This is a genomic window from Neotabrizicola shimadae (assembly GCF_019623905.1).
Lineage (GTDB): Bacteria > Pseudomonadota > Alphaproteobacteria > Rhodobacterales > Rhodobacteraceae > Neotabrizicola > Neotabrizicola shimadae.
The window spans coordinates 3,702,672-3,759,303 of record NZ_CP069370.1 but is presented as its reverse complement, the minus strand read 5'-3'; the positions used below and the strand labels follow the sequence as shown (position 1 = coordinate 3,759,303).

The window sequence follows — 56,632 nt, the reverse complement described above, 5'->3', positions numbered from 1 at the left end:
GCAGACCCCTCTGACCCCCTGACCCTGTCGCTTGCGCCGGGCAAGGCGCCCTTTGTCACCGCGCTGGAGCTGATGACCGACGACGGGGTGATGACCATCACCGACGCGACAGAGACGGTTCGGCTGCGCGGGCTGGCGATCAGCGGCCAGGCGTTGCTTGACCAGATCCGCGCGGGCTTTGACGCCCAGGCGGATGGTACGCTGACACTCACCGCCCCTGCGCTGCTGCAGGATTACCTTGTCGCCCGTCTGGGCGAGTGGGGGCCCGTCTACGGGTCGATCAACCTGAGCCCATCCTGGGCCTATGTCCATTTCAGCTATACGGTCGAGGACAGTTTCGAGGCCACATCGGCCACCCCCGGGGCGGGCTACTTCCGGCTGAACGGCAGCGATCAGGCCATCACGGGCACCCCCGGCGACGATGTGCTTCACCTCGACATGGGCAGCCTTGTCCGGCTGTCTGGCGGACGTGATTTGGTTCATCTGGCCGATGGCCGCAACACGGTCGAGATCTCGGGCGGTGAAGTCACGATCCATGGTGGAGCGGTGCAGGACAGCATCGCCGTGTCCGGCGGCCTTGCAACCGTTCATGCCGGCGGGGGGAACGATACCCTGTCAACCGGCGTTGGCGGGACGATGTATCTGGATGGCGGCGCGGGCGATGACGTGATCATCGCCGTCGGCGGGGCCGCTCAGACCGTGGAAGGTGGTGCCGGCGATGACAGCATCATTCTCCATGCGCAGGGCGGCACGACCCTGGTCTACCAGGGGGTAACCTGGGCAGACCTGCGGGTAGAAGGCGACCGCATTTCCGACATGCGGGCCACGGGCACGGCCGGTCATCTGGGAAGCGACACCATACAGCGCCTGGGTGGCGAACGGTTGGTGATCGGCGGGCTGGAAGGTGCCTATGACGATGCCATCGCGCGGGCTGCCAGCGCCATCGCGCTGGACATGTCACCGGCGGGCGCGGCGCTGACGCGCGGGGCAACGGTCGCCGGGATCATGGTGACAGACGTCAACGCAACCTTCGGAGACCGGCATGCGGTGACCTTTGCCTCGGCCGCCGGCGGGCTTTCAGCGAGCCAAGCCGCCGCGCTGTTCCGGATCGTGGACACGGGGACCGGCCCGCGCCTGGTGATCCTGGATGCCGCGGGAGTTGCGGCGCTTTCGCAGCCGATACAGCTGGCGCTGACGGCGACAGGTCTGGACGGGTTGTCGTATACCCAGGTGCTCCAACTGACCCTCGACACCGGAGCCATCACGGGAACCGGCGCCGACGACCAGCTGACCGGCGGAACCGCTTCCGACTTCATGTTTGGCGAGGGCGGGAACGACATCCTGCTGGGTCGTGGCGGCCGTGATACCCTGGATGGGGGCACGGGCGATGATACGCTCGACGGCGGTGCCGGCAACGACCGCATGCTCGGCGGCGACGGCAACGACAGCTATCGTCTGGACAGCGCCGGCGATGTGGTAATCGAGGTCGCGAACGAAGGGCAGGACACGATCTACGCCAGAACCGATCTCCACCTGGAGGACAGCCAGCATGTCGAGGTTCTGGTCGTCTACGGCGCCTTGCGTGACGCCTCCCTGGGCGGGAACGGGCTGGAAAACGAGCTGATCGGCGGCGACGGAAACGACACTCTGTCCGGAGGAGGCGGGAACGACTTCTTGCGCGGGCGCCTGGGGAACGACGTCCTGGCAGGCGGTACGGGTGATGACACCCTGATCGGTGGAGAAGGCGATGACTTCTATCAGGTCGACAGCCTTGGCGATGTGATCATCGAGTCTCTCGGCGGCGGCACCGACCGGATCACCACTTCGGTCAACTATACGCTAGGCGCCAGTGTCAAGGTCGAACACCTCTTCGCGGCCGCCGATGCGGGCCACGGCCTTGTGCTGACCGGCAACAGTCTTTCCAACCTGATCTATGGCAGCACTCAGGCGGACACGCTGGTGGGTGGTGCCGGGCGCGACACGTTGGTGGGCGGGACGGGCGATGACCTGCTGATCGGGGGGCGTGGGTCCGACTTGTTCGTTCTGCGCTCCACCGCAGGCAACGACCGGATAAGCGATTTCGACAGTCTGTCGAATGACCGGTTCGTTCTGGATCCCGGAGGGCAGTTCACGGCGATGACGCAACTGGATGCCGATCTGGACGGTTCGACCGACGATATCCTGCTGACCTATCAGGGCGGCACCGTTGCGGTCATGAACGGTCCGGCATCGCTTGCGCTCGAGGATTGGAACGCCTGGGTGATCTAGGGTCAGGCCTCTTTCTCGCGTCATAGCCAGAACATTAAGGTTGCGGCGAGTGCGAGGGCGGAAAGGACGACCTTGGGGCACCTGTCCTAGCGGGTTGCGATGTGGCGCCGGCCGTTCAACCGCCCGAACATGATCTCGATCCTGTTGCGGCGTCTGTATCGGCGTTTGTCGTGCTTGATGGGTTTTGCCCGAGACTTCCGGTGTAAGCCTCTGGTTATGGCCGTCTGACACCATTGGCTGAGGTCAGCTAGGACGTGTTGACAAAAGGATTCACAGGGCGGGCTGACTGTGATTCAAGCTGGCATCTGCGATGGAGACCAGCTTGGCACGAGACCTGATGTCGGACGAGGAGTGGGCGTTTCATGAACGCTTCATCTTGGCGGTCCGAGCGCCGAACGGGCGCCAACCCCTGAACCATCGTCTTGTTCTGGATGGTATTTTCTGGATCGCACGCACGGGGTCGCCGTGGCGGGACTTGCCCGAGGCGTTCGGCAAGTGGTCGTCGGTGTATCGCCAGTTCTGGCGTTGGACCCTTGCGGGGCTGTGGAGGGAGTCCTGAAGGCCCTCAACGAGAGCGGCCTTGTCCCGGACGCCATTCAGATGATCGTCAGTACCTTCGTCCGCGCCCATCATCGGGCAGCGGGCGCAAGAGGAGGCTGAGCCATGGTGCGCCACTGGTTCAAGCACCATGGCGAAGGCGACAGGGTCTTGGCCGTTCGCGCGCGTCCGGCGGGAAAACGATCCACTGGATCGTTTTCTGCTCCGCCTCCCACTTCACGACCAAGATCCACCACCGCGTCAACGGTGCCGGCCTACCCATGAGATCGGACATCACGCCGGGTCAGACATCGGACTATCTGGGCTTCGACCTGGTCATGGACGATAACTTACCCGAGCCTGCCGTCCTGCTGGCAGATCGCAGCTATGGCTCTGACAAGGTTTTCAAAACCATCGAGGCGCGCAACGTCGTGCCGGTAACTCCGGTTCGAAAGACCCGAAAACTGCGCGTCGCCGTGGATCGCACCCTCTACCGCCTGCGCGACCTAGTCGAGCGATGCTTCAACAAGCTGAAGAACGACCGCTGTGTGGCTACCCGTTACGACAAGACCGCTGAGAGCTTCCTGGGCTTCATCGACATCACCTCGATCCGCCTCCGGCTCCGCCATTTTTCAACATGACCTAGACAAAACGCTCCGCTACAGAAGGCCTCGCCGGTGCCAGAAACGGCCGACGCTATTTCGGGCACCTTCATGACCTGCCTCCCGGTCGTCCGCCGTTCATGACGAAACCCCCTGGGTTTGATGATGGCGGGTTTCCGCGCGGTCACATCATCGGAGCTCAGTACACACTACCATGTCGATCAAGTCCGGCGCCCATCCCGGCCTCCTGCGTAAACTGCTCGGGAGGTATATCGACCTTGTGTACGGTCGTATGCCCGCGCTCGGAGGTGGCGGGGCTGTATCTCGAGTTGCTGTACGAAGAGCCGATCAACCGCGCCAGCTTCGAAACCAAATCTCTGTCCTTGTGTCAGCGGTCGAGACCTCGACCCGCGCGTTTGAGCCCGGCATCCGCATTGCCGGCTGCCCGGTCTGGTTCATCAGCCAACGCCCGCGCGGCGGCCATCGCGCGCCGCCCGGAGCCTTGATCAGCGCTTGGTGCGCCAGCTGTCGGCGTAGTCGGTCCGCGCCTCGGCCGCATAGGGCGTCGCCGCCACCCGCACGCGGATGTCCGTCTGGCGATGCGGCTCGGTCGAGGTCTTGCCCGTGGTCTCGGGCTCGCCCCATTTCAGCGTCAGGATGTCACCCTCCTGCACCTCCTGCGCGACGACCCCCAAGGACAGCACGCAGCGTTCGTTGTAGGAGAAGCCGTTGAACATGCTCATGCCCACCATGCGGTCGCCCTGCATGACCATATCGGCGCTGGAGGAGGCATAGTTCGACAGCGGGAAGTCGATCCACTTGAACGGCAGGCCCTGTTCGAAGTTCGAGGCGATGACCTTCATCACATCGTCGCGGTTCCATTCGAAGGTCACCTTCTTGCGGTTCTTGGGCGAGCCCCTCATCGCCTGAAGCGCGGCCTTGCCGATGAAGTCGTCCTTCTTCCAGCCGATGTAGAAATCATAGCCCAGTTCGAAGGGGTTGACGTAGTAGTCCTCGATGTTGGCGCTGACGAAGCTGCCGCCGATCGAGCCCGCCGCCTCATAGCTGTCCGCCCCCAGCCAGTCGCGGTAATCGGCCAGCATGCCGCCCCCGGTATAGATCCCCGGCAAGGGCGAGGGGATCCAGCCCGATTCCAGCGTATTGGTCGCATAGGCCCGGCTGCCGCATTGCACCAGGTTCACGCCGACATCGCGGGCGGCCTGCAAGATGGTCGAGTGGATATAGTCCTTGTCCTTGTAGGGCCCCCAGATCTCCAGCCCCGGCGCGCCCGACATGCCGTGGCGCAGCGCCTGCACCCGGCGCGAGCCCACGGTGATGTGATCGACGTGAAAGAACTTGATCTCAGGCAGCGGTCCGCCGTTCAGACGCTCGAAGACCTTGGGCGCATCCGGCCCCTGGATCTGGAAGCGGTAATGTTCGCGCAGGACCCTTTCGCCCTCGGGCCGCGAGGGGCTGCGGGGGTCGTATTTCAACCGCACGTTCCACTTGCCATAGGCCGCGCAGAACATCAGCCAGTTCGAGGTGGGCGCGCGGCCGACGAGGATATATTTGTCCTCACGCTCGCGGAAGATGATGTGGTCGCCGATGACATGGCCCGCAGGCGTCACGGGGACATAGTGCTTGGCGCGGTTCAGGTCGAAACTGGCGAAGGAATTGATGCCGTGATGGGCCAAGAATTCGGTCGCTTGCGGGCCTTCGACGATCAGCTCGTCCATGTGGTGGCTTTGGTCGAACAGCACGGCCGATTGCCGCCAGGCCATCTGTTCGTTGCGCCAGTTCTGGAATTCGGGCGCCACAACCGGATAGACATAGATCCCCGATTTCGAGTTGCGCAGCAGGTCGACCGGATTGCCGGCCTTGGCCATGACCTGGGTCAGATTCGTGGGCATGAGGTCTCCTCCCTGAGATTTCATGTATACATTAACATCAAAGCTCGGGCGGAAATCAAGCGCGAAGCGCGAGGGATCGGCGGTTTATGTGTACATGGGCCGGGAACCCAGCAGCACCTCGACATTGCGGCGGGCGGCGCGGGCATGTTCGCGGGCCAGGGCCTCGGCCCGGGCGCCTTCGCGGCGGGTGATGGCGTCGAGGATGGCGCGGTGCTGTTCCTGTGCATGCGACAGCGTCCGTGTCAGGGCCGCGACCTGGGCCTGGTCGTCCAGAAAGGCCGAAGGGGCGGCATAGGGCAGCGCCTTGACGCGGGCGATCTCACGCAGCAGCACATCGCTTTGCGCCATCTGGGCGAGCAGGTCGTGGAAAGCGGTGTTCAGCTGGGAATAGGCTTCGATATCAAGTTCTTGGGCGGTAAAAAGCCCGTCCAGCCCGGTCAATGTCTCCTGGGCCTCGGCCAAGGCCGTTGGGGCGACGCCACGTTCGGCGGCGAAACGCGCGGCGGTGCCTTCGAGGACTCCACGCAGCTCAATCGTGTCCACAACATCGGAAACCGCAAAGCTGCGGACCACGAAGCCGCCCGCCGGAACCCGGTCCAGAAGCGATTCCACCGCCAGCCGCGCCAAGGCATCGCGGATCGGGGTGCGGGAAATCCCCAGCTCCTCGGCCAAAGCGACCTCGTAAAGCCGCGTGCCCCCCGGCAGGGCGCCATTCAGGATACGCTGGCGCAACAGCGTCAGGGCGCGCTGCGCATGGGTGCCCTTGGCCTGATCCATTCCTGTCTCCATGTATACATGGGCAGAATAGCCGGGTGCCGGCGCAATGTATACACTTACAGCTTCAGGATGCGCTTGGCGTTCTCTTTCAGGATCAGCGGGCGGACCTCGTCTCGGATCGGCAGGGCCGCGAAATCCTTCAGCCAGCGGTCGGGCGTGATGGCGGGCCAGTCCGAGCCGAAAAGCATCTTATGCTTCAGGATCGTATTGGCATATTGCACGAAGAGCGGCGGGAAATACTTGGGCGACCAGCCCGACATGTCGATATGAACATTGGGCTTGTGCTGGGCGACGGCAAGGCCCTCCTCCGTCCAGGGGAAGGAGGGATGGGCCAGCACGATGGTCATATCCGGAAAATCCACCGCCACATCATCGATATGGATCGGGTTGGAATATTTCAGCCGCATCCCCATGCCGCCGCGCATCCCCGAGCCCACGCCGGTTTGCCCGGTATGGAACAGCGCAATCGCGCCCTCTTCGGCGATGGCCTCATACAAAGGATAGGCCATGCGGTCATTGGGGAAGAACCCCTGCATGGTCGGATGGAACTTGAAGCCCTTGACGCCGAAGTCGCGCACCAGCCGACGCGCCTCGCGCGCGCCCACCCGCCCCTTGGCCGGGTCGATCGAGGCGAAGGGGATCAGGATGTCGGAATTCTCCGCCGCATGACGGGCGATGTCCTCGTTGGAATGGCGGTAGAACCCCGTCTCGCGCTCGGCATCGACGCCGAAGATCACGGCGGCGATGCGGCGCTCGCGGTAATAGGCGGCGGTCTGCGGCACGGTGGGCAGCATCCCGTCCACCCCGGCAGGGTTCTTGAAATAGGCCGCCATCCCGGCCTGGAATTCGTTGTAGCCGTCGTCCCGGTGACAGTTGCAGGGCTCTTCGGCATGGATGTGAAAGTCGATTGCGATGATGTCGTCGAGATTCACTTCGGCGCCTCCAGCTTGGCCACGCGCTTCTCCAGGAAGGCGCGCAGGCGCTCGGTCGCCTCGGGCGTGACCGAGGTCAGCGAGGACATCAGGCTTTCCACGAAAAGCCCATCCTCCGAGGACATGTCGCGGATGCGCGGCAGGGCATTGAGGATGGCGTAATTCGACATGGGCGCGTTTTGCGCGGCGGCCTTGGCCAGTTCGATGGCCTTCTCGAGCGCCTGACCGGCCGGAACGACGTAGCTGACGCCGCCCCATTGCTCCATCTGGACGGGGGCGACGGTGCGGCCGGTCAGCATCATGTCGCCCATGCGCTGCGCCCCGATCAGCCGCGCGATCCGCACCGAGCCGCCGCCGCCGACGAAGATCCCCCGCGTGCCCTCGGGCAGGCCGAAGAAGGCGGTCTCGTCGGCGACCCGGACGTGGGCGGCCGCCGCAAGCTCGAAGCCGCCGCCCACGACCGCGCCCTGCAGCGCCACGACGAAGGGGATGCCGCCGCGCTCGATCCCGTCGAAGATCCGGTGCCAGCGGCGCGAGCCCTGGACCGCGGCGATCAGCGGCTTTTCCACATGTTCGGCCAGGTCGAGCCCCGCGCAGAAATGCGTCCCCGTGCCATGCAGCACCGCAGCCTTGGCCTCGGTCTGGGCGCGTTCGACCGCCAGATGCAGCGCCTCCACCACCCGGTCGCTGATCGCATTGCGCTTGGCGGGCCGGTTCAGCCCGATCAGCGCGATATCCTCTTGCAGCGCATAGGTGACCAGCGAGGGCGATATGTCCATGGAAGCCATTCCTCTTTCCGGCGCGTTCAAAATGGTTATGAGATATAACGATTGCTCTGTAAATCCCCTTGCACGATTTTATATTCGAACCTACTGTTATCCAGCATAACAATGCGAGAGCATGGCCCAGGGGAGGGGTGCGATGGGAGAGGAAACCGCGAAGAGGCCGGAGCTGCAGATGACGACGTGTCCGGATGGCAGCCTGCTGATCCGGCAAGGGGCCGAGCTTCCGACCCCGGGGCGCACAATGACGGACCGCCTGCTGCATTGGGCCGAACTGGATCCGGACCGGCTGTGGATAGCCGAGCGTGCCGCCGATGGCACCTGGCGGCGCATGACCTATGGCCAGGGCGCCCAGGCGATCCGCGGCGTCGGGGCGGGGCTTCTGGCCTCGGGGCTCTCGGCGGAGCGGCCCCTGCTGATCCTGTCGGGCAATTCCATCGCCCATGCGGTGATGACGCTGGGCGCGCAAATCGTGGGCGTGCCCTCGGCGGCGCTGTCGCCGGCCTATGCGCTGTCGGGCGAGGATCGGGGCAAGCTTGCCCAGGTCGTGGCGCAGTTGACGCCGGGCATGGTCTTTGCCGATCACGCCGCGCGCTACTTGCCGGCCATCGCGGCGACCCTGGCCCCGGATATCCCCCTGGTCTGCCTTTCGGGAGGCGGGGGTCGTCCGGTCCTCGCCTTTGACGCGCTTTGCCGCACCGAATGGGGCGCCGAGGCCCATGCCGCCTATCAGGCGGTGGGGCCTCAGACCGTGGCCAAGTTCCTGTTCACCTCGGGCACCACGGGCAGCCCCAAGGCGGTGATCCAGACACATGGGATGCTCTGCGCCAATCAGACCATGGTGGAATTGGCCTATGACTTTTTGGCCGAAGAGCCTCCGGTCCTGGTCGATTGGGCGCCGTGGAACCATACGGCCAGCGGCAACAAGGTCTTCAACATGGCGATCCAGCATGGTGGGGCCTATTACATCGACGACGGCCGCCCGACGCCCGACGGCATCGCCCGCACCCTGCGCAATCTGCGTGAAGTGGCGCCGACCTGGTATTTCAACGTCCCCCTGGGCTTTCAGCACCTGATCGAGGCGATAGAGGCCGACGAGACCCTCGCCGCCCATTTCTTCTCGCGCCTGCGGATGCTGATGTATGCGGGGGCCGGGATGAGCCAACCCGTCTGGGACCGGCTGAGCGCGCTCGCCCGCAAGCATGGCCGCCCCGACCTGCCCATCGTCTCGGGGCTGGGGGCGACCGAGACCGGGCCCTTCGCGCTTTATCACGCCGACCGGAAAGAGGGGCCGGGCAATATTGGCATCCCGGCCGTGGGCGTGACGCTGAAGCTTGTCCCGCAAGAGGGCAAGCTCGAGGCGCGGCTGAAAAGCCCCTCGATCACGCCGGGCTATTGGCGCGACCCGGGGCTGACGGCGCAAGCCTTTGACGAAGAGGGCTTTTACAAGCTGGGCGATGCCTTGCGCTTTGCCGTGCCGGGGGATGCCTCGGCGGGCTTTGTTTTCGACGGGCGGCTGGCCGAGAACTTCAAGCTGGCCAGCGGGACCTGGGTGACGGTGGGGCCTTTGCGGACGGCTTTGGTCGATGCGATGGGCGGGCTCATTTCGGATGCCGTCATCGCGGGCGAGGGGCGCGACGATCTGCGCGCCCTTCTGGTGCCGAACTGGGCGGCGCTTGGGGGCGGCCCCGAAGCACGGGCGCTTCTGGCGCGGCGGCTGGCGGATCATGCGGCACGGGCCACCGGCAGCGCCTCGCGCATCGTGGCGGCCATGGTGCTGGTCGAGCCATTGAATTTCGACCGCGGCGAGGTGACCGACAAGGGCTCGGTCAACCAGAGGGCGGTCTTGCGCGAAAGGGCCGACCTTGTGGCGGCCTTGTGGTCGGATGCGCCCGACGTGATCCGGATCGAGGAGGCGTAAGTGATGCGGGATAGCCATATGGCAGTGACGGGCGGCGGCTCGGGGCTGGGGGCGGCGGTGGCGCGGCACCTGGCGGCGCAGGGCGCGCGGGTCACGGTGATCGACCGCAATGCGGAAGCCGCCGTGCAGGTGGCCGAGGCGGTCGGCGGGCTGGCGCTGGCGCTGGACGTGACCGATGCCGGGGCGGGCGAGGCGCTGGACCGCGCCATCGCGGCGCAGGGCGCTCTGTGGGGCCTCGTGAATTGCGCAGGCATCGGCGGGGCCGCGCGGATCCTCGGCCGCGAAGGCCCGATGGAGATGGAGGCCTTCGACCGCGTGATCCGGGTCAACCTTCTGGGCACCTTCAACATGCTGCGGCTGGCGGCGGCGCGGATGCAGGGGAACGATGCGATCGAGGGCGAGCGGGGCTCCATCGTCAACACCGCCTCGGTCGCGGCTTTCGACGGGCAGCTCGGTCAGGCGGCCTATGCGGCCTCCAAAGGGGGGATCGTGTCGCTGGCGCTTCCGGCCGCGCGAGAGCTTGCGCGCTTTGGCATCAGGGTGAACACCGTGGCGCCGGGCCTCTTCCTGACGCCGCTTCTGGCGGAACTTCCGGCCGAGGTGCAGCAGGGGCTGGCGGCCGCCATCCCCTTTCCGCCGCGCCTGGGCGATCCGGGGGAATTCGCCGAGGCCGTCGCCTTTTGCCTTACCAACCGCTATCTGAATGCCGAGGTCATCCGCCTCGATGGCGGGTTGCGTCTGCCGCTGCGCTGATCGTGGTGGCCTACAACATTGGTATGGTATTCCCGCGCGATTTCGCTATTTTCGCACCATGACACAGACCCATACCGACCGTATCGACGACCTCGACCAGGATCTTTCCGTCTTCTTGGGCTATGAGATGAAACGCGCCCTGTCGCTCATCCAGGCCGATCTGGCGCGGGTCTTGGGCGAATTGGGGCTTCGGGCGGTGTCCTTTTCGGCGCTGACGGTGATCGTGCAGACCCCAGGCCTGACGCAAAGCGCCCTGGCCGATGCGCTGCAGATCGAAAGATCGAACTTGGTCACGCTGATCGACGAGCTGTCAGAGCGCAACCTGATCGTGCGCGCCCCCGTCGCGGGCGACCGGCGCCGCCATGCGCTGATGCCCACAGCCGAGGGTCAGCGACTGGCGCGTGTCGCAGGCGCCGCCGTGGCCGCGCATGAGGACCGGCTTTTCGCCGGCCTCACAGAGGAGGAACGTCGCGAGCTGCAGCGCCTCCTCGCCAAGTTTCGCCGCACGGCCTAGATCAGCACCTCATAGACCGAGACCAGCACGCCACCCTCCCAGTCATCCACCGTGCCGATGAAGAAGCTGCGGTTCAGCCAGTCATGGGCCCCCAAGGGCGCGATGAAATCGGGGCGCGAGACCAGGTAGTTGCGGCCGCGCGGGCCAAAGGAGGGCTCGTCATAGAGCCCCTTGTTGTGCACCACGATCACCGTGCCATCGTCCATCCGGATGCGATAAAGCGCATCGACCACGGCCATGGCATCGTCACGAAGGACGGAAATATCGGCGCCAGAGCCGATGACCTCGCCTTCGGACACGACCCCATCCGGGGCAAAGGCGCGCAGGCGCCCGCCGCTGATCGGATAATTCCGCCGCAAGCCATCGGGCGTCCGGCCAAGGTCCTCGTCCGGGCCCAGCGTCACGGCCAAGCGCATGGCCAAACGCAGACCGAACCGGTCCTCGTCATCGGGGCGAGAGAGCAATTCGTCATACATCTTGGGCTCCTTGGTTGCGGCCGGTGAAACGCGCAAGCAGCGTTTCGTCCCAAAAGGCCTTGCGGGCGCCCAGCGGATGGGCGGCCAGGTGGGTCTTGGGGCCAAAGATCATGGTCTGACCCTTGGCGCGGTCGTATTGCGGCCAGTCGCGGGGCTGGCCATCGCGGATGAAGTCCAACAGCGCCCCGGCCATCTGGTCGCAAAGCCTTTGACGCAGCGGGGTGTTTTCGGGCGTCGTGGGGCCGATCAGCTCTTCGCCTGCCGGGGTAAAGGGGCGCGCAAAGAAGAAGGGCAGATCGGCGGCATGCATGGCGCGGACCTTGTCATCGACCTCCATGTCGAAGCGATACATCCAGACCCTGCTTTGCGCCGAGGCGGCTTCGGCCCACCAGGTCGTGGGCAGGGTGAAGCCCACGTCAGAGACGAAATGCATCCCCTGCACGCCTGGGGTCTCTTCGGGGAAAAAGCGGGCATAGGCCGCCACGGCCTCGGCCTGGGTCTGGGCCGAGAGAAAGCCAAAGCGTTCCGCCATCCAGGCGGGCTCGGCCTGGTCAAGGTCAGGATCCCATTGCAGCCAAAGCCCGGCCTCGTAATTGGTATAGCCGATCATCAGATCGATCCCCGCCATGGCGCCCTCAGCCACGGCCTGCATGGGCACCTGGGGGCAGATGTCGCCGTCAAGGCCGGGGTAGAACTGGCCGTCCAGGCCGAAAAGCTCGGCCTCATAGTCGATCTGACCGGTGGCGCGGCAAAGCTCATGGGCGGGGGCATTGAGCAGGCGGTCGGCGTCCTTGATCCCGGCGCGGGTCATCACATCCAGGCTGATCTCACGGACGGTTTCGGGCGCATGGCGATAGCGCGGGCCGTCGCCGCCCATGCCGGCGGGGCCGGTCACATTGCTCATCACCACGGCGCGGCGGATCATCCCCTTGAGCCGCCCCGAGGCCAGAAGCCAGCTGACATCCATCCCCCCCGCGGATTCGCCCCCCAGGGTGATGTTATCGGGGTCGCCGCCAAAGGCCGCGATATTGGCCTTGATCCAGCGCAGCGCCAGAAGCTGATCCTTCAGCCCATTGGTATAGGCGCCGCGATAATCCGGCCCCAGGACGGGCTCCACATCCATGAAGCCCAAAAGGCCAAGGCGATAGTTCAGGGACACGACGACCACATCGCCGCGGAGCGCCAGGGCGTCGCCGTGATAGATCGGCAGGCGGCTCCCTTCCAGGTGATTGGCCCCGCCGTGGATCCAGACATAAACGGGCCGCTTTTGCCCGTCCCGGTTGGGCGCCCAGACGTTCAAGGTCAGGCAATCCTCATCCCCCACCACATCGGGGGCGGCAGCAGGATCGGCGCCAAGGTCGCGCAGCATATCCTCGGCCTCGGGAATGGCGGTCTGCACCGAGGCCGCGCCAAACCGCGTGGCCTCCAGCGGTTCGGCCCAAGGCATCACGGGCTCAGGCGGGCGAAAGCGCAGGGCACCAAGCGGGGGCTGCGCATAGGGGATGCCCAACCAGGCCAGGCAGCCATCCTTCTGGACAAAGCCGCGCACGGGGCCGGATTGGGTATGAACAAGCAGATCGGCGGCCGTCATGGCGAGCTCCGGTCAAGAAGACCCCAGCACTTGGCCGGGAACAGGGGGGGGAGGCCCCGGCCTGTCGGGCCGGGGCGGGAGTGTCATTCGCCCGAACGGAAGCGCGTCCAGGCGCGGTTCCTCTGGCGGTTCAGCGTGTCTTCGACCGTGCCCGTGACGAAGAGCGAGGCCAGGACCTCGCCCTCGGGAAAGATCGTCTTGTCGCCCGCGATTTCGGGCGGCAGAAGATCGCGCGAGGCCGGGACGCCATTGGCATAGCCCAAGGTCACCGTCAGATGGGCCGAGATCTCGGGCGAGAGCAGGTGGTCGATGAAGGCATGGGCCGCCTTGGGATTGGGGGCATTCTTGGGGATGGCCAGGGTCGTGATCCAGGCCATCGTGCCCTCTTTCGGCAGGACGTACTCGATCTTCTGGCCATTGCCCGCCTCGATGGCGCGCGCCTTGGCCTGCAGGATATCGCCCGAATAGCCGATGGCGACGCAGATATTGCCCGTGGCCATGTCGGTGATCAGGCGCCCCTTGTCCAAGGTGACATAGGGCCGGATCTGATCCAGCAGAGCCATGGCCTTGTCGAGGTCATCGGCGCTCTGCGTCTGGGGATCGAGACCCAGGTAGTTCAGCACCAAGGGGATAACATCGGTGGCAGAATCCACCACAGCAATCCCGCAAGAGGCCAGTTTCGCGGCATTTTCAGGCTTGAAGACCAGGTCGAAACTGTCGACCGGCGCATCGGGAAACAGCGCCTTGACCTTGTCGACGTTATAGCCCAGCCCATTGGTCCCCCAGCCGCCGATGGCCGCATATTCCAGCTTCGGATCGGCGCGCTTCAACAGCTCCAGCAATTCGGGCGATTGCAGCGCGTAGTTGGGGATGAGGCTCTTGTCCAGCTTCTCTATCGCCCCGGCTGCGATCTCGCGCTGCAGGAAAGGAGTCGCAGAGGGCACGATGAAATCATAGCCCGTGTCGCCCGACAGAAGCTTGGTCTCCAGCGTCTCGTCGCTGTCGTAGTTGTCATAGGTGACCTTGTAGCCGGTCTTATCGGTGAAGCTATTCAGGATCACGTCATCGAACAGCCCCGCCCAGGCATAGATACGTAGCGTGTCGTCCTGGGCTGAGGCGGGCAGGACATGGCAGGCCAAGGCGGCGGCCAGAAGCAAGGCTGTAGGCAGTTTCATCGCTGTTTCCCTAGTTGGATATGATGGCCGTTTCTTGTGGCCCTGGAAACTTGGGCGGCATCGGGTTCGCGGCGATGGCGCCTTTGCATGGTCTTGCGGTTGATCACAGCCGTGGTGACCAGACCAAGCGCCACAACCCCTATGACGAGGCTAGACAGGGCGTTGATCTCGGGCGAGACCCCGGTACGCACGGAGGAATAGAGCCGCAAGGGCAGCGTGGTCGAAGAAGGCCCCGACGTGAAGGAAGCCATGACCAGATCATCCAACGACATTGAAAAGGCCAGAAGCCAGCCAGACAGGATCGCGGGCGCTATATTGGGCAGCGTCACGAGCCAAAAGACCTTGGCTGGGGTGCAGCCGAGGTCCATCGCGGCCTCGTCCATTGCCCTGTCATGGGTGGCGAGCCGGGATGAGACCACGACGCAGACGAAGCACATCTCCAGCGTGGCTTGCGCCAGCATGATCGTGCCCTGGCCGCGGTCCAGCCCCACCGCGATGAACAGAAGCAGCATGGACAAGCCCATGATGACCTCGGGCATGACGAGGGGCGCATAGACCAGGCCGGAAAACAGCGTCCTTCCCGGGAATGTGCCACCGCGCACCATGACATAGGCGGCCATGGTTCCGAGCACCGTGGCCAGCGTCGCAGACATGAGGCCGATGCGCACGGACACCATCGCTGCATCCAGGAAATCTTGATTGGCGAAGAGGACGCCATACCAATGGGTCGAAAACCCGCCCCAGACGGTCACAAGCTTGGACGCGTTGAAGCTATAGATCACCACGATCAGCATGGGCAGGTAGAGGAATGCCAGACCCAGGGCCACGGCTGTGACGTTGAACCAGCTCATGCGTGCGTTCATGCGCGGGCCTCCTGCTCTTGCAGGCGGGTTTGCACGCGTTGAAAGGCCATGATCGGCACAATCAGGATCAACAGAAGCAGCACCGCCACCGAGGCCGCCACCGGCCAATCGCGGTTGGCGAAGAATTCTTCGAAGAGGACCTTGCCGATCATCAGGGTTGAGGAGCCGCCCAGAAGCGTGGCGATGACGAATTCTCCGATCGCCGGGATAAAGACCAGGAAGCAGCCCGCCACGATCCCATGCCGCGCCAAGGGCACGGTCACCAGCCAAAAGGCCTTGACGCGCGAACAACCAAGGTCCTGCGCCGCCTCGATCAGCGATGCGTCCAGCCGCTCCAGCGTGGAGTAAAGCGGCAGCACCATCAGCGGCAGATAGGCGTAGGTGATGCCCAGGTAGACCGCGAAGGGGGTGTTGAGCATCACGATCGGCTCGGAGATCAGCCCGGTCCACATCAGGAAATGGTTGATCAGCCCCTCATTCGCCAAAAGCCCCATCCAGGCATAGATGCGGATCAGGAAAGAGGTCCAGAAGGGCAGGATGACCAGCAAAACCAGCGTGGGCTGGATGTGGCGCGGCGCGCGGGCCATGCCATAGGCGATGGGAAAGCCCACCAGCAGCGTGATCGCGGTGGACCGCGCCGCGATCCAGAGGCTGGAAAGATAGGCCTTCCAATAAAGGTCATCCGTGGTCAGGAATTCGTAATTGTCAAAGCTCAGCTGGCCCAGGTAGTCCTTCAGCCCCTGCCACCCCGAGGCCGCATCGAAGGTCGGCGTATAGGGCGGGATCGCCGTGGCCGTCTGGGTCAGCGAGATCTTGAAGGCCATCAGGAATGGCACGAGGAACAGCACCACCAGCCAGGTGAAGGGAATGGCGATCAGGACGAAGCGGCGCAGCGTCATGTCTAGCGCTCCAAGATCAGGCCGGCGGTGTCGGTCCAGCTGAGCCAGACCTCCTCCTCCCAGCCGAAATCGCGCCGCGACAGGCGCTTGGCATTGGTCATCTGCGCCTTGACCATCTGCCCGTTGGACAGCCGCACGTGATAGGTCGAGGTATTGCCGACATAGGCGATGTCGATGATCCGCCCGCGCTGCTGATTGGGGCGCGAGGGGTCGGGCTCGGCCGAGACATAGATCTTTTCGGGGCGCAGCGCGTAAAAGACCCTCTGCCCCGGGGTCAGGCTGCCCTCATGGACGGCACGGATCGGCGGAAGGCCCTCGGCATGGGCGATGTCATAGCCGCCGGGGACGGCGGTGGCCGAGCCTTGGATGATATTCACATCGCCAATGAAATCGGCCACATAGACGGAATTCGGGGTCTCGTATATGCCCGCAGGCGTCGCCACCTGGATCAGCTGGCCATGGTCCATCACCGCGATACGGCTTGCGACCGTCATGGCCTCTTCCTGGTCATGGGTCACGATCACAAAGGTCGTGCCGGTCTTTTCCTGGATGTCCATCAGCTCGAACTGGGTCTCGTGCCGCAGCTTTTTATCCAGCGCGGCAAGGGGTTCATCCAGGAGGAGCAATTTCGGCGCACGGGCCAGCGCGCGGGCCAGGGCCACCCGCTGCCGCTGCCCGCCCGAGATCTGGTCGGGCTTGCGGCGGGCGAATTTCTCCAACCGCGTCAGGCGCAGCATTTCTTCCACGCGGGCCGCCATGGCCGGTTTCGCCATGCCGTCGCGCTTCAGGCCAAAGGCGATGTTGTCCCAGACCGACAGATGCGGAAACAGCGCATAGCTTTGGAACATCATGTTGACGGGCCGCAGATGCGGCGGCACATGGCCGATGTCGCGGCCATCGAGGAAAATCGAGCCCGCGGTGGGCGTCTCGAACCCCGCCAGCATCCGCATCATCGTCGTCTTGCCGCAGCCCGAGGGGCCAAGCAGGGCAAAGAACTCGCGCGGATAGATGTCCAGAGTGAGGTTCTCGATCGCGGTGAAGGTGCCGAAGGCCTTGGAGACGCCCTGAAAGCGGATCAGGGGCTGGGCCTGCGGATCATCCCAGGGCGCGAAGAGCGGTTTCTGCGGGCTGTTCATCGGCGCCCCGTTACAGGTTGTTGTGGGTCAGGCGACCCGCGCAGATGGTCAGCCGCGCACCGGACTCGGCCAGGCCGGCCTCGTCGGCCGCCTCGATGTCGCGATCGAAAAGCGTCAGGTCCGCAGCCAACCCCGGGGCGATGCGGCCGCGTGCGGCCTCGTCGAAGGCCACCCAGGCGGCGGCCTCGGTGATGCCGTAAAGCGCGGTGGCAAGGTCCACCCGCTGAACCGGCCCGCCCGAGGACCAGTCGGGGCGATGGACGGCGGCGGCCAGCGTGATCCCGGGTTCCAAGGGCGCTACGGGCCAATCGGTGGCAAAGACAAAGGCCGCGCCCGCGGCCCGCAGATCGGCCAGAGCAAAGGCATAGCGCCCGCGCGCGGGGCCGATGAGGTCGAGGTAGCCCTCGCCCCCCTCGGGCGTATGGGTGGGCTGCATCGAGGCCACCACGCCCAACTCGGCAAAGCGGGGAATGTCGGCGGGGTCGATGACCTCGATATGTTCGATCCTGTGGCGGCTGTCGCGGCGGCCATTGGCCTTTTGCGCCGCCTCATAGGCGTTCAGCACCTGGCGCACGGCCCCATCGCCCACGCAATGCACCGCGACCTGAAAGCCCAGCCGGTCGGCCTCGGTGATGATGGCGTTGAGTTCCTCGTCGGAAAAGAGGGCCGTGCCGCGATTGCCCGGGGTGTGGCTGTAATCCTCCAGCATAAAAGCCGTGCCCGAGTCGATCACTCCATCGGCAAAGATCTTGACGAAGTCGCAGCGCAGCATCTCGGACTGATGCGCCTTGCGCCAGCGCACAGCATGGGCCAGATCCGCTGGCCCATGGCCCTGCTGGATATGGAAGGGCACGCGCACCCGGACGGGCAGACCCCGGCTGGCATCCAGCTCGGCCAGAAGCTCCAGCTGATAGAGGCTGCCGTCCATGTTCTGCACCGCCGTCAGGCCTTGCGCGGCGCAATGGGTCAGGGCGGTCCACAGTGTCTCGCGGTCGGCGGAGCGGTCGGCCTCCGACACATTGGGGCGGCGGAAGGGGTCTTGGGCGGCAGAGAAATGGCGGGCGGCGGCGGGGTTCACCTGGCGGACGAGGTCGATGGCTTCGAACTCCAACAAAGTGCCGGTGGCATTGCCCGCGTCATCCAGCACGATGACATTGCCGGGCGAGAGATCCGCCCCCCGCTCGATCCCCGCCAGTTTCAGCGCGGCGGTGTTGACCCAGGCCGTGTGGTAATCCACCGCCATGACCATCATCGGAATATCGGGGCAGAGGTCGTCGAGGATATGTCGGTCGGGGAAGCTTTCCGCCGAGACGATGTGGTAATCGCAGGACTGAGCCGCCAAGAAGCGCAAGCCCGGATGCCGGGCGCGGTAGTCGCTCACCGCCGCGCGGAAGGCATCAAGCCCCATGACCCCCGCCAAAGACAGATCGGCCAGCGACAGCCCGCCGCCGAAAAGATGCAGGTGGGCGTCGTTCAGACCGGCGGTCAGCGTGGCGCCCTGCCCGTCCAGCCGCCGCGTCAGCGGGCCCAGCGGCGGGGCCTGATCCGCCTGGCCTACGCTCTGGATCTTGCGGCCCGAGATGGCCACCCAATCCGCACGCGGGCAAGAGGGATCGCCGGTCAGCACCTTGGCGTTGTGAATGAGGATATCGGCCTGGGTCGTCATCGCATGTCCTTCCAAGGGTCTGCGCATGACGAGGCCGCTCCCGAAAACCGGGCTCAGGTCCTGATCCGTGTTGCAAAGCGGCCCTGGTCCCTTGGCGGTTTGCCCGCCTTGTGGTGACCCGCGTGCCGCGAACCCTGTTATCTTGTGTGAAACAAATCTGACACCGGGCCGGGCGCCAAACAATATGGGATTGACCCAAGGCACGTCGCGGGTTGATATGGAAACCGGACAAATCGCGACAGGGCGTCCATGACCAAGGACAATCTGACGGAAAACCTGCGTTTCCTGACCGGCTATGCCCCCTCGGTCAAGGAAATCTGCGCCAAGGCCGGGGTCAATCGCACGCAGTTTCATCGCTATCTGGCCGGAGGGAGTATGCCCTCGCTACGCAGTCTGCGGCGAATCTGCGATTACTTCGGGGTCGAGGATCACGAGGTCATGCTGGATCACGACCGCTTTCGCGAGCTGATCCGACTGCGCCCGCCGCGTCTGGGCCATGCACCCGATCCCTATGGCGAGGCTCTGACGCGGCTAAACACCGGCGATGCGGTGCCGCGCGTCTCGATGGGCTTTTATCACCTGATCTTCCGGCCCGAGTCCGAGGTGGATCTTTACTACCGCAGCCTGATCCGGATGCGGACCGAGGCGGGGGGCATCGTCATCCGCCAGATCGAACGCTTTCCGCGCCCGGCTCTCGCTCTGCCCCGCCGCATGACCTATGAGGGCACGGCCTATACCCGCCACGGCAAGCTTTTCGCCCAGGTGCAAGAGATTCGCTATCGCCGCTCGGCCTGGTTTTCGGTCCTGTCGATCGGGGATTTCGCCAATCCACGCATCCTGCATGGGCGCGCGGTCGGGACCGAGCCTGAAGGCACGGCCGGGATTCTGAGTTTTCCGGTCGTCTGGCTTCACCTGGACGAACAGCTTGCGGTGCGCGCGGCTCTGGGGGCCTGCGGTTATTTCCGCGCCGCAGAGATGAACCTGGCGCCCGAAGTCGCCAATGTTCTGGACAGCTTCGCCTGAAGGCGGGCTGGGCAACGAAGGATCGCGCCTCGCCCTCCCCTGGGGGCTCTGCCATACCCCTCCGCCGGGATCACAGTTTGTCGCGCAGGGAGGCTTTGTTGCGCAAATGTGGTGAAGGATTCACGCAGCGAATCCAGCGTGAACGCTGGTTTGCATGAGTAGACCGAAGCCCCCTACCTATCGCACCACGAACTGGCATGACTACAATGCTGCGCTGGCGAGGCGCGGGTCGTTGACGATCTGGTTCGATCCTCCGACAGAATGGATAGCCGCGCCGACCGGCAAGCGCGGCCATCGGCCGGTGTTTACTGACGCCGCGATCCAGACGTGCCTGACGTTGAACGCGCTCTCCGGCTTGCCGCTCCGGCAGACGACCGGGATGGTGGCGAGCCTGCACGATCTCGCGGGGCTGGACTGGCCAGTGCCGAGTTTCAGCCCCTTTGCCGTCGCCAGAAAACGCTGACGGTCCACATCCCCTACCGGCCCAGCACTGGCGCGCTGCGTCTGTTGATCGACAGCACGGGTGTGACGGCCGAAAGCGATGGCGAGTGGGCAGCCAGGAAACTTGGGCCGTCCGAGCCACGGGGCTGGCGCAAGGGTCACCTCGGCATCGATGCCGCGACGCCGGAAATCCGGGCCATCGAGATCACCGGCAGCCGGGTCGGCAATGCGCCCATGCTGCCCAACCTGCTGGACCAGATCCCGGGCGATCAGCCCATCGGCTTCGTCACAGCAGATGGCGCCTATGACACCCGCGCCTGCCACGGAGCGATCGCGGAACGCGGAGCAGCCGCCGTCAATCCCCCTCGCAAGAACGGCAAGCCCTGGAAGGAACAGGCGGCAAGAGCGACCGCGCGCAACGAGGCGCTCCGCAGTTGCCGCCGCCTTGGCCGAGCCATCTAGAAGCGCTGGACCGGCTACCACCGACGGAGTTTGGCCGAAGCCAAGATGCGCTGCCTCAAGCTCCTGGGTGAACGCGTCACTGCTCGGGACTTCGACTGCCAAGTGGCCGAGCGTCCGATCAGGGCAGCCATCCTCAAGCGCTTCACTTCCCTCGGGACGCCGCTCACGCAGCGCATGGGATAGGTCTGTCCAGGGAAAGGGATGGTGCGGCCGTCACGGGATCTGCGAAACAACGCCCGCTCGACCGGCAACTTCCCGATCGCGTATCAAGGGGCCTGTCTTGCAAGGGGCACGGGAACCGAGGCTCCGTCATCTCGGATACCGTTCCGAAGCGGGACGCCGTCGCCTCCGGCGTTACCGGCCATCGTGACAAGTCCTGCGGCGCCAAGAGCCGGTTCATCAACCGCCAGGCCTGCGCTCAGCACCCTTGCAGCACGGCCGACCGTGACCGACCCCGCTCCCGCAAGGCGGTCGTGAAGCCGCTGGTTCAGCGCCTGCACAAAGGCATCACCCAACAGCGTGACATTGCCCGACAACAGGAAGCGATCCGGATCCATGGCCAGGGCCACCTGCACCACCAGGTCGCCTGCAAGCCGGCCCATCTGTGCCGCTACTTCCAGGATCGCCGGATCCCCCGCATTTGCGAGCGCGAGGACGGTGTCCAGATCCGCCGGTCCGCCCGCTGCGGCAACCCGCTCCAGCAAGGACCGCACCGACAGGTATTGCTCGTAGCATCCCCGGCCACCGCAAGCGCAGGGCGGCCCGTTGGGGTCGTGGCACAGATGGCCGAACTCGCCCGCTCGCCCGCTACGGCCACGATGCAGCGTCCCGTTCAGAACGATCGCCCCGCCGACGCCCAGATCAAATTTCAGGAACGCGAAAGATCCGCCGGCCGCTCCGTCGCCCCACAGCACCTCTGCCAGGGCCGAGCAGTTTGACTCATTGTCCAGATACACCGGCAGGCCAAACCGCGCCTCCAGCCCGTCCACGATGGCGCAGCCCTCCCACGCCGGGGCAAGGGACGATGGCCCCAGAACCCGACTGCCCGGTACGACCGGCGCGCCCACGGCGATGCCGATGCCGTCCAGAGCCGTACGGTCGGCCCCGGCTTCCTTGAGGATCGCCTCGATCGCCGCCGCTGCCAGGGCAACACCTTCTTCCGGCTCACTTGGCCGCGCCGGAATCACCAGATGCGCCCGAACCTGCTTGGCCGCATCCGCCAGAACCCCGGTGATCGCCTCTGGCCCGATGGCCAGCCCGATCGACAGCCCGCTGTCGGGCCTGAGCCGGATCGCCCGCCCGGCCCGCCCGGCCTGTGCTGTGCGAAAATCGGCGCCGGTTTCCTCGATCAGCCCGCCTTGGCGCAGCGCCGCCACGGCACGAGACACAGTGGCCTTGCCCAGACCCGAAATGCGCGCCAGTTCCGCCATGCTGGTCTCGCCGCGCTCACGCAGAAGTTGCAGCACACGCCTCTCGCTGCGGGCAAGCGGGGCGGCTGGATCGAGGTCTGATTGTTCCATATGGGCCGAATCCAGAATTGACGACTCGCGATCGCCATCATACGTTCCATTTGGATCGAATGGCGAGTTCGATTCACCGGAGGATGGCCGCTTCTCTCGCTGTAGAAAAGCCCGGGACGCGCGGCCGCAGACCTGACCACGATGACATGACCCGCGGAGCCGCTGCGCTTTCCGCGTCAGGGAGGATTTGACTTGTTGCGACGCACCATCCTGTCGGCGCTTGGCGCCCTGGCCCTTGCCACCGCGCTGGTTCCGGCCACTGCCTCGGCGCAATCGGTGGATATCGGCTTTGCCGTGCCCGACACCACCAATCCCTTCCTCGGCTGGCTTACCTCCGAGGTGCAGAAACAGGCCGAAGCCGCCGGCATGCGGCTTGAAATCGCCGATGCCGGCGCAAGCCCGGTCAAGCAGATGGAGCAGATCGAGAACTTCATCGCCATGGGCGTGAAGGTCATCGACATCATGCCGGTCGACCCGAACAACGTGCAGGACGTCATCGCCCGCGCCCAGGCGCAGGGCATCAAGGTGTTGGTCCAGGGCACCGACACCGGCGTCTATGACGTGATGATGAACATCGACCAGTACAACGCCGGCGAACAGGCCGCCGAGATGGCGATCGACTGGCTGACCACCACCTTCCCGGAGGGCGGGGCCAAGGTCGCGATCATCCCGGCCACCGACACGGTGGATGCCAAGAACCGTTCGCAGGGCATGATCGACACCATGACCAAGTGGGGCAAGGCCGAGATCGTCACGTCGCCCACCGAGGCACGTTCCACCGCCCAGGGCACTTCGGTGATGGAAACGCTCCTGCTGCAGAACCCCGATCTGGATGCCGTGCTCACCTACAATGCCGACACCGCCATGGGCGTGAACGAATATGTCATGGGACAGGCGCAGGTCGATCACGCCAAGTTCGGCGTCTTCACCGGCGACTGGTCGCCGCCCGTGCAGGAAACCATCAACGCCTCGGCCAACAACGAGTCGGTGTTCCGTGGCACCATCCGCATCGTCGGCCCCATGCTCGACGGCCAGCAGGTTGATCTGCCGATTGCGACCTTTACCATCATGAAGGCGCTCAGCGAAGGGCAGACCCCCTATGGCAAATGGGTGAAGGACACCATCGCCAAGGCCGGCCCGGAAGCGAACTGATCCGATGGACATCCAGGGAACGGGCGCTGCCGCGCCCCTTCTTTCCCTGACCGGCATAACGAAGACCTGGCCGGGCGTTGTCGCGCTGGACGACGTCTCGGTCAGCTTCGCCGCCGGCGAGGTTCATGCCGTCATCGGCGAGAACGGTGCAGGGAAATCGACACTCATCAAGACCATCGCCGGCGCCATCGCGCCCGACACCGGACGCATCGCCATCGCCGGCCAGGGCCACGACTCACTGACGCCCGCATTGTCCCGCGCATTGGGAATCGAGGTCATCTACCAGGAATTCAACCTCGTCCCCACGCTCTCGGTGGCCGAGAACATCTGGCTGGGCCAGCCCCGCGGCTGGCGCGCCGACCGCGCTGCCCAGGAACGCGAGGCGGCGGTTCTTCTGTCCGACCTGGGCGTGGCGATCCCGCCGGCAACACTGGTGCGTGACCTTCCGTCCAGCCAGCAGCAACTGGTGGAAATCGCCAAGGCCATCGCCAAGAGGCCGCGCATCCTGATCATGGATGAACCGACTGCCCCCCTGTCGATGGCCGAGGTCGAAAGCCTGTTCGCGATCATCCGCAAGGCGCGAGCGACGGGCACCTGCATCCTCTACGTCTCGCATCGGATGGACGAGATCTTCGCGATCTGCGACCGCATCACCGTCTTGCGCGACGGCCGCTTCGTGAAGACCCTCGCCACCGCCGACACCGACCGTGACGAACTGGTCCGCCTGATGGTCGGCCGCGAAGTGACAAGATCCTACCCCGACCGACCTGCACCGCGCCCCGAGATCGCACTGGAACTGAAGGGCTTGGCCGGCAACGGGAATGCACCCATCTCATTCGCGCTGCACCGGGGCGAGGTGCTAGGGGTCGCGGGGCTCGTCGGAGCCGGGCGCACCGAACTCGCCAAGGTCATCTGCGGCGCTGTTCCCGCCGATGGTGGCACGATGATGATGAACGGCGCTGCCGTCCGCTTCCGCTCGCCGGGCGATGCGCTGAAGGCCGGGCTGGGCCTTGTGCCGGAAAATCGCAAGGAGGAGGGCGTCTTCCTCGAAAAGCCGATCCGATGGAACATCGCCATCGCGGCGCTGCGCCGCCTGTCGCGCCTTGGCCTTGTGAACCGCCGGTCCGAGGATGACCTTGCCGCCCGTTTCCGGGACCGGCTGCGCATCAAGGCGCCCTCGCTGGACCAGCGCGTGAAGAACCTCTCGGGCGGCAACCAGCAGAAGGTGGTCATCGCCAAGACACTGGCCGCGGAGGCCGGGGTCATCATCTTCGACGAACCCACCCGTGGCATCGACGTCGGCGCCCGCGCCGAGGTCTATGGGCTAATGGCCGAACTGGCCGCCGAGGGCCTCGCCATCCTGATGATCTCGTCCGACATGGAGGAATTGCTGGGCATGTCCGACCGCATCCTCGTCCTTCACCAGGGCCGCGCCGCCGGCCTGATCCCCCGGGCCGGGGCCACGCCCGAGCGTGTGCTCTCCCTCGCCTCGGGCCTTGCCGAAAGCGCCGCCGCATGACCACCGCTCCCGCATCCACCTTCGCCGCGACCCTGATCCCCCGCCTGCGGCTCTTCGTGATCCCTCTCGTTCTCGTGGGCCTGATCGCGCTGTTTTCGGCGCTGTCGCCGGTCTTCCTGACACCGCAAAACCTGACCAACATCCTGATGCAGAACGCCTACGTGGTGATTGCCGCGGTCGGCCTGTCCTTCGTAATGATCTCTGGCGGGATCGACCTGTCGATCGGCTACCAAATGTCGGTGGTGGGCGTCGTGACCGCGGTGTTCATGAAATGGCTGAACGTTCCGGTCGCGCCCTCCATCGCCCTGGGCATCGCCTGCGGCGTGGCGATGGGCCTGACCAACGGCCTTCTTTCCATCACGCTGAAGGTCCATTCGCTGATCGTCACGCTTGGCACGCTGACGGTCTATCAGGGGCTCAGCTACATCATTTCGAACCAGCAGGCGATCATCAACCTGCCGCCCTCGTTCAAGTTCATTGGCCAGGGCTATCTTGGCCCGGTGCCGGTGGCGGTGATCCTGATGCTGGCCTGCGTGGCGCTAGCTGCCTTCATCCTGAATGTCACGTCCTTCGGCCGCATGATCTATGCCATCGGCGGCAACGAGGATGCGGCCTTCCTGACCGGCATCCCGGTGATCAAGGTCAAGATCGCCGTCTATTCGCTTTGCGGCCTGTTCTCTGCCATCGCCGCCGTGGTGCTTTTTGCCCGCTCCGGTTCGGCCGCCTCGTCTACCGGGCCGGGCACCGAGTTCACTGCCATCACCGCCGCCGTCCTGGGCGGCATCAGCTTCAAGGGCGGCGAGGGGAAGATGCTTGGCCTTGTCGCCGGCGTGCTGATCCTCGGCGTGCTGTCGAACGGCATGCAACTGGTCGGCCTGAACAACTATGCGCAGTACATCGTCAAGGGGCTGGTGCTGCTGGCCGCCGTCGGTTTCGACACCTGGCAGAACACTCCCCGCACCAAAAGGAAAGCCGCCTGATCATGGCCGATCCCAATTCCCCCGATGGCCCGAACGGCATCTATGTCCTGCCCTTCGCCGACACCTCGCATGTCGCCCGCCGGAATCTCGACCTGGCCTATGCCTCGGCCAGTGCGTTCCAGAAGCTGGACCTCTATCTTCCCGATGGCCCGGCCCCGGCTTCGGGCTGGCCGCTCATTGTCTATGTCCATGGCGGCGCTTGGATGATGTGCGACAAGGCCGACGTCCAGCTGAACGCGCCGCTGTCGATGCTTGCCCAGGGCTTCGCCGTCGCCTCGGTGAACTATCGGCTGTCGTCGGAGGCGCGCTTTCCCGCGCAGATCCATGACGTGAAGGCCGCGATCCGCTGGCTGCGCGCCCATGCCGGACGCCATGACCTCGACCCGGCGCGCTTTGCCGCCTGGGGCTGCTCGGCCGGGGGGCACCTTGTCTCGCTTGCGGGCATGACCAACGATGTGCCGGTCATGGAAGACCCGGCAATGGGTCATGCCGAGACCTCCAGCGCCGTGCAGGCGGTGGTCAGCTTCTTCGGTCCCACGAAGCTTGACCAGATGGACCAGTTCCTGATCCAGACCGGGGCAGGCGAGGCGGACCACCTTGACCCGCAAAGCCCCGAATCCCGCTTGCTTGGCGGCGTTCCCACCACGGTTCCGGGCCAGGTCATCGCGGCCAATCCTGAAACCTGGGTCACCCCGGCCTGCCCACCGTTCCTTCTTCTGCACGCGCCGATGGACCCGATCGTGCCGGTCCAGCATTCGGTGATGCTGTCGCAGCGCATCACCGCCATCGCGGGCGAGGGGCGCGCCCGGCTGCGCCTTGTCGAAGGCGCGGGCCACGCCACGCCGCAGTTCGACCAGCCCGACCTCCTGGCCGAGGTGGCCGGCTTCCTCGGGGCTGTGCTCAAGGCCCCGGCGGCCTGAGGGCGTCCGAGCTCGGACGGTCATGTGACATTAGGAAAATCAATGACTTGCCAGATCGCTTTAACGATCTGGCAAGAATTGTCCGAGGTCAGCCGAACATCGTGTCCGGGATCAGGAGCGCGATCTGCGGGAAGGCGATGATCAGCCCAAGCGTCACGATCATGGCCATCAGGAAGGGCATGACCCCGCGGAAGATCACGGACATCGGCACATCGGGCGCGACGCCCTTGACGACGAAGACGTTGAGACCGACTGGCGGGGTGATCATCCCCATCTCGACCACGATCACCGCCACCACGCCGAACCAGATCGGATCGAAACCGTTGGCCAGGATGACCGGAAAGACGATCGGTATCGTCACCACCAGCATCGACAGCCCGTCAAGGAACATCCCCAGCACGACATAGGCAAGGAGGATGACGAGGAGCGATCCGTAGGGGCCAAGGCCAAGGCCCGCCAACCCCTCGCCCAGGGCGGTGGGGATCTGCGTGACAGCGAGGAACGGGTTCAGCACGTTCGCCCCGATGACGACCATGTAGAGCATGGCCGAGGTCTTGACCGTGTCGAACAGCGCGGCCCGGAAGGCGGAGGCGGTCAGCGCGCGCCGCGCGAGGGCCAGCAGGATCACCAGCGCCGCACCCACGCCCGAAGCCTCGACCGGGGTGAAGACGCCGACATAGATGCCGCCGATCGACAGCACAATCACCGCCACAAGCGGCGCGGCGCCCAGCATCAGGCTGAAGCGTTCGCGCCAGGTGACTGCCGGGCCACGCGGGCCGGCCGCCGGATCGAATACCGAGACAAGCCAGACGGTGACGATGAAAAGCGCCATCATCAGGAGGCCGGGCAGGATGCCGGCCATGAACAGCCGGCCGATGGATTCCTCGGTCAACACGGCATAGATCACGAAACCGGTCGAGGGCGGGATCAGGAAGCCGAGCGTGCCGCCAGCTGCGATGGCGCCGGTGGCAAGACCCTGGCCGTAGCCGAGGCGCTTCATTTCCGGCAGGGCGACCTTGCCGATGGTCACGGCGCAGGCCACCGACGAGCCCGAAACCGCCGAGAACAGCGCGCAACCCAGAACCGAGGCCGAGGCGAGCCCGCCGCGGAAGCGACCGACCCAGGCAAAGGCGGCATCGTAGAGCCCGCGCGAGAAGCCCGCGGCTGAGGAGACGTTACCCAGAAGCACGAACATCGGCACGACGATCAGGGAATAGCTTGAAACCGCGGCATAGCTTTCGGTCAGCAGCACGCCTCCGGCGGCCTTGAAGCCTTCGAGGATCCAGAGCCCGAAGAAGCCCGAAATCAGCATCGAGAAGGCCACCGGCGTGCGGAAGGCCATAAGGAGGAACATGGCGGCGATGCCGCACAGCCCGACCAGGACATCAGACATGGTTCGGCCCCTCTTTCAGGATCAGGGCAAGCTGACCCAGCAGCACCAGCACGCAGAGCGCCATCCCGGCCGCAATCATGGCGTAGAAGGGCCAGATCGGCAGGGACAGCATGTTGGTGGCATCGCCGTATTTCAGCGCGTCCAGTGACTTGAGCGCAGAGCGCCAGACCAGCACCGCCAGCACGAAGGCCGAAAGCGCCCGCGACAGCACATCGCCAAGGAAGCGCCCCCAACGGCCGATGAAGGGGTCCAGCACATCGACCCGAACATGCGCGCCCTCGGCTGTACACCAGGGCAGGGCCAGCATGGCGACGGCCACGGCGGTGAGTTGCACGATTTCGTTCACGCCCAGGATCGGCAGGGCGAAGAGGTAGCGCATCACCACCCCCGCGGCGATCAGCGCGACCATGAACAGAAGGCTCAACCCGGCCGCCGCGGCGAGGATGAGATTGGCCCGGTCGAAGAGTTTCGACCGGGCCTGAGGGCCGCCAGCGGCCACTTACTTCGCCTTCAGTGCATCGACGATGGCCTGGGCATTGCCGCCCGTCTCGGCCACGACCTGGGTCGTCACGCCCGCGGTGAGGTCGTTGAAGGCAGCCGCTTCCTCGGGAGAGAGGCTGATCACTTCCTTGCCGGGCATCGCGGCGAAAGCCTCGATCCCCTTGGCGGCCTCGGTCAGCTGCACCTGGTTGCCAAGCACGGAGGCTTCCTTGCCGGCCTCCAGGACGGCGGCCTGCTGTTCGGGGGTCAGCGCGTCGAAGGCATCGCGGTTCATCAGGATGAAGAAGGGCGATATGGTGGTGTTCATGCCCACGGTCAGGTAGTTCGCCACTTCGCCCAGCTTGAAGGCCTTGGTGGCGGTGCCGTCGATCATGGCACCGTCGATCACGCCGGTCTGCAGCGCGTTGTAGATTTCCGACACGGGCATCGAGACGGGCGAGCCGCCCCAGGCCTCGACTTCCAGGCCCGCATTGCGCGAGGGGACGCGGATCTTCATGCCCTTGATGTCGGCGGGCGTGCGCACCGCCTTGTCCCGGGTGTAAAGCAGGTTCGACGCGCTGGACCACAGCGCCACCAGTTTGACCCGTTCGTATTCGGGCTGGAACAGGTCGATGTTCTTCCAGATCGCCGCCGTGCCGTCTTCTTCGGTCAGCACGCCCGGCAGTTCGGTCAGCAGGGTCAGCGGGAAATTGGCGGCCGTGTAACCCGGCAAGCCGATTGCGAATTCGGCAACACCGTCCACGACGCGCGAATACTGGTCAGCCGGGCCGGCGCCCAGTTCACCCCCGTTGTAGAGCTTGACCGTGACTGTGCCGCCGGTCGCCTCGGCCACCTTGGCGGCGAAGGGCTCCAGCGTGCCGGCAACGTAAGGATGGGTCGGTGCCATGAAGTTGGCGAGCTTCAACTCGTCGGCCTGCGCGGCAAGCGCGGCCATGCCGAGGCCGAAGGCCGCGGCGAAAAGCGGTTTCATATCAAGTCCTCCCATTGGGTGGCCTGACATCCCCCGCCAGGCCCGGTGATCGCTTGTCGCGCCGAAGGTCAGAAATTCCCATTCGGAAGGCCGGGGTCGCGCATAAGTTCCTGCTATAGGGCGGGCGGCGCGGCGGCAGTGAGGGCCGACAGGAAATCGGCCTGGGCACGGGTCGGCAGCCAACCGCGCCGCGTGGTCAGGCCGATGGGGCGCGGCTTGCCGGGCAGGTCGACGGCCAGGCGGACCACGGCGCCAAGTCGGATCTCGGCCTGGACCTGAAGCTCGGAGATGCAGCCGACGTGATCAGAAACCACCAGCAGTTCGCGCATCAGGATCATCGAGCCGGTCTCGACCAGGCTGGGGGGGTGATATGGCCCGATCAGGCGGTCGAAGGTGGCGCGGGTCGGCGTGCCTTCGGTCGAGACGACAAAGGGGTAGCGGGCGGCAGCTTCAAGAGTGGCTGATCCTTCACCGAGCGGATGGCCGGGGCGTGCGACAAGGGCGAGACGGTCGTCGAAGAGGCGGGTCTGTTCCACGTCGCCGATCGGCGGGGGGTCGCGCAATGCGCCGATCAGCAGATCCACCTCGCCGCGGCGCAGGCCAGCCATCAGGTCGTCATAGGGTCCGTCCAACGCCTTGACTGGCAGCGTGGGGCGCATCTTGCGGAACTGGGCCAGCGCGCGGGGCAGAAGGTACGAGCGCGACAGCGGCATGGCGCCGATCACGATGCGCCCGACCTCGCGGCCCGCCAGTTCGGCAAGGTCGGCCTCGGCCTGGTCCAGCTCGGCAAAGGCCAGGCGGGCGGCCTGGGCCAGCACCTGGGCGGGGCGGGTGGCCACCATGCCGTAGGACGTGCGTTCGAACAGCGGTCGGGCGGCTTCCTGTTCCAGCTGCGTCACAGCGCGGTGGACGGTCGGCTGCGCGAGGCCCATGCGGCGGGCGGCCAGTGTGAAGTTCTCGGCCTCGCGCACGGCGATCAGCGCCTGAAGCTGCGCGGCAGTGGCCGTCAGTCGCAGGCGGGGGGCAAGCTCGGTCAGCGCCGGGTCGAGAAGCAAGAGCGCGCGGCGCACGCGGTTGGCCAGCGTCTCGCCCGCGGGGGTGGGAAAAAGCCCCTGGGGGCGGCGCAAGAACAGCGCCTGACCGGCGAGGCGTTCCAGCTTTCCGATGGCCTGGGTGACGGAGGGCTGCGAGACAAGGTTGGCCTCTGACGCGCGGGTGATCGAACCGGTGTCGAAGACCGACAGGAAGACGCGGAGATGGCGCAGATTCGTCTTCATTCGAGCCGATCAAGGATGCGGTCGGCACGGGAGGCCAGATCTGCGGGGCCGGGGTCGAGGCCCAAGGCGCCGATCCGGTCCTGCCACAGGACGGTGGCGCTTGCCATGTCATGCGGCAGGCCCAGTTCGCGCAAAGTGGCGGCGACCTCGCGCATCTCGGCGGCGCGGCGCTGGCCGTGCATCATCATGCGGTCGAGATTGTAGGCGGTGCGGGCGGGCCAGTCCCAGCCGGGATCGGAGGCCTGGAGCGAGGCCAGCACCTCGCCTTCGACTCCGGCACGGCGGGCGGCCAGCAGGGATTCGGCGGTCAGTGCCTCGAACCCCTTGATCATCACCGACCGCAGCATCTTGATCGACGAGGCGGCGCCGACGCCGCCCTCGACCACCCGCAGCGTCATGTCGAACGGCGCTAGCAGGTCCAGCGCCGCTTCGGCATGGGGACCGGAAAGAAGCGCGGGCGAGCGGTGCAGGCGCGGATGGACGGGGGACATGATTGCCATGTCCACATAGCGCCCGCCTGCGGCGTCGATCACCGCGGCGGCGGCGCGCTTGGCGCCGGGCGAGCAGGAATTGCCGTCCAGCCACAGCGCCCCGGGCGGCAGGTCCGGCGCGGCTGCGCGAGCCGCCGCAATGGCCTGGTCGGCGGTGACGAGGCAAAGAACGACCTGCGCCTGGGCCGTCGCCGCTGCCGACGAGGCATGAAGAGGAACACAAAGGTCTGCGGCGGCCCTGGTCAACGCGGCGCGGGGGCGGATGTCGAAGGCCGCGACGCGCCCGGCAACCGCTGGTCCCCAGCCGGTGGCAAAGGCCTGCCCGGCCTCGCCGAAGCCGATCAGCGCGATGTGCGGTCCTGGCGATACCTGCATGACTTTCTCCCTCCGCTGCGGGACCAGTGTCGCGCGGCGCGCGACGCAGAGCCAGTGCCTATAGCCTGGCCTTATGGGGAGGCGTTCGCTTTCGAATTGGCGAAACCTCTCGCGGCGGGCAGAACCCGGACACGGAATAAGGGGAGACGAGATGTCCGCGAAACGAACCGCGCTGGTGATCAGCGCTCATGCTGCCGATTTCGTCTGGCGCTGCGGCGGGGCCATCGCCCTGCATCAGGAGCAAGGAGTCGACGTGACCGTCGTCTGCCTGTCCTTCGGCGAAAGGGGCGAGAGCGCGAAGCTTTGGAAGCAGCCTGGCATGACGCTGGAGCGGGTGAAGGCTGCGCGCCGGGCCGAGGCCGAAAAGGCCGCGGCAGCGCTTGGTGTGCATGACCTGATCACCTTCGACATGGGCGACTACCCGCTGGAATTCACCCGCGCCTGGAAGGACCGCCTGGTGGACGTGATGCGCGCCGTCCAGCCCGATTTCATGCTGAGCCACAGCAGCTTTGATCCCTACAACACCGATCACATGCTGACGACTCAGGTGGTGCTGGAGTGCCGGTCGACCGCGCAGGCCTGGGGCCACAATCCCGGCCAGAAGGTCCTGGGCGCGCCGCAGCTCTACCTGTTCGAGCCGCACCAAACCGAGCAGATGGGCTGGAAGCCCGACACCTTCCTGGACATCACCCCGGTCTGGGAAAAGAAATGGGCGGCGATCCAGTGCATGGAGGGGCAAGAGCATCTCTGGCACTTCTACAGGAACGTTGCTGAAAACCGCGCGAACCATTTCACCCGCAACTCGGGCGGTCAGTCCGGCGGGCGGGCCTGCAAGTATGCCGAAGGCTTCCAGTCGATCTTCCCGCGCACCGTGGACAGTCTTTGAGCGACGGAAAGCGTCGCAGTTATCGTACAGGATGCGCAACGGAGGAAGCGATGCCGCATCGCACCAAGTTGATGTCATCAAGGAAAAGGATTGCCCCGTGCTTAGAAAGAACCTGTCGCGCCGCGTCTCGCTGATCGGCACCGTTGTAACCTCTATCGGGCTGGTGGCCGGGATGGCATCTGCGCAAGAGACGCCGCTGACGCTTGATCCGGCGGCCTTCACGACCGTCAATGTCACCGTAGACGGCAAGCCGCTGGCCCTGCGCCGCTATGAGGTGGTCTATGTCGGCAAACCCGTCGCCATGGCCGCTGAACAGCCGGCCCGCCGCATGGGCCCGGGCGGCAGCCCTTCGGGCGCGGAAACCCAGACCCTGACCGACCTGCTCGCCTATCAGAAGCTGGCGATCTTCGTACCGGAAACCGCGACCGACAGCTCTGCCATCATTCTGAACGTGAACAACGGGGGCTGGTTTGCCAGCGAACTGAAGCCCGGCATCCAGGATGGCGGGGCCTATGTCTCGAACAGCGACACCGACAAGGCCGGGGCAGCCTTGGCGGCAGGCTATGTCTATGTCGATGTCGGCAGCCGCGGTCGCGGCATCGTTGCGGCAGATGCCAGCTATCCGGGCAAGGCCCCGGCAGCGGTTGTCGATACCAAGGCAGCGATCCGCTATCTGCGCCTGAACGATGCCGCCCTGCCGGGTTCGGCCGAGCGGATCGTCATCACCGGCACCTCGGGTGGCGGTGGCCTGTCCTCGGTTGTGGCGGCCAGCGGCAACAGCCCCGACTACTATCCTTTCCTGGCCGAAATCGGCGCTGCGGGAATCAACGCCGATGGGACCAGCAGCCTGAACGACGACGTCTTCGCCGTGATCGCCTATTGCCCGATCACGGACTTGAGCCATGCCGACATGGCCTATGAATGGCTCTATCAAGGTATTCGTTCCGCCGACAACACCGCAGGCGGGTGGAGCGCGCAGGCCCAGGCCGCTTCTGCCGAACTGGCCGCCGCCTATCCGGCCTATCTGGCCGGCCTTGGCCTGAATCTGGCTGACGGCACGCCGCTGACTACCGAAACGATGAAGGACGCGATTGCCGACGAAGTCCGGCGCGAGGTGGAGCGCCGCATCGCCAGCGGCGCCCCGATCCCGGCCTTGGGTGAGGACTTCACCTATACCATGCACAAAGGTCCGGAAACGATCGAGGCCACAGCCAAGAACACGTGGCTTGCCGTGGAAAACGGCGAGATCAAGAGCCTCGATCTGGATGCCTATCTTGCCTTCGTGACCCAGACCGCCGCCCTGAAGACCGTGCCCGCCTTCGACCGCACGGCCAACACCGGCAATCAGGGTATCGACGGCGAAAACTCGCTCTTCGGCGCGGCGACCCTGCCCTATTCCAACTTCTCGGCCTTTGGCTGGGATCACAACGAAGTCGCGGGCGATGGTTCGGGCAAGGATGACACCGGTCAGGACTGGGCCACCTACACCGCGGCCCCCGACAATGCGCTGGCCATCCAGACGCGTCTGATCAACCCGATGAACTACCTTGGCACCGATGCCAAGGCCGCCCCCTACTGGTATGTCCGCCACGGCATGATCGACCGCGACACGTCCTTCGCGGTGGAGCTTTCGCTGGCCAACGCCGCACGCATGGATGCCGATGTCCAATCGGTAGATTTCCGCCTGCCTTGGATGACCACGCATTCGGGGGATTATGACGTGACCGAGGCCTATGGCTGGCTGGCCGGCGTGCTGGCCACGGCGGGCAAACCCTGAGACGGAAGACGGCTGCGCCGGGGCTCTGCCCCGGCCGGCCCGAACGGGAGGAGAGAACCGTGCAAGGCCCGACCAACCCATCCTTCGACATCGCCCATCTGGGCCATGTCGAGATGCTGACCGACCGCTTCGACGAAAGCCTGGATTTCTTCACCCGTGTCTACGGGCTGACGCTGTCGGGACAGGACGAGACCAGCGCCTGGCTGCGCGCCTGGGATGACTACGAGTTCCACACGCTGAAGCTGACACGCAGCGACCGGACCGGCATCGGCCATGTCGCCTATCGCGCCGCGTCGCCCGAGGCGCTGGCGCGCCGGGTCTCGGCAATCGAGGCATCAGGTTATCTGGTCCATGGCTGGACCGAGGGTGACATGGGCCACGGCCCGGCCTTCCGCTTCGAGGACCCGTTCGGCCATGTCTTCGAGATCTACTGGGAAACCCGCTGGTACGAACCGCAGCAAGATGCCGAGCGGGCGGCGCTGAAGAACACCGCCTCGGCCTTCACCGGGGCGGCGCCGCGGCGGATCGACCACCTGAACCTTCTGTCTGAAGACGTGACCGAGTTCCGCCGGTTCATGGAGACCTGCCTGGGCAGCCGCGTGACCGAGATGATCCAGTTGGACAACGGGCGACTGGGCGGCTGCTGGTTCACGGTGAACAACAAGACCTATGACCTGGCCTGCACCGAGGAACATGGCGGCGGAAGCGGCCGGCTGCACCATGTGACCTATGCCACGGACCAGCGCGAGGACATCCTGCGCGCTGCCGACATCTTCCTGCAGAACGGCGTCCATATCGAGACCGGGCCGCACAAGCACGCGGTTCAGGGCACCTTCTTCCTCTATGTCTGGGAACCCGCCGGCAACCGGGTGGAGCTGGCCAATTCCGGCGCCCGGCTGATTCTGGCGCCGGACTGGCAGCCGGTGGTCTGGACCCAGACCGAGCGCATGAAGGGTCAGGCCTGGGGCCTGAAGACCATCGAGACATTCCACACACACGGCACGCCCCCCGTGCCGAAGAAGGAGCACTGAGCATGGGCGTCGTCGTCCGGAACATCCAGCGCGCCGAGGCGGCCGTGATCGACGGGCTGGCCGCGGCTGGCGTCGCCACGGTGCATGAGGCACAGGGCCGCAAGGGGTGTCTTGCCAGCCACATGCGCCCGATCTGGGGGGGCGCGCAGATCGCCGGCTCTGCCGTGACGATCAGCGCTCCGCCCGGCGACAACTGGATGCTGCATGTGGCGATCGAGCAGTTGCAGCCCGGCGACGTGCTGGTGCTGGCGCCGACCTCGCCCTGTGACAACGGCTATTTCGGCGACCTGCTGGCGACCAGCGCGATGGCGCGGGGCTGCCGGGGGCTGGTGATCGACGCCGGTGTGCGCGACGTGCGCGACCTGACGGCGATGGGCTTTCCGGTCTGGTCCAAGGCGATCAGTGCGCAGGGCACGGTGAAAGAGACCCTCGGCAGCGTGAACGTGCCCGTCGTTTGTGCCGGGCAGCTCATCGAGCCGGGCGACGTGGTGGTGGCCGATGACGACGGCGTGGTCGTCGTGCGCCGAGCCGAGGCTGAGGCGGTGCTGGCCGCGGCTGAGAAGCGGCTGGCGGCGGAAGAGGCCAAGCGCCGGCGGCTGGCATCGGGGGAACTGGGGCTGGACATCTATGGCATGCGGCCGGCACTGGAGGCGAAGGGGCTGAAATATGTCTGACCCGGCCGCGGACGGCATCCCCTGCCTGTGGATGCGGGGGGGCACCTCGAAGGGGGCGTATTTCCTGAAAGACGACCTGCCCGCCGATCCGGCGGCGCGGGATGGCTTGCTGCTGGCGATCATGGGCTCGCCCGATCCGCGGCAGATCGACGGGATCGGCGGGGCGGACCCGCTGTGCTCGAAGGTGGCGGTGCTGTCGGGCTCGTCGCGGGCGGGTGCGGATGTGGACTACCTGTTCCTGCAGGTCTTCGTGGACCAGCCGCTGGTGAGCGATGCCCAGGGCTGCGGCAACATCCTGGCGGCTGTGGGTCCGGCGGCGATCGAGCGGGGGCTGGTGGCGGCGCGGGACGGCGAGACCGAGGTGCGCATCCACATGGTCAATACCGGCGAGGTGGCGGTGGCGCGGGTCGCGACGCCGGGGGGGCGGGTCAGCTATCGCGGCGGAGCGGCCATCGACGGCGTGCCGGGCACGGCGGCGCCGGTCGCGCTGATGTTCCAGGGTCTGGCCGGGTCGATGTGCGGGGCAATGCTGCCCACGGGGCGGGCGGTCGACGTGATCGACGGGGTGGCCTGCACACTGATCGACATGGGGATGCCCTGCGTGGTGATGGCGGCGGCCGATTTCGGGCTGACGGGGGCCGAGGGGCGCGAGGAAATCGAGGCGATGGCAGCGGTCTGCGCGCGGGTCGAAGCGATCCGGCTGCAGGCGGGGCCGATGATGAACCTGGGCGAGGTGGCCGAGAAGTCGGTGCCCAAGATGGTGCTGGTTTCGGCCCCGGCGGAGGGCGGCGCGGTCCGGACCCGCAGCTTCATACCCCGCCGGGTCCATGCCTCGGTCGGAGTCTTTGCAGCGGTGTCGGTGGCCTCGGCCTGCCTGTTGCCTGGCAGCCCGGCGGCGGAGGTGGCGGTGGTGCCAGAGGACGGACGGTTCCGGGTAGAGCATCCGACCGGGGCGGCCGAGGTCTATCTGGAGGTTCGGGACGGGCAGGTGGCGGGGGCCGGGACGATCCGCACCGCCCGCAAGCTGATGGACGGGCGGGTCTTTCCGCGGGGCTGAGGCGTCCGAGCTCGGACGCCTTGCCGGATACAATGATTTCAATGGGTTGAGCGCGCGGATTAACCGCGCGTTCACACTTGTCCCCGCTCAGGGCTTCGGCGGGCGCGCGGTCTTGAGCACGGCCTCGCTGCTGCGGGCGAGGATGCCGGCATCGACGCCCAGGGCGAGGAAGTTCACCCCGGCCTCGACCGCCATGCCCTGAAGCACGGTATCGCCGGTCAGAAGGCCCGCGGGCTTGCGCGCGGCCTTGATGCGGCGGATGGCGTCGGCCACCGTGGCGCGCAGCGCCGGGTCCTGCTGGTTGGCGCCGTAGCCGAGGCTGGCGGCAAGGTCGGCGGGTCCGATGAACAGCGCGTCCACCCCCGGCACCGCGGCGATGGCTTCGAGATTATCCAGCGCCTCGCGCGTTTCGATCTGCAGGATCAGGCAGATCTCGTCCGAGGCGCGGTCGAAATAGCCCGGCATCCGCCCGAAATGGGTGGCGCGCGTCAGGGCCGAGACGCCGCGGATGCCGTGGGGCGGGTAGCGGGTGGCGCGCACGGCGGCTTCGGCCTCGGCCGGGGTGTTGACATAGGGCACCAGCAGGCTTTGCGCGCCAAGGTCGAGGAACCGCTTGATCAGCACCGTGTCATTGGCGGCCGGGCGGACCACCGCCGAAACCGACGGGTAACCCGCGATCACCTGCAATTGCGGCAGCACGGTCAGAGGGTCGCCGGGGCTGTGCTCGGTGTCGAGCAAGAGCCAGTCATATCCGGAGCCGGCCACGACCTCGGTTGCGAAGGGCGAGGAGAGCGTGCACCAGAGTCCGAAGACACGCTCGTCGCGCAGGAGCGCGGCCTTGAAGAGATTCGGGATCATGCGAAGCTGACTCCGATGCCGCCGAGCGGGCCGTAATCGGCCTGCACCACATCGCCGGAGGCGATGTCCACGGGCCGGGTGAAGCTGCCGCCGAGAACGATGTCGCCCTTCTTCAGCCCGTCGCCAAGCGGCGCGAGCTTGTTTACCAGCCAGGCCACCCCGGCGGCGGGATGGCCCATGATGCCAGCGGAGACGCCGGTTTCCTCGATCACGCCGTTCTTGGACAGGGTGGCGGGGATCCAGCGCAGGTCCATGTCGAAGGGGCGGAAGATGCGCCCGCCCAGCACGATGGCGCCGAACGCAGCGTTGTCGGCGATGGTGTCGACGATGGCGCGGGGCACCTCTGTCCGGTAGTCGATGATTTCCAGCGCGGGCGTCACGAATTCGGTGGCGCGCAGCACATCGTGCATCTGGCAGCCGGCGCCCGAAAGGTCCTGGCCCATGACGAAGGCAAGCTCGACCTCGAGCCGGGGCTTGATGAAGCGGCCGGCGGGGATGCGCGCGCCGTCCTTGAACATCGCATCGTCCAGCATGATGCCGTAGTCGGGTTCGGTCATCTTGCTGGCCTGCTGCATGGCGCGCGAGGTCAGGCCGATCTTGCGGCCGATGACGCGGGCGCCTTCGGCAAGCCGCATCTGAATCCAGCGGTGCTGGACGGCATAGCTGTCTTCCAGCGTCATCTCGGGCCAGGTCTTCGAGAGTTGCGGGATCACCTTGCCCTGCTTGTCGGCAGTGTGAAGCGCGCGGGCGGCGGTGTCGAGATCGGCATCGGAGAGGGGCATGGTCGGCCTTCAGGGGTTGTGCTTGTCGGGAAGGAGGGAAAGCCCGCGCGGACCCAGCCAGCCCCAGAGCCCGCGCGGAGCCAGAAGCATCGTGGCGACGCCGACCGAGCCGAGCAGGATCAGATAGACCGGCCCGTAATCGGCCAGCGTTTCGCGCAGGAGGAGGAAGACGAGGGTGCCGAGGATCGGGCCTTCCAGCGTGCCGACCCCGCCTATCACCGCGATGAACAGGATGAAGGCGGTCCAGTCCTGCACCGAGAAGGCGGCATCGGGCGAGATGCGCAGCTTTTGCATGAGCACCGTGGCGCCGATGGCGGCGGTCATGCCGGCGGTGCCGCAATAGACCGCAAGGCGCAGCGGCGTAAGGCGGATGCCCAGGCTTTCGGCGGCCAGTTCGCTGTCGCGCATGGCGCGCAGCGCGAGGCCCCAACGGGAGCGCATAAGCAGAAGTGCGCCGACGAGAGTGGCGGCGAAGACGGCGAAGACCGTCCAGTAGATCAGATCGGCGCGCAGGCCGCGGTCGGCCGAGATGGATTTCAGCACCGATCCGGGCAGGCTGGTGCCCGAACCGCCGCCAAGCGCGGGGATCTGCATCACGACGAGGCGCAGTATTTCGGCAACGGCCCAGGTGGCTATGGCGAAATAGTGGCCGCGCAGGCGAAATACCAGAAGCGCGATGGGCAGCGAAATGATCGCCCCGACCACGGCCGCCAGCGGCACCGACAGAAGCGGCGGCATGGCGGTATGCAGGCTGAAGGCCAGCATGGCATAGGCGCCGATGCCGACAAAGGCCTGCTGGCCGACCGAAACCCGGCCCGCATAGCCCGCGAGCAGGTTCCAAAGGATCGCCAAGGCGCAGAGCACGAGCCCTTCGGACAGGATGCGGGTGAGGTTGTTGCCGGCCCAGATGGGCGCAGCGGCCAGGGCGATCAGCGCAGCGACGAGAAGGGCGCGCAGGGTAAGGTTGAGACCGGTCATCCGCGCGCCCCCCGCGAAAAGAGCCCGTTGGGACGCACCAGCAGGACGGCGAGGAACACGACATGCCCGCCCAGCAGTTGCCATTGCGGATCGATCCGGGCGGCAAGGGCCTGAGCAAGACCAAGGATCATGCCACCGATCAGAGCGCCCTCGAACCGGCCGAGGCCCCCGATCACCACCACCTCGAAGGCCAGGATCAGGTAGCCCGAGCCGGCCTGGGGCGAGAAGCCCGAACGCATGGCGAGGAACAGCCCCGCCAGCGCGGCGAAACCGAAGGCGAGCGCGATGGCCAGCGCATAGATGTGGCGGTTGTCGATGCCCATGCCGCCTGCAATTTCGGGATCGTTCGACACAGCGCGCAGGATGCGGCCGATGCGGGTGCGGTCGAAGACCTGTTGCAGCCCGACAAGGCCGATCACTGCCAGCGCGAAGGTGATCAGCGGCAGGACGCCGACCTGGAGGCCGGGGGCGAGGGTCAGCGACGCCTCGCCAATTGGACCGGGCGAGAGCTTGCGGCTGTCGGCCGTCCAGATGAGCAGCAGGACGTTCTGCACCACCATGGACAGGCCGAAGGTGACGAGGAGCGAGGGCAGCGGGTCGGCACCGAGGGTGCGGTTCAGCATCAGGCGTTGCAGGCCGTAGCCGGCGGCGGCCATGACCAGGATGGCGGTCAACATGGCAGGCATCAGGCCGAAGGCATGGCCCATCAGCGCGAAGGCGACATAGGCCGCGGTGACCATGACATCGCCATGCGCCATGTTGACCAGCCGCATGACACCAAAGGCGAGGGCGAGGCCGACGGCGGCCAGCGCGTAAACGCCGCCGACGAGAAGGCCCTGGATGAGCGTGTCGAGCCAGATCATGCGGCGGCTCCGAAATAGGCGGTTGTGATGGCGTGGCGGTCGGCGGTGGCGGAGGCGCCCTCAAGAACGACGGTGCCTTCACGCAGGGTGACGAAGCGGTCCGAGGCTTTCAGCGCGCGTCCGATGTCCTGCTCGACGATCAGCGCGCCGAGGCCGGTGGACAGGATGGCCGGAAGGGCGGCGTAGAGCTCTTCGATGACCTTGGGGGCGAGGCCGAGCGAGACCTCGTCCAGCATGAGGATCTGGGGGTTGGACATCAGCGCGCGGCCGATGGCGACCATCTGCTGCTGGCCTCCGGACAGCTGGCCGGGGCGGTGGGACAGGCGTTCGGTGAGGGCCGGGAAGACCTGAAGCACACGGTCCAGCGTCCAGTCGCCCGCGCGGCGGGTTTCGGCGCCGATCTTGAGGTTCTCGGTCACGGTGAGGTCGGGGAAGAGGCGACGGCCCTCGGGGACGAGCACCACGCCCTTGCGGGCGATGGCGTGGGGCGCAAGGCCGGCGACGATTTCGCCGTTCAGGCGGATGTCCTGGCCGCGGGCGCGCTGGTAGCCGGCGATGGACCGCAGGAGCGTGCTTTTCCCGGCGCCGTTGGCGCCGATCAGGCTGACGACCTCGCCGTGGTGCACGGTCAGGCTGACGCCGGAGAGCGCGCGCATGGCGCCGTAATGGGCCGTGAGGCTGGTGACGGAGAGGCCCTCAATCATCGGAGAGCCCCGTGTACAGGCGGCGCACGAGGTCGGAGGCCATGACGGTGTGCGGGTCGCCGTCCATCACGACGCGGCCCTGGTCCAGCACGACGAGGCGGGTGACGACGGCAAGAAGGGCGTGGACGACATGTTCGATCCAGACGACGGTGACGCCGTGGTCGCGGTTGATGCTGCGGATGAGGGCGATCAGCGCGGTACATTCCTGGTCGGTCAGGCCGCCGGCGATCTCGTCCAGCAGAAGGAGGTCGGGGTTGGTGGCCAGCGCCCGGGAAAGCTCCATCCGCTTGCGGTCGAGAAGCGGCAAGGCGCCGGCGAGGCGGGAAGCGCGGTCGGCGAGTTCGGTGGCTTCCAGCACGTCCCGCGTGCGGGCGCGGGCGGCGCGGGCGGTGAGGCCGGCGCCGAAGATCGCGGCGGTGAGGACGTTTTCGTAGACGGTCATTCCGGCGAAGGGCTGCGGCACCTGGAAGCTGCGGGCGATGCCGGCGCGGCAGCGGCTGGCGGCGGACAGAGCGGTGATGTCCTGTCCGCGCCAGATCACCCGGCCGGACGAGGGAGCGACGGTGCCGGTGATCAGGTTGAAGAGCGTGGTCTTGCCGGCCCCGTTGGGACCGACGATGCCCAGGGCCTCGCCGCGGGGGATGCCGAGGGTGACGTTGTCCGTCACCTTCAGCGCCCCGTAGCTGCGCGACAGGCCTACAAGTTCGACGAGACCCTGCATCGGTTCAGAGCAGTTGGAGTTCCGCGTTCACCGGAATCTCGGGCGCGGTCGCGTTGAAGATCACCGACTGGTCATGCGGGAAGGCGGTGCCCTTGATCCACTGACCGCCGACGAGCGGGGTTTCCGAGATGTTCGGCACCGGGCCGGCGGAGAAGTTCACCGGACCCGCGATCGTGGCAAGGTTGGTGGCCTTGATCGCGTCGCGGATCGCCTCGGGCTCCAGCGCGGCGGAACGCCTTAGGGCGTCGATCGCCACTTCCATCAGCGCATGCTTGAAGCCGAGAGGCGGGGTCCATTGCGTGCCGGTCGCGGCTTCGAAGGCGGCGCAGAGATCGGCAGCCGACTGGCCGGTCAGCGACGAGGTGAAGGGGTGGAAGGGCGACCACCAGAGTTCGGTCGTAAGCCCCGTGCCGCGGTCGCCGAGCGCGTCGATGGTCTGCGGGAAGAGCAGCGCCTTGGCGACGGTGGCGATCTTCGGCTGGAAGCCCTGCTGTGCCGCCTGGGTCCAGAAGGTCGAGAAATCCGGCGGGATCATCAGGCCGGTGAGGATTTCCACCCCGGCTTCCTTGAACTGCGCGATCTGCGCCGAGAAGTCGGTCGAGCCGGGTGCGAAGAGACCGGCATCAACGAGGGTGAACTTGCCGTCTTTGGTGACTGCCTCGGTCACGCCGCCCTGGATCGCGACGCCATCGGGGTCGTTCGACCACAGCGCGCCGATCTTGCGGTTGGTGTCCTTGAGGTTCCAGATGCCGACATAGACATCAGAGATCTGCCCGAGACCCCAGAAGAAATGGTAGGTCCAGTCGAAGCCCGTCTCGGGCTCGCCCCGCCGGCCAAAGAAATGCGCCTGCCAAGGGGTGTCGGTGGTGATGCAGGGCACACCCGCGGCTTCTGCCTGGTCGGCAGTGGGGTTGGTCGTGTCGGCGGTGCCGGCGGCGATGATCAGGTCCACCTCGTCGCCGTCGATCAGCTCTGCCGCGACCTCGGCCGCCCGACTGGGATTGGACTGGCTGTCCTTGACGATGACCTCGATCGGGTGGGTTTCGCCTGCGATCTGCACACCGGCGGCGAGGATGTCCTTCAGCTGGTCCAGCACGAAGGAATCGGCTGCGGCAAAGGGTGCGAGCGGGCCCGAGGCAGGCGTCACGAGACCGATGCGGATCGCGCGGCCTGCCGCGAAGGCGGGGCGCGGCAGATGGACGGAAACCGCGGCAAGGCCGGTCGCGGCGGCGGTGGTGAGCAGACGGCGTCTGGTGAGCATGAAACCTCCCTGTGGCATGGCCGGGGCCGCGGACCCTTCCGGCGGCTCCTCCGTGCCGGGGGGTCTGGTTGCGGGCTGGCAGTGTGTATCGACTAGTGATACACTATACCAAAAATGAAGCTGTATTCGATCTGTGTCAATAGATTTCGGAACAGCCGCCCAAGCCCGTCGTTGCACGTTCGCTGTCAGGGCGTTAGCACCGATGCAGCAAAGCCAGGGAGCCGACGGTGACGGAACAGAGGGGCAAGGTGGGCGAGAGCCAGTCGATCAGCCGCGCCGTGGCGGTCTTGCGATTCGTGGCGGATCACCCCGGCGCCAGCCTGGGCGAGATTGCCAAGGCCACGGGGATGCCGAGGTCAACGGTGCAGCGGCTGGTCGGTTCGCTGAACGGCGAGGGGCTGGTGACGCGCAGTTTCGGGCAGCAGGGTGTCTACCTGGGCATGGAACTGGCGCGCCTGGGGGCGAAGGTGGCGCTGGATGCCCGTGTGCTTTTCCGCCCGGCGATGGAGGAACTGCATGCCCGCATCGGCGAGAACATCGACCTGACGGTGCTGGAGCAGGGGCGGGTCGTAGTAATCGAGCAATTCGCCTCGAACGAGGATATCCAGGTGATTTCCTATGTGGGGCGGCAACATCCGGTGCATTGCACGGCCAACGGCAAGGCACATCTGGGCCAGTTGAGCCGGATCGAGGCGATGGAGCTTCTGGGCAACGACCTGCCGGCCTACACCAAGCACACCATCACCGATCCAAAGGCGCTGATGGCCCAGGTCGAGGCGTTTCGCCAGATCGGCCTGTATGTCGACCGAGAGGAATTTGGCGTGGATATATGCGCCATGGCGACGACCTTGCCCGACGTGGGCGACCGGAAGCTGGCGATTTCGCTGGCGATGCCAGCAAGCCGGTTCCAGCGCCGCGAGGAAGAGGTGAAGGCCGCACTTCTGGATTTCCGGCGCACGATCCAGGGATCGTTTGGCGACTCGATCTGATCTTTGATGCTGAGCCTGGCATGGCCCGCCGAAAGGGGGCTTGACAGGATGTGGCCGACTCGATCATTTTCAATACACTGTATCGTTATTTGATACAGCGCGTTCTGAGGAGGAGCGCGTCGTTTCCCAGGGAGGACCCAAATGTTTCTGGCAGCAAAGATCCTGCTGACACTTGCGACGCTGGGATACAGCGCCATACCCTTCAAGTTCGATTCAAACGAGACGCACTGGTACAATCCGTCCTGGACGCCTCATGGCCGGTTTCACTGCGTCTGGCAGGTGATGTCCTACGTCTACATCGGCGTGGTCTCGCTGGTGCTGATCTGGACGGCGGACAGCGCCGACTGGCACCTGTGGCTGCCCACGATCCTGGCGGCCTGCATCTATGGCGGGTTCTGGACCGCGGTCTGGGCGCGGGGCAAGTTCAACCTGGACATTGGCATCGTGGACCGCGTGAACCCGGTTCCGGCCTTTGCCATTCCCGGCGTCGGCCGCCTGGATGCCAACATCACCCTGTTTTCAAGCGCGGGCCTGTTCCTTGTCGCGGGGGCTGCGGCGCTGGCTGCGGCGGCCTGAGTCAAAGCGTCTCCCGAGGCCCGGACATGGGGCCCTTTCGTCGCCGGCGACACATCGCCGGCGGCGATTTTCTTTTTCCGGTGCCGCCTTCACACCGGACCCCGAACCACGCGACCGTGCTTCCGCAATATGAACAAAGCCGGCCTTGGCTATCGCATCGCCGACGCGCGCAGCGCAGGGTGGCGTCAGGCAGAGGGCCGGAGGCAGGGCTGTGCTTCTGGCACCCTCGTCGACTGACACCCGGACGCCGCTTGCCGGCGCGCCATCCGATCAAGGAGACCTGAGACATGCTTGATATCGCCATCGTCGGCGCGGGTCCGGCCGGCCTGGCCACCGCGCTGAGGCTGCACCAGAAGGGGTTCCGCCCTAAGATCTATGAAGCCGTGCCTGACCTGAAGCCCCTGGGCGTGGGAATCGACATCAAGGTCTATGGCACGAAGGAAGTGACCGAGCTGGGGCTCTTGGACGCGTTCCGCAAGATCTCGGTCGAGGCGAAGGATTCGATCTTCCTGACCGGTCATGGGCAGGAGATATTTGCCGAGAAATGCGGCATGCACATGGGCTATGACCATGAGCAACGCTTTGTCCACCGCGGCACGTTCCAGTTCATGCTGCTGGACGCGGTGAAAGAGCGGCTTGGACCGGACTGCCTGACCTTCGGCGCCAGGCTGAAGCGGTTCGAGCAGGATGACACGGGCGTGGATCTGTTCTTCGAGCCCGCCGAGGGCGTGCCCGAGCGGGTGCGGGCCGACGTGGTAATCGGTGTGGACGGCATCCATTCGGCGGTGAAGCGCCAGTTGCACCCCGAGGCCGCGCGGACCCATTATTCCGGCGTGGCGATGTGGCGGGGGGTGACGGTGATGCCGCCCTACGGCAACGGCGGCATGATCCTGCACATCGGCGACCCGATCCGCCAGGGCAGCCTGATCGTCTATCCCATCGCCGACAACGTCGACGGCAAGGGCAACCAGCTGATCAACTGGGTCTGCGAGCAGTCGGGCAAGCCCAAGGGTCTGGAAGACTGGAACGTCCGCATCGCGCCCGACGAGATTGCCCATGTCTTCGACGAGGTGAAGCTGCCGTACCTGGATGTCAGCGCGATGATCCGCAACGCCCGCGAGGTCTATATCTACCCGCTGATCGACAACGACCCGCTGGACCGCTGGTCCTTTGGCCGCGTCACGCTGGTGGGAGACGCCGCCCATGCCATGTATCCGCGCGGCGGCAATGGCGTGTGCCAGGCGCTGGTGGATGCCCGGGTGGTGGCCGAAAAGCTGGCCGAGATCGCCGATCCGGTGGCGGCGCTTGCGGCCTATGAGGCCGAGCGGCGCGAGTTCGTGAACCGGCTGGTGATCGCCAACCGCGGCGAGGGTCCCGAAGTCATTCGCCGCATGGTCGAGGAACGGTCGGGCGGCAAGCCATTTGACAACATCGACGATGTCATCCCGCGCGCCGAGGTCGAAGCCTTGTTCATGGAATACCACCGCAAGGCGGGCATGAAGCGCCCGGACGACGCAGGCAGCAAAGCGCCGGTGAAGGAAGTCTTCACCGAGGAAACCATGAAGCGCGTGGCGGCCAAGGCCGACATCCGCTGACCGCAAGAGAACAGGAACCCCAGACCATGACGACCAAGAACGGAACCCGCGTAATCGACGCCAACATGCATTGGCTGCCCGACACGCTTTTCACCGATGAATCCCTTCGCGAGAAGATGATGCGCTGCATCCCGCGGCAGAACAACATTCACGTCAAGATGGTGCCGATCGAGGGAAAGAACCTTCGCCAGATCATCATCGAAGAGCCGAAAGGCTATGTGAACATCAACTACGCCGAGGGTCAGTATTCCATCGACAGCCAGTTGGAGGACATGGACCGGGCGGGGATCGACCATGCCGTGTTCCGCATCCCGGTCTGGCAGGAATGGCTGGATCTTGACGCCTCGAAGCGCATCAACGACGGGCTCGCCGACTATGTCGCGCGCGGCAAGGGCCGGTTCACGGCGCTGGCGGTCTGCCCGCCCTGGGGCGACGCCAACATGATTGCCGAGGTTGAGCGCTGCATCGACCAGTTGGGTTTCAAGGGCGTGCAGATGGCCTGCAAATACGGCGACATCTACCTGGATGACGAGGCATTCTTCCCATACTTCGAATTCATCAACGACCGGAAGATCCCTGTTGTCGTGCACCACACCCCGCTGCCGGTGGACTACGACTCCATCCTGAGCTTCAACAACCAGCGCCGGCAGTACGGGCGCTGCATCGCGCAGGGCACCGCTGTCGGGCGCGAACTGTTCTCGGGGCTGTTCGACCGTTTCCCCCATCTGCGGCTAAGCCACTCGATGCTGGGCGGCGGCTTCTTCGCCTTTGTCGACATGCTGGTACCGAAGCCGCGCCACGCCTATGGCGACGCAGTGGACCGCTTCGACACGGCCAATTCCAACCTGCGCGACAAGCTGAAGAACAACCTGTTCTTCGACATCTCTGGCCCGCCGCAATGGGGCAAGAAGCAGCTGGAATGCGCGGTCGAGGTGCTGGGTGAGGACAACATCCTGTATGGAGCTTCTTATCCCATCCGCAAGGACTGGTTCTTCGATGGCGTGCCGACGGTCGAGGCGCTGGACATCTCTGACACGGCGAAGGCGAAGATCTTCCACGGCAATGCCGAGGCCTTCTTCGGGCTGTAACCGCCGCCTGTGCCGAACCGCCCGGCCGGCCCTGCAAGGGGCCGGCCGGTTTGCTTGCAGGGCACATGTCCAGCAGCAGACGGGTGTTCCGCATTGTGAAAGGAATCCGCCCGCAGGGTTGGCGCGACCGCAGCGACGCCGCACCATGGCTGCAGGAACCGGCCAAAGCCGGACCCGTTATCTGAGGGAGGACCACATGACCCATCTTGGCCGGCTTCTGGCCACGTCTATCCTTGCACTGGCCCCGTCGGCTCTGTTCGCGCAGACAGAGCTGATCTTTTCCAGCTTCCTGCCGCCGCATGACGACCTGCACCAGATCGGCGTCGTGGAGTTCGCCGAGGCCATCGAGAAGGAATCGGGCGGCACCATCGACGTGACCATCCCGGACACCAGCCTGGCGCCCTCGGACCGCCAGTACGAGATGGTGCGCGACGGCGTGGCGGACATGGCGCTGATCTCGTCGGGCACGGTGCGGCAACTGGTGGCGCTGAACCAGCTGTCGGACCTGCCGGGCATGTCGCCCAGCTCGCGCGCGGCGTCGATCGCCCTTTGGGAGACCTATAACAAGTACTTCCTGCCACTGGACGAGTTCAAAGGCGTGAAGGTGCTGGCAGTGCGCGCGCTGCCGGGGCGCCAGGTGCTGGTGGTCAACGGTAAGCCGATCGAGTCTGTGGACGGCTTTGCCGGGGTGAAGCTGTGGTCGCCACCTGGCCGCCTGACCCAGGTGGCCGGCCTGATCGGCGCGGTGCCGGTGAATTCGGAGTTCCCCGAACTCTTCGAATATGTGAGCAAGGGCACGGTCGATGCCGTCATCATCACCCCGGCCTCGGCCGCTGGCGCACGCATCCTCGACAAGGCGACCAGCTACACGAAGGTCCCCGGCGGCCTGGGGTCACTGTCACATTCCGTCGTGATCTCGCAGGAACGCTGGGACGCCCTGGACGCCGACCAGCAGGCTGCGGTGCTGCGCGCGGCCGAAGGGCTTTCGGCACGGCTTGGCGAATCGCAGGATGCCGGTGAGGCAGAGGTGGCCGAGATCGTGGCCAAGTTGCCGATGACGGAACTGACCGGGGACCAGCAGGCCAAGCTGGACGCGCTTTTTGCCGGCGTCGTCGACCAGTGGAAGGCAGCGGCGCAGGAAAAGGGCCTGGCCGATCCCGACGAGGTGATCGCCTTCTACAAGTCGGTGCTGGACCGCGAACTGGCGGTGCAGCAATAGGGCCGAACGGCCGATGGCAGGTGCCCCGCCCGGTGACGGGCGGGGCTTCGCCGCAATCCGGCCTTCAAGGGAATTCCGATGATCCGCAAACTCAATCACGGGCTGGAACTGGTCTGCAGGGTTGTTTCCGGCGCCTCTGTTGTCGTGATGGCGAGCGTCGCCTTCCTCGACAGCATCGGCCGGCCGCTCGCCCATCCGCTTCCGGGCGGCAGCGAGATGGTGTCTCACGCGTTGATGCTGTTCTTCTTTTCGTCGTTGCCGCTGGTCGTGAAGGCCGATGCCCATATTCGCGTGGGATTGCTGACGGATTTCTACAGTGCGCCGATGAAGCGAGTCGAACATGCGCTGACCGTGCTGCTGGAGACATTGGCGATGGCCGTGCTTGCCTGGATGGTTCTGGACCAAGCGGCGCGGCTGATGCGGTTCGGCACAGAATCCGTCTATTTCCAGATGCCCGTCGGGCCCTGGGTGCTTGTTGCCGGGGGCTTTTGCGTGATCGCCGTCTGGTTCGCGCTCTGGATCCTGCTGGCGCCGGCGACGGAGGCCGAGCGCCTGGCGCGCGCATCTCATGCTGACAACAAGGTAGAATGATGATCAGTGCACTTGTCTTTGCGGCGCTTCTTGCGCTGATCACCCTGACGCGCGTGCCCCTGGGGCTGGCGATGCTGTTCACGGGCGCGGGCGGGATTGCGCTTTTGCACCCGCGCGGGTTGCCGGCTGCGCTGGCGGTGGCAGAGCAGCAGGTGATGAGCCTGGCCTTCAACTACCAGTTCTCGGTCCTGCCGCTGTTCATCCTGATGGGGGTGTTCATCGTGCGGGCCGGCATGGCGGCCGACCTGTTCGAGGCCGCGCGCCGCTGGATGGGGCATCTGCCCGGCGGGGTGGGAATGGCGACGATCGTCGCCTGCGGCGGCTTCGCGGCCATGTGCGCCTCTTCCGCGGCGGCAGCGGCGACCATGGCGCGCATTGCCATTCCCGAGATGAAGAAGGCGAACTATGATGCCGGCTTTGCCGCCGGATCGGTGGCAGCGGGCGGCACGATGGGTATCCTGATCCCGCCCTCGGGCGCGCTGATCGTCTATGGCCTGCTGACCGAGCAAAGCATTGGCGAGCTGTTCGTGGCCGGCGTCATACCCGGCCTGATGCAGGTTCTGGTCTATATCGGCGTCATGGCCATGGTCGCGTGGCTGCGTCCGGACTGGGCTCCCGTGGGCGAGCGTCATTCGCTTGCAGACCGGTTCCAATCGTTGTCGGCGGTCTGGGGCGTGGTGGTGCTGTTCCTGGTGATCATGGCGGGCCTGGTGCGTGGCTGGTTCACCGCGACCGAGGCCGGCGGCATCGGCGCGGGCGGAGCCTTCCTGTTCCTTGTCCTGCGCGGCAAGCTGACCTGGGAGGTGTTCAAGGGCAGCCTGCTGGAGACCGCGCGTATCTCGACGATGATCTTCGTGGTGGCGGCGGGAGCCCTGGTACTGAACCAGTTCATCAACCTTTCCGGCGTGTCGGGGGCAACGGTCGACTACATCTCGTCCTTGAACCTGTCGCCCTTCATGGTCGTGCTTGTGTTCGTGGCTTTCTACCTGGTGCTCGGCTGCCTGATGGACGGCTTTGCCATGATCTTCCTGACGGTGCCGATCATCGCGCCGATCATCGCGGGCCTGGGCTATGATCTGATCTGGTGGGCGATCGTGACGGTGGTGGTGGTGGAGATTTCTATGATCACGCCGCCGGTCGGGCTGAACGTGTTCATCCTGCGGGCGATGCTGCCCAACGTGCCGGTGTTGCAGATCTTCCGCGGGGTGCTGCCCTATATCGCGGGCGATTTCGTCCGGGTGGCGTTGATCCTTGCCTTCCCCGGCCTTGCGCTGTGGCTGCCCCACCTGGTGTCGTGACGCGCGGACAGGACGATGCCAAGACAAAGGGGCGGCCCTGCGGCCGCCCCTTCACGTTTCGGAAAGGCGGGGTCAGGCTTCGGCGATGACGGGGTTTTCCAGGGCGCCGAGGCCCGCGATTTCAGCCCGCACCACATCGCCGGGCTTCAGGAAGCGCCCGGTCGGTGCACCGATGCCCGAGGGTGTGCCCGTGGCCAGGATGTCGCCTGGTTCCAGCGTCATCACCTGGCTCAGGTATTCGATCTGCGCCCAGATGTCGTAGATCATGTCGTTGGTCGGATGGTCCTGGCGCAGCTCGCCGTTGACCCAGAGCTTCATGGGCAGGTCGAGCGGGTCGGCCACCTCGTCGTCGGTGGTGATCCATGGGCCGGAGGGACCGAAGCTGTCGAAGCTCTTGCCCAGGGTGAAGGTGGGCGAGCGTTTCAGCCAGTCGCGGGCCGAGACATCGTTGACCACCATGTAGCCGGCCACGACCTCCCGCGCCTTGGCCGCCGGAACATTTCGGCAGCGCTGCCCGATCACCACGCCAAGCTCGATCTCGTAATCGACCGCCTCGGCGACAGCCCATTTCACCACGGGGTCGTTGGGGCCGGTGATGCAGGTGACCTGCTTGTTGAACCAGAGCTGCGACGTGGGAATCGGGATGCCGGCCTGCCGGGCCTCTTCGGCGTGCTTGGCATAGTTCATGCCGATGCCCAGGAACTTGCGCGCATCGGGCAGGGGCGCCTCGATCCGGACCGAGGAGAGCGCGAAGGCAGGTCCGGTGGCGGCCTCCAGGGCGGGGCGCAGCACCGCCAGGTCGGCGATCAGCTGGCGCATCGAGGCACCGACGCCCGCCACCTCGGACAGGTCGATGACGGTATCGCCGGAAAGCCGGCCGATGCGGGTTCGGCCGGCTTCGGTGAAGCGCAGGAGTTTCATATGCTTTCCTTTCTGTCAGCCCGTTCGGAAAATGGTCAGCTGCGACAGCAGCACCTGCCAGCGACCGGCGGCCCAGGTGACCAGCACCGAGCCGTAGCCGTCGAGCACGGCGGTCTCGCCGGACTCGAGACGGCGCACCGTGTTGCGGGTCGGGCCGGCGATTAGGGCCGTGTCCTGGCCCAGGCGCAGGTCCAGCGCGCCGCGCTCGATGGCGATGAAGCCCCCCATCCGGCCGACATGGGCGATGAAGTCTGCCTTGCCATGGACGAGGCCCGAGGAATGCACATGGATCAGATCGTCATGCAGCAGCTGGTCCAGCGCGGCCCTGTCGGCGGCGATCAGCGCGCGGCGGCGCTGGGACTCGAAGGCCAGAAGCGCCTGCGCCTCGTCCGAGGCGGGATCCAGCCGGCGCATCAGACCAGGCCCTCGTAGCTTCCGCCGTCGAGTTGCAGATTCTGGCCCGAGATGAACCCGGCAAGGTCCGAACAGAGGAAGGCGCAGGCGGCGCCGAATTCCTCGGGCCGGCCAAAGCGTTTCGCGGCGATGGTGGCGGCGGCGCGGGCGCGCGCCTCTTCGCGGCTGATGCCCTCCTGCTTCATTCGGCGTTGGGCCATGAACTCCTGCCGCGGCGTGTCGATACGTTCGGGCAGCAGGTTGTTGATGGTGACGTTGTCCGCCACGACCTCGCGGCTGATCGCCTTGGAAATGGCGGTCAGACCGGCGCGGGCCGAGGTGGACAAGCCCATCATGTAATGCGGCGCCTTCACCATGGCCGAGGTGATGTTGACGATGCGACCAAAGCGACGGGACCGCATGCCGGGAACATAGGCGCGGATCAGTTGCACGGCGGGAACCATGTTGGCACCCACGGCCGACAGCAGCGCGGCCTCGTCCCAGTCCTCAAGCGCGCCGGGGGGCGGGCCGGCGTTGTTTGTGACCAGGATGTCCACTTCGGGCAGGGCGTCCAGGATCGCGGCTCGGCCCTCTGGCGTGGTCAGATCGGCGGGCAGGGTCGAGATGGCCACGCCGGGCAGGTCGGCGCGCAGCATCTCGGCGGCGCGGTCGAGTTTGGCGGCGTCGCGCCCGTTCAGCCAGACCGCGACGCCTTCGCGTGCCAGTGCCGTGGCGCAGGCCAGGCCGAGACCCTGAGAAGAGGCGCAGACGAGGGCGCGGCGGCCGGTGATTCCAAGGTCCATTCTGTGCTCCGGCTCACGCGGTGGTTTCGGGGGCGAGGGTTTCGGCGAAGAAGTCCATCATGGCGGCCCAGGACCGGCGGTCGGCGCGGGCGTCGTGGCGTGCAAAGGGCGGGCGGCCTGGGCCATCGGGTTCGGTGAAGCCGTGCAGGACGCCGCCATAGACGTGAGCCTGCCAGTCGACGCCGGCGCCGGTCATGGCGGCGGTGACGCGGGCAAGCTGGTCGGGCGCAGCAAGCGGGTCCTCCGCGCCGGTGCAGAGCAGCGCCTTGCCTCCCCTGGCGCCCGACCAGTCATCGGCCGCCATGTCGAGCCCGGCGTGGAAGCTGACGACCCCGGCCAGGTCCAGCCCGGCGCGCAGCATTTCAAGCACGGATGTGCCGCCGAAGCAGTAACCGAGCGCACCGATGCGGCCGGTGCATTCGGGCAGGCCGGCCAGGGCAGCGCGGGCGGCGGCGAGCCGCCCGATCCACAGCGCCCGATCCCCGGCGAAGGCGCTCAGGTGGGCGCCGATCTCGGCCGGATCGGACAGAAGCTGCCGCCCGCCCCACAGATCGGCGGCAAGGACGGTGTAGCCGGCTTCGGCGAGGACTTGGGCGCGCGACAGGATGAAGGGGTCCAGCCCGCGCGCGCCGTGAACCACGAGGAGGCCGGGGCGGGGGCCGCCTGTATCTGGGGTGAAGACCTGCGCCACAAGTCTGGTCTCGCCATGGTCGTGGCTATGGTCGCGGGAGGTGACCCTATGCATCGCAGGCTCCACAGGCTTTCAGGGGGTTGGCCCCCGGTCTGCCCCGGTTTTCCGGGTGTCCTACGGGGCCGGCAAGCGGCGGGCGCGGAAATGTTCACGATGAGGAAATCTGCGATCCGGAGCCGATGTCGCGGTGCGGCAATCCACATCGTGAACAGGCGCGTCGGTTCGTCTTGCCGCCCTTGGGTCGACCGGAGGATGCAGGACACCAAGGTCCATTGCCACCGGAGAGGACGTCCGTGCCGCATTGCATTGTCGAGTATTCCGACAACCTGGAAGCCGAGGGGCGCATCGGCGAGCTGTTGCAGAAGATCGCGGCGCAGTTCCGAAGCGCGCCCGAGGTGTTTCCGACCGGCGGTGTGCGCATCCGAGCCTGGCCGGTGCATCAGTATGTGATCGCCGACGGAAATCCCGAACATGCGTTTGTAAACGTCATTTGCCGCATCGGCGCGGGCCGACCGCTGGACGTGCGCAAGTCGTTCTTCGGCGCGACCTACGACATCGTGGTTCAGCATTTCGCAGCGATCAGCAATAGACGGGGCCTCGGGATCACCTTCTATGTCGACGAGGCCGATCCCGATGGATCGTGGAAGACCAACTCGATCCATGCCCACATGAAGAAGGGCTAAGGTCGGTCACCCCTGCTTGAGGAGGCCCCCGATGCAAGCCGGGGGCCTTTTCTTCTGTCGTCATGCAAGACCCAGGAAGCGTTCCAGCGTCGGCAGCGGCGAGGAAAGCGAGGGCGGCGAGGGCGGGGTGCCGGCAAAGGTCGTCGCCTCGTTGAACCATTTCGCCTGAGCCGGCAGGCCCCACTGGTCGGCGCGTCGGGGATCCTTCAGGTCCCAGCCGATAGGGTCTTCCAAGTCGATGCACTGATAATGGGTGTTGAACATCTCGATCCGGTGGCCATCGGGGTCGCGGAAGTAGATGAACATCGCGCCCGAGATGCCGTGCCGACCCGGCCCGCGTTCCAGCCTTTGGCCAAGGCCCATGGCGCCCGCCACGTCGCAGGCATGGACAAGGTCATGGGCGTCGCGCAGCAAGTAGGCAAAGTGGTGCAGGCGCGGTCCCGGGCCGTTGGTGAACACCAGGTCATGCGGGTTACCCTTGCGCTGCAGCCAGACGCCCCAGAGGTTTTCGACGCCATCGTCGATGGAATAGGTGTATTCCGAGGCGCGGAACCCCAGCGGGTGCCAGAAGTCATGGGCGCGGCGCACGTCCTGGGCCTGGATCTGCCAGTGGTCGAGCCGCTGTGCCGAGGCGCCGTGGTAGCGGTCATAGGACATGAACAGACGCGGCTGCACCGGCATCGAGGCGGTCAGTTCGACCGGCATGCCGATGGCATCGGTGACGTGCAGGGTTTTGCCCTGGTGTTCGACCTCGACGATCTCGGCCGCCGTGCCGATGCTGTCGAAATAGTCCTTCGCTTTCAGGATGTCGTCGTCGGTCTGAACGCGAAGGCCGATGCGCTGGCAGTCCGGCGTAGTGCCCTTGCGCAGAACGAGGCTGTGGTGGCAAGCCTCCTCGCGGCCGCGCATCCAGACGGTCTGACTGTCCTCGGCCGTGGTGATGAGCCCGACGAGATCGGTGTAGAACGCCTTCGAGGCATCAATATCCTGCACGGTCAGCACGACGTGGCTGGCGCGGGTTATGTTGAAAGGCGGGTTCAGGACGGGGGCGGGAAGTTTCATGCGGTCTCCTCCTGGGCCGGGCGGATCGTGCCGCCGCCGGCCGGTCTTGCGCGGTTTCCGGCCGGACCCTTGCGCCGCGCGGCCCGGCGGGCAACGCACGGCGGGGGATTTGTTCATATCGCGGAAAGCGGGGGGACCGAACGGGAGACACCGCCGAAGGCGGTCAGGCGACCATCGTCTGCCGGTGGACAGCCGCGCTGATCTCGCGCGCGGCGTCGCGCAACAGAGGCACAAGGCGCGACATCCGTTCGCCCCCCAGACGGGGACGTGCCGCGATGATGGACAGCGCAGCGACGGGCTGGCCCACGACATCGCGAACCGGCACCGCAAGGACGCGGCGTTCGGCGTTCACCAGGCTGTCGGAACACAGGAAGCCCTGTTTGCGGACTTCTTCGGCCCCGGACAGGATCTGCTGTTCGCTGCAGCGCCAGTCGCCGTAGCGGTCGGCATTGTCGCGCAGCACCGCTTCGACCCGTTCGTCCTTCATGAAGCCCAGCATCGCCCGGCCCGCGACCGAGACGCCAAGCGGCCGGCGCGCGCCGATGGCGACGCGGCGGGCCTGGACCGGATAGGCGCCGAAGCGACGGTCGGCATAGACGGAATCGTTGTGCGACGGCACGGCCAGAAAGACGGAATCGCCGATGGCCTCGACCAGCCGGTCAAGCGTAGGCGTAGCCAGCCGGGTGATGGGAAACCGGCTGTAGGCCGCCAGCCCCAGCCAAGCCGCCTCGGCGCCGATCTGGTAGCGCCGCGAACCGCGGGCGCGTTCGACGATGCCTTCCGATTCCAGCGCCTTCAGGATGCGGTGTGCCGTCGGATGCGACAGGTTGAGCCGCGCGGCGATGTCTACCAGTTTCTCGCCTTCGGACGCGCCCGAAGCGAGCATCCGCACCACCGCGAAAGAGCGGTGGATGCACTGCGTTCCCGACGCCTCGCTGCGGGAGTTGCCTTCATCCTTTTGCGCCATCTGTGATTCCCTTCCCCATTGCCGCCCCCCGCGGCATCCTCCGTTCAAATCCACGCGGACCGGCTTCAAGCAGATCCTGGGCGGTGCGTTGCATGTGGTCCGCCAGGGCGGCCACGGCAGCATCGGCGTCGCGCGCCAGCGTGCGTTCGACAATGGCGCGGTGTTCTGCATTAATATCGCGGGCCGCCTGGGCGCGCGGCAGGATCAGCCGCCGGTAGCGTTCGGCCTGCATGTAGAGAACCTCGCGCAGGCGAAGCCACCAGGGGCTGCCGCAGGCGGCGACAAGGTCGTCGTGCAATTGCGCATGCAGGCGCGGCCAGTCGGGATGCGCCCTGCCC

General features: G+C 66.0%; 53 protein-coding genes and 3 pseudogenes (2 of these 56 only partly in view). 24 read left to right on the top strand and 32 right to left on the bottom strand.

The features are described 5' to 3' along the window. On the top strand, positions 1–2,268 hold the end of the coding sequence (locus JO391_RS21770) for a hypothetical protein (protein ID WP_310795053.1). 13,392 nt of this gene lie to the left of the window's left edge; the window shows 2,268 of its 15,660 coding nt (coding positions 13,393–15,660); its start codon lies off the left edge, out of view; its stop codon occupies positions 2,266–2,268. A 20-nt stretch (positions 2,269–2,288) separates the two neighbouring features. Here JO391_RS21770 and JO391_RS18210 read toward each other — a convergent pair. Next, positions 2,289–2,468: pseudogene (locus JO391_RS18210) on the bottom strand (transposase); the annotation flags it as partial. 110 nt (positions 2,469–2,578) lie between these two features. Here JO391_RS18210 and JO391_RS21810 point away from each other — a divergent pair. Continuing rightward, positions 2,579–3,446, top strand: a pseudogene (locus tag JO391_RS21810) (IS5 family transposase). Between the two features lie 467 nt (positions 3,447–3,913). Here the strand turns inward: JO391_RS21810 and ligM are convergent. The 4 genes from ligM to JO391_RS18180 all read right to left on the bottom strand — a co-directional run bounded on the left by ligM (position 3,914) and on the right by JO391_RS18180 (position 7,805). Further along, positions 3,914–5,317, bottom strand: a complete 1,404-nt coding sequence (ligM, locus tag JO391_RS18195; protein WP_220661839.1) for a vanillate/3-O-methylgallate O-demethylase — start codon at positions 5,315–5,317, stop codon at positions 3,914–3,916. Between the two features lie 84 nt (positions 5,318–5,401). After that, complete coding sequence (locus JO391_RS18190; protein WP_220661838.1) at positions 5,402–6,094, bottom strand: GntR family transcriptional regulator; 693 nt, start codon at positions 6,092–6,094, stop codon at positions 5,402–5,404. A 56-nt stretch (positions 6,095–6,150) separates the two neighbouring features. Next, positions 6,151–7,026 carry an amidohydrolase family protein gene (locus JO391_RS18185; RefSeq protein WP_220661837.1) on the bottom strand — a complete coding sequence of 292 codons (876 nt, stop codon included), beginning with the start codon at positions 7,024–7,026 and terminating at the stop codon, positions 6,151–6,153. After that, entirely contained in the window at positions 7,023–7,805 is a 783-nt protein-coding gene (locus tag JO391_RS18180; RefSeq protein WP_220661836.1) for a crotonase/enoyl-CoA hydratase family protein, read from the bottom strand. The genes JO391_RS18185 and JO391_RS18180 overlap by 4 nt, the downstream gene beginning before the upstream one ends. A 247-nt stretch (positions 7,806–8,052) precedes the next feature. Between JO391_RS18180 and JO391_RS18175 the strand changes: the two genes are divergently transcribed. The 3 genes from JO391_RS18175 to JO391_RS18165 are packed head-to-tail and all read left to right on the top strand — an operon-like array spanning position 8,053 to position 10,996. Continuing rightward, positions 8,053–9,729, top strand: coding sequence for a feruloyl-CoA synthase (locus tag JO391_RS18175; RefSeq protein ID WP_259444750.1), 1,677 nt, complete (start codon positions 8,053–8,055; stop codon positions 9,727–9,729). 3 nt (positions 9,730–9,732) lie between these two features. Next, a complete protein-coding gene (locus JO391_RS18170) occupies positions 9,733–10,482 on the top strand; it encodes an SDR family NAD(P)-dependent oxidoreductase (RefSeq protein WP_220661834.1) in 750 nt (249 codons plus the stop codon). Positions 10,483–10,540: 58 nt separating this feature from the next. After that, positions 10,541–10,996 carry a MarR family winged helix-turn-helix transcriptional regulator gene (locus JO391_RS18165; RefSeq protein ID WP_220661833.1) on the top strand — a complete coding sequence of 152 codons (456 nt, stop codon included), beginning with the start codon at positions 10,541–10,543 and terminating at the stop codon, positions 10,994–10,996. On the opposite strand, the gene JO391_RS18160 is transcribed toward JO391_RS18165, so the two are convergent. From JO391_RS18160 to JO391_RS18130, 7 genes are all read right to left on the bottom strand, one after another. Then, positions 10,993–11,472, bottom strand: coding sequence for a DUF3237 family protein (locus tag JO391_RS18160; RefSeq protein ID WP_220661832.1), 480 nt, complete (start codon positions 11,470–11,472; stop codon positions 10,993–10,995). The genes JO391_RS18165 and JO391_RS18160 overlap by 4 nt on opposite strands. Continuing rightward, on the bottom strand, positions 11,465–13,063 hold the full coding sequence (locus tag JO391_RS18155) for a carboxylesterase/lipase family protein (RefSeq protein WP_220661831.1): 1,599 nt from the start codon (positions 13,061–13,063) through the stop codon (positions 11,465–11,467). Before JO391_RS18155 ends, JO391_RS18160 begins: the two co-directional genes overlap by 8 nt. 83 nt (positions 13,064–13,146) lie before the next feature. Next, positions 13,147–14,238 (bottom strand): extracellular solute-binding protein, encoded by a 1,092-nt coding sequence (locus JO391_RS18150; RefSeq protein WP_220661830.1) that lies wholly within the window; start codon positions 14,236–14,238, stop codon positions 13,147–13,149. Beyond that, positions 14,235–15,101, bottom strand: coding sequence for an ABC transporter permease (locus JO391_RS18145; RefSeq protein WP_220661829.1), 867 nt, complete (start codon positions 15,099–15,101; stop codon positions 14,235–14,237). The genes JO391_RS18150 and JO391_RS18145 overlap by 4 nt, the downstream gene beginning before the upstream one ends. Next, a complete protein-coding gene (locus JO391_RS18140) occupies positions 15,098–15,994 on the bottom strand; it encodes an ABC transporter permease subunit (protein ID WP_220664620.1) in 897 nt (298 codons plus the stop codon). The genes JO391_RS18145 and JO391_RS18140 overlap by 4 nt, the downstream gene beginning before the upstream one ends. An 8-nt stretch (positions 15,995–16,002) precedes the next feature. Then, a complete protein-coding gene (locus JO391_RS18135; RefSeq protein WP_220661828.1) occupies positions 16,003–17,136 on the bottom strand; it encodes an ABC transporter ATP-binding protein in 1,134 nt (377 codons plus the stop codon). A 10-nt stretch (positions 17,137–17,146) separates the two neighbouring features. Beyond that, entirely contained in the window at positions 17,147–18,802 is a 1,656-nt protein-coding gene (locus tag JO391_RS18130) for an amidohydrolase (protein ID WP_220661827.1), read from the bottom strand. Positions 18,803–19,051: 249 nt separating this feature from the next. On the opposite strand from JO391_RS18130, the gene JO391_RS18125 reads away from it, so the two are divergent. Together JO391_RS18125 and JO391_RS18120 are read left to right on the top strand one after the other, a co-directional pair. After that, positions 19,052–19,825 (top strand): helix-turn-helix domain-containing protein, encoded by a 774-nt coding sequence (locus JO391_RS18125; RefSeq protein WP_220661826.1) that lies wholly within the window; start codon positions 19,052–19,054, stop codon positions 19,823–19,825. 154 nt (positions 19,826–19,979) lie between these two features. Beyond that, positions 19,980–20,911: pseudogene (locus JO391_RS18120) on the top strand (IS5 family transposase). A gap of 83 nt (positions 20,912–20,994) precedes the next feature. On the opposite strand, the gene JO391_RS18115 reads toward JO391_RS18120, so the two are convergent. Next, positions 20,995–22,248: an ROK family transcriptional regulator gene (locus tag JO391_RS18115; RefSeq protein ID WP_220661825.1), complete on the bottom strand. Its 1,254-nt coding sequence runs from the start codon at positions 22,246–22,248 to the stop codon at positions 20,995–20,997. Between the two features lie 195 nt (positions 22,249–22,443). Here JO391_RS18115 and JO391_RS18110 point away from each other — a divergent pair, with 195 nt between their 5' ends. From JO391_RS18110 to JO391_RS18095, 4 genes are read left to right on the top strand one after another with little or no spacing between them, the layout of a single operon-like run. After that, on the top strand, positions 22,444–23,400 hold the full coding sequence (locus tag JO391_RS18110; protein ID WP_220661824.1) for a sugar ABC transporter substrate-binding protein: 957 nt from the start codon (positions 22,444–22,446) through the stop codon (positions 23,398–23,400). Between the two features lie 4 nt (positions 23,401–23,404). Continuing rightward, a complete protein-coding gene (locus tag JO391_RS18105; protein ID WP_220661823.1) occupies positions 23,405–24,919 on the top strand; it encodes a sugar ABC transporter ATP-binding protein in 1,515 nt (504 codons plus the stop codon). Next, positions 24,916–25,899: an ABC transporter permease gene (locus tag JO391_RS18100; protein ID WP_220661822.1), complete on the top strand. Its 984-nt coding sequence runs from the start codon at positions 24,916–24,918 to the stop codon at positions 25,897–25,899. Before JO391_RS18105 ends, JO391_RS18100 begins: the two co-directional genes overlap by 4 nt. A 2-nt stretch (positions 25,900–25,901) precedes the next feature. Continuing rightward, positions 25,902–26,819, top strand: a complete 918-nt coding sequence (locus tag JO391_RS18095) for an alpha/beta hydrolase (RefSeq protein WP_220661821.1) — start codon at positions 25,902–25,904, stop codon at positions 26,817–26,819. 88 nt (positions 26,820–26,907) lie between these two features. On the opposite strand, the gene JO391_RS18090 is transcribed toward JO391_RS18095, so the two are convergent. From JO391_RS18090 to JO391_RS18070, 5 genes are all read right to left on the bottom strand, one after another. Further along, entirely contained in the window at positions 26,908–28,212 is a 1,305-nt protein-coding gene (locus tag JO391_RS18090; RefSeq protein WP_220661820.1) for a TRAP transporter large permease, read from the bottom strand. After that, positions 28,205–28,711: a TRAP transporter small permease gene (locus JO391_RS18085; protein ID WP_259444749.1), complete on the bottom strand. Its 507-nt coding sequence runs from the start codon at positions 28,709–28,711 to the stop codon at positions 28,205–28,207. The genes JO391_RS18090 and JO391_RS18085 overlap by 8 nt, the downstream gene beginning before the upstream one ends. Next, positions 28,712–29,683, bottom strand: a complete 972-nt coding sequence (locus JO391_RS18080; protein ID WP_220661819.1) for a TRAP transporter substrate-binding protein — start codon at positions 29,681–29,683, stop codon at positions 28,712–28,714. 113 nt (positions 29,684–29,796) lie between these two features. Beyond that, positions 29,797–30,960 (bottom strand): LysR family transcriptional regulator, encoded by a 1,164-nt coding sequence (locus JO391_RS18075; RefSeq protein WP_220661818.1) that lies wholly within the window; start codon positions 30,958–30,960, stop codon positions 29,797–29,799. Then, entirely contained in the window at positions 30,957–31,826 is an 870-nt protein-coding gene (locus JO391_RS18070) for an NAD(P)-dependent oxidoreductase (protein WP_220661817.1), read from the bottom strand. Before JO391_RS18070 ends, JO391_RS18075 begins: the two co-directional genes overlap by 4 nt. 151 nt (positions 31,827–31,977) lie before the next feature. On the opposite strand from JO391_RS18070, the gene JO391_RS18065 reads away from it, so the two are divergent. The 5 genes from JO391_RS18065 to JO391_RS18045 all read left to right on the top strand — a co-directional run bounded on the left by JO391_RS18065 (position 31,978) and on the right by JO391_RS18045 (position 37,251). Beyond that, a complete protein-coding gene (locus tag JO391_RS18065) occupies positions 31,978–32,712 on the top strand; it encodes a PIG-L deacetylase family protein (protein ID WP_220661816.1) in 735 nt (244 codons plus the stop codon). Positions 32,713–32,809: 97 nt separating this feature from the next. Further along, positions 32,810–34,489, top strand: a complete 1,680-nt coding sequence (locus JO391_RS18060) for a subtype B tannase (protein WP_220661815.1) — start codon at positions 32,810–32,812, stop codon at positions 34,487–34,489. Between the two features lie 59 nt (positions 34,490–34,548). Beyond that, positions 34,549–35,520, top strand: a complete 972-nt coding sequence (locus tag JO391_RS18055; RefSeq protein ID WP_259444748.1) for a VOC family protein — start codon at positions 34,549–34,551, stop codon at positions 35,518–35,520. Between the two features lie 2 nt (positions 35,521–35,522). After that, complete coding sequence (locus JO391_RS18050) at positions 35,523–36,194, top strand: 4-carboxy-4-hydroxy-2-oxoadipate aldolase/oxaloacetate decarboxylase (protein WP_220661814.1); 672 nt, start codon at positions 35,523–35,525, stop codon at positions 36,192–36,194. Next, positions 36,187–37,251 (top strand): 4-oxalomesaconate tautomerase, encoded by a 1,065-nt coding sequence (locus tag JO391_RS18045; RefSeq protein WP_220661813.1) that lies wholly within the window; start codon positions 36,187–36,189, stop codon positions 37,249–37,251. Before JO391_RS18050 ends, JO391_RS18045 begins: the two co-directional genes overlap by 8 nt. 87 nt (positions 37,252–37,338) lie before the next feature. Here JO391_RS18045 and JO391_RS18040 read toward each other — a convergent pair whose 3' ends face one another. From JO391_RS18040 to JO391_RS18010, 7 genes are read right to left on the bottom strand one after another with little or no spacing between them, the layout of a single operon-like run. Continuing rightward, positions 37,339–38,109: an HpcH/HpaI aldolase family protein gene (locus JO391_RS18040; RefSeq protein ID WP_220661812.1), complete on the bottom strand. Its 771-nt coding sequence runs from the start codon at positions 38,107–38,109 to the stop codon at positions 37,339–37,341. Beyond that, the gene (gene hpaH, locus JO391_RS18035; RefSeq protein ID WP_220661811.1) at positions 38,106–38,891 is read right to left on the bottom strand and encodes a 2-oxo-hept-4-ene-1,7-dioate hydratase; all 786 of its coding nucleotides are present in this window, start codon (positions 38,889–38,891) and stop codon (positions 38,106–38,108) included. Before hpaH ends, JO391_RS18040 begins: the two co-directional genes overlap by 4 nt. 9 nt (positions 38,892–38,900) lie before the next feature. Beyond that, complete coding sequence (locus tag JO391_RS18030; protein WP_220661810.1) at positions 38,901–39,869, bottom strand: branched-chain amino acid ABC transporter permease; 969 nt, start codon at positions 39,867–39,869, stop codon at positions 38,901–38,903. Then, positions 39,866–40,732 carry a branched-chain amino acid ABC transporter permease gene (locus JO391_RS18025; protein WP_220661809.1) on the bottom strand — a complete coding sequence of 289 codons (867 nt, stop codon included), beginning with the start codon at positions 40,730–40,732 and terminating at the stop codon, positions 39,866–39,868. Before JO391_RS18025 ends, JO391_RS18030 begins: the two co-directional genes overlap by 4 nt. Continuing rightward, positions 40,729–41,436, bottom strand: a complete 708-nt coding sequence (locus JO391_RS18020) for an ABC transporter ATP-binding protein (protein WP_220661808.1) — start codon at positions 41,434–41,436, stop codon at positions 40,729–40,731. The genes JO391_RS18025 and JO391_RS18020 overlap by 4 nt, the downstream gene beginning before the upstream one ends. Next, positions 41,429–42,157: an ABC transporter ATP-binding protein gene (locus tag JO391_RS18015; RefSeq protein ID WP_220661807.1), complete on the bottom strand. Its 729-nt coding sequence runs from the start codon at positions 42,155–42,157 to the stop codon at positions 41,429–41,431. Before JO391_RS18015 ends, JO391_RS18020 begins: the two co-directional genes overlap by 8 nt. A gap of 4 nt (positions 42,158–42,161) precedes the next feature. Next, positions 42,162–43,418: an ABC transporter substrate-binding protein gene (locus JO391_RS18010; protein ID WP_220661806.1), complete on the bottom strand. Its 1,257-nt coding sequence runs from the start codon at positions 43,416–43,418 to the stop codon at positions 42,162–42,164. A 227-nt stretch (positions 43,419–43,645) separates the two neighbouring features. Here JO391_RS18010 and JO391_RS18005 point away from each other — a divergent pair, with 227 nt between their 5' ends. The 7 genes from JO391_RS18005 (at position 43,646) to JO391_RS17975 (ending at position 50,774) form a co-directional block, all read left to right on the top strand. Then, the gene (locus tag JO391_RS18005) at positions 43,646–44,407 is read left to right on the top strand and encodes an IclR family transcriptional regulator (RefSeq protein ID WP_220661805.1); all 762 of its coding nucleotides are present in this window, start codon (positions 43,646–43,648) and stop codon (positions 44,405–44,407) included. 141 nt (positions 44,408–44,548) lie between these two features. Further along, positions 44,549–44,983 (top strand): hypothetical protein, encoded by a 435-nt coding sequence (locus JO391_RS18000; protein WP_220661804.1) that lies wholly within the window; start codon positions 44,549–44,551, stop codon positions 44,981–44,983. A gap of 287 nt (positions 44,984–45,270) precedes the next feature. Continuing rightward, the gene (locus tag JO391_RS17995) at positions 45,271–46,578 is read left to right on the top strand and encodes an FAD-dependent monooxygenase (protein WP_220661803.1); all 1,308 of its coding nucleotides are present in this window, start codon (positions 45,271–45,273) and stop codon (positions 46,576–46,578) included. Positions 46,579–46,604: 26 nt separating this feature from the next. Beyond that, positions 46,605–47,666: an amidohydrolase family protein gene (locus JO391_RS17990; RefSeq protein ID WP_220661802.1), complete on the top strand. Its 1,062-nt coding sequence runs from the start codon at positions 46,605–46,607 to the stop codon at positions 47,664–47,666. A 196-nt stretch (positions 47,667–47,862) separates the two neighbouring features. Next, a complete protein-coding gene (dctP, locus tag JO391_RS17985) occupies positions 47,863–48,885 on the top strand; it encodes a TRAP transporter substrate-binding protein DctP (RefSeq protein ID WP_220661801.1) in 1,023 nt (340 codons plus the stop codon). A 78-nt stretch (positions 48,886–48,963) separates the two neighbouring features. Further along, positions 48,964–49,476: a TRAP transporter small permease gene (locus tag JO391_RS17980; RefSeq protein ID WP_220661800.1), complete on the top strand. Its 513-nt coding sequence runs from the start codon at positions 48,964–48,966 to the stop codon at positions 49,474–49,476. Then, positions 49,473–50,774, top strand: a complete 1,302-nt coding sequence (locus JO391_RS17975; protein WP_220661799.1) for a TRAP transporter large permease — start codon at positions 49,473–49,475, stop codon at positions 50,772–50,774. Before JO391_RS17980 ends, JO391_RS17975 begins: the two co-directional genes overlap by 4 nt. A 72-nt stretch (positions 50,775–50,846) precedes the next feature. On the opposite strand, the gene JO391_RS17970 is transcribed toward JO391_RS17975, so the two are convergent. Genes JO391_RS17970 through JO391_RS17955 form a run of 4 tightly spaced genes read right to left on the bottom strand, consistent with a single transcriptional unit; the run spans position 50,847 to position 53,636 of the window. Further along, positions 50,847–51,695 (bottom strand): fumarylacetoacetate hydrolase family protein, encoded by an 849-nt coding sequence (locus JO391_RS17970; RefSeq protein WP_220661798.1) that lies wholly within the window; start codon positions 51,693–51,695, stop codon positions 50,847–50,849. Positions 51,696–51,710: 15 nt separating this feature from the next. Then, entirely contained in the window at positions 51,711–52,109 is a 399-nt protein-coding gene (locus JO391_RS17965; protein ID WP_220661797.1) for a nuclear transport factor 2 family protein, read from the bottom strand. Further along, the gene (locus JO391_RS17960; RefSeq protein ID WP_220661796.1) at positions 52,109–52,891 is read right to left on the bottom strand and encodes an SDR family oxidoreductase; all 783 of its coding nucleotides are present in this window, start codon (positions 52,889–52,891) and stop codon (positions 52,109–52,111) included. The genes JO391_RS17965 and JO391_RS17960 overlap by 1 nt, the downstream gene beginning before the upstream one ends. Positions 52,892–52,904: 13 nt before the next feature. Then, positions 52,905–53,636 (bottom strand): dienelactone hydrolase family protein, encoded by a 732-nt coding sequence (locus tag JO391_RS17955; RefSeq protein ID WP_220661795.1) that lies wholly within the window; start codon positions 53,634–53,636, stop codon positions 52,905–52,907. A 239-nt stretch (positions 53,637–53,875) separates the two neighbouring features. Here JO391_RS17955 and JO391_RS17950 point away from each other — a divergent pair, with 239 nt between their 5' ends. Continuing rightward, the gene (locus JO391_RS17950; protein ID WP_220661794.1) at positions 53,876–54,265 is read left to right on the top strand and encodes a 5-carboxymethyl-2-hydroxymuconate Delta-isomerase; all 390 of its coding nucleotides are present in this window, start codon (positions 53,876–53,878) and stop codon (positions 54,263–54,265) included. A 60-nt stretch (positions 54,266–54,325) separates the two neighbouring features. Here the strand turns inward: JO391_RS17950 and hpaD are convergent, their stop codons facing one another. The 3 genes from hpaD to JO391_RS17935 all read right to left on the bottom strand — a co-directional run. Then, the gene (gene hpaD, locus JO391_RS17945) at positions 54,326–55,327 is read right to left on the bottom strand and encodes a 3,4-dihydroxyphenylacetate 2,3-dioxygenase (protein ID WP_220661793.1); all 1,002 of its coding nucleotides are present in this window, start codon (positions 55,325–55,327) and stop codon (positions 54,326–54,328) included. 163 nt (positions 55,328–55,490) lie between these two features. After that, complete coding sequence (locus JO391_RS17940) at positions 55,491–56,294, bottom strand: IclR family transcriptional regulator (protein ID WP_220661792.1); 804 nt, start codon at positions 56,292–56,294, stop codon at positions 55,491–55,493. Beyond that, positions 56,278–56,632: the 3' portion of a GntR family transcriptional regulator gene (locus JO391_RS17935; RefSeq protein WP_220661791.1), read on the bottom strand. Its footprint extends 359 nt past the window's final position; 355 of the gene's 714 nt are visible here — the last part of the coding sequence; its start codon lies beyond the right edge, outside the window; its stop codon occupies positions 56,278–56,280. The genes JO391_RS17940 and JO391_RS17935 overlap by 17 nt, the downstream gene beginning before the upstream one ends.

Coding starts and splice junctions, on each gene's coding strand:
- ligM (WP_220661839.1), bottom strand. CDS start 5,317: ATGCCCACGAATCTGACCCAGGTCATGGCCAAGGCCGGCAATCCGGTC.
- JO391_RS18190 (WP_220661838.1), bottom strand. CDS start 6,094: ATGGATCAGGCCAAGGGCACCCATGCGCAGCGCGCCCTGACGCTGTTG.
- JO391_RS18180 (WP_220661836.1), bottom strand. CDS start 7,805: ATGGACATATCGCCCTCGCTGGTCACCTATGCGCTGCAAGAGGATATC.
- JO391_RS18175 (WP_259444750.1), top strand. CDS start 8,053: ATGACGGACCGCCTGCTGCATTGGGCCGAACTGGATCCGGACCGGCTG.
- JO391_RS18170 (WP_220661834.1), top strand. CDS start 9,733: ATGCGGGATAGCCATATGGCAGTGACGGGCGGCGGCTCGGGGCTGGGG.
- JO391_RS18165 (WP_220661833.1), top strand. CDS start 10,541: ATGACACAGACCCATACCGACCGTATCGACGACCTCGACCAGGATCTT.
- JO391_RS18160 (WP_220661832.1), bottom strand. CDS start 11,472: ATGTATGACGAATTGCTCTCTCGCCCCGATGACGAGGACCGGTTCGGT.
- JO391_RS18155 (WP_220661831.1), bottom strand. CDS start 13,063: ATGACGGCCGCCGATCTGCTTGTTCATACCCAATCCGGCCCCGTGCGC.
- JO391_RS18150 (WP_220661830.1), bottom strand. CDS start 14,238: ATGAAACTGCCTACAGCCTTGCTTCTGGCCGCCGCCTTGGCCTGCCAT.
- JO391_RS18145 (WP_220661829.1), bottom strand. CDS start 15,101: ATGAACGCACGCATGAGCTGGTTCAACGTCACAGCCGTGGCCCTGGGT.
- JO391_RS18135 (WP_220661828.1), bottom strand. CDS start 17,136: ATGAACAGCCCGCAGAAACCGCTCTTCGCGCCCTGGGATGATCCGCAG.
- JO391_RS18130 (WP_220661827.1), bottom strand. CDS start 18,802: ATGACGACCCAGGCCGATATCCTCATTCACAACGCCAAGGTGCTGACC.
- JO391_RS18125 (WP_220661826.1), top strand. CDS start 19,052: ATGACCAAGGACAATCTGACGGAAAACCTGCGTTTCCTGACCGGCTAT.
- JO391_RS18115 (WP_220661825.1), bottom strand. CDS start 22,248: ATGGAACAATCAGACCTCGATCCAGCCGCCCCGCTTGCCCGCAGCGAG.
- JO391_RS18105 (WP_220661823.1), top strand. CDS start 23,405: ATGGACATCCAGGGAACGGGCGCTGCCGCGCCCCTTCTTTCCCTGACC.
- JO391_RS18100 (WP_220661822.1), top strand. CDS start 24,916: ATGACCACCGCTCCCGCATCCACCTTCGCCGCGACCCTGATCCCCCGC.
- JO391_RS18095 (WP_220661821.1), top strand. CDS start 25,902: ATGGCCGATCCCAATTCCCCCGATGGCCCGAACGGCATCTATGTCCTG.
- JO391_RS18090 (WP_220661820.1), bottom strand. CDS start 28,212: ATGTCTGATGTCCTGGTCGGGCTGTGCGGCATCGCCGCCATGTTCCTC.
- JO391_RS18080 (WP_220661819.1), bottom strand. CDS start 29,683: ATGAAACCGCTTTTCGCCGCGGCCTTCGGCCTCGGCATGGCCGCGCTT.
- JO391_RS18075 (WP_220661818.1), bottom strand. CDS start 30,960: ATGAAGACGAATCTGCGCCATCTCCGCGTCTTCCTGTCGGTCTTCGAC.
- JO391_RS18070 (WP_220661817.1), bottom strand. CDS start 31,826: ATGCAGGTATCGCCAGGACCGCACATCGCGCTGATCGGCTTCGGCGAG.
- JO391_RS18065 (WP_220661816.1), top strand. CDS start 31,978: ATGTCCGCGAAACGAACCGCGCTGGTGATCAGCGCTCATGCTGCCGAT.
- JO391_RS18050 (WP_220661814.1), top strand. CDS start 35,523: ATGGGCGTCGTCGTCCGGAACATCCAGCGCGCCGAGGCGGCCGTGATC.
- JO391_RS18045 (WP_220661813.1), top strand. CDS start 36,187: ATGTCTGACCCGGCCGCGGACGGCATCCCCTGCCTGTGGATGCGGGGG.
- JO391_RS18040 (WP_220661812.1), bottom strand. CDS start 38,109: ATGATCCCGAATCTCTTCAAGGCCGCGCTCCTGCGCGACGAGCGTGTC.
- hpaH (WP_220661811.1), bottom strand. CDS start 38,891: ATGCCCCTCTCCGATGCCGATCTCGACACCGCCGCCCGCGCGCTTCAC.
- JO391_RS18030 (WP_220661810.1), bottom strand. CDS start 39,869: ATGACCGGTCTCAACCTTACCCTGCGCGCCCTTCTCGTCGCTGCGCTG.
- JO391_RS18025 (WP_220661809.1), bottom strand. CDS start 40,732: ATGATCTGGCTCGACACGCTCATCCAGGGCCTTCTCGTCGGCGGCGTT.
- JO391_RS18020 (WP_220661808.1), bottom strand. CDS start 41,436: ATGATTGAGGGCCTCTCCGTCACCAGCCTCACGGCCCATTACGGCGCC.
- JO391_RS18015 (WP_220661807.1), bottom strand. CDS start 42,157: ATGCAGGGTCTCGTCGAACTTGTAGGCCTGTCGCGCAGCTACGGGGCG.
- JO391_RS18010 (WP_220661806.1), bottom strand. CDS start 43,418: ATGCTCACCAGACGCCGTCTGCTCACCACCGCCGCCGCGACCGGCCTT.
- JO391_RS18000 (WP_220661804.1), top strand. CDS start 44,549: ATGTTTCTGGCAGCAAAGATCCTGCTGACACTTGCGACGCTGGGATAC.
- JO391_RS17995 (WP_220661803.1), top strand. CDS start 45,271: ATGCTTGATATCGCCATCGTCGGCGCGGGTCCGGCCGGCCTGGCCACC.
- JO391_RS17990 (WP_220661802.1), top strand. CDS start 46,605: ATGACGACCAAGAACGGAACCCGCGTAATCGACGCCAACATGCATTGG.
- dctP (WP_220661801.1), top strand. CDS start 47,863: ATGACCCATCTTGGCCGGCTTCTGGCCACGTCTATCCTTGCACTGGCC.
- JO391_RS17980 (WP_220661800.1), top strand. CDS start 48,964: ATGATCCGCAAACTCAATCACGGGCTGGAACTGGTCTGCAGGGTTGTT.
- JO391_RS17975 (WP_220661799.1), top strand. CDS start 49,473: ATGATGATCAGTGCACTTGTCTTTGCGGCGCTTCTTGCGCTGATCACC.
- JO391_RS17970 (WP_220661798.1), bottom strand. CDS start 51,695: ATGAAACTCCTGCGCTTCACCGAAGCCGGCCGAACCCGCATCGGCCGG.
- JO391_RS17965 (WP_220661797.1), bottom strand. CDS start 52,109: ATGCGCCGGCTGGATCCCGCCTCGGACGAGGCGCAGGCGCTTCTGGCC.
- JO391_RS17960 (WP_220661796.1), bottom strand. CDS start 52,891: ATGGACCTTGGAATCACCGGCCGCCGCGCCCTCGTCTGCGCCTCTTCT.
- JO391_RS17955 (WP_220661795.1), bottom strand. CDS start 53,636: ATGCATAGGGTCACCTCCCGCGACCATAGCCACGACCATGGCGAGACC.
- hpaD (WP_220661793.1), bottom strand. CDS start 55,327: ATGAAACTTCCCGCCCCCGTCCTGAACCCGCCTTTCAACATAACCCGC.
- JO391_RS17940 (WP_220661792.1), bottom strand. CDS start 56,294: ATGGCGCAAAAGGATGAAGGCAACTCCCGCAGCGAGGCGTCGGGAACG.